This window comes from Primorskyibacter aestuariivivens (assembly GCF_028023675.1).
Classification (GTDB): Bacteria; Pseudomonadota; Alphaproteobacteria; order Rhodobacterales; family Rhodobacteraceae; genus Marinovum; species Marinovum aestuariivivens.
Genome location: NZ_JAQIOZ010000004.1, coordinates 1 through 56,693 on the forward strand (window position 1 = coordinate 1; position 56,693 = coordinate 56,693).

At 60.0% G+C, this 56,693-nt stretch carries 57 protein-coding genes and 2 pseudogenes (1 of these 59 running past the window's edge); 29 read left to right on the forward strand and 30 right to left on the reverse strand.

Annotation, left to right across the window (positions count from 1 at the left end; all coding sequences use genetic code 11):
• Positions 1-460 precede the first annotated feature (460 nt).
• Genes PGB28_RS03910 through PGB28_RS03920 form a run of 3 tightly spaced genes read right to left on the reverse strand, consistent with a single transcriptional unit; the run spans position 461 to position 4,148 of the window.
• Positions 461-1,984 carry a heme biosynthesis protein HemY gene (locus PGB28_RS03910; RefSeq protein ID WP_271420182.1) on the reverse strand — a complete coding sequence of 508 codons (1,524 nt, stop codon included), beginning with the start codon at positions 1,982-1,984 and terminating at the stop codon, positions 461-463.
• Between the two features lie 13 nt (positions 1,985-1,997).
• Positions 1,998-3,371, reverse strand: a complete 1,374-nt coding sequence (locus tag PGB28_RS03915) for a COG4223 family protein (protein ID WP_271420183.1) — start codon at positions 3,369-3,371, stop codon at positions 1,998-2,000.
• 48 nt (positions 3,372-3,419) lie between these two features.
• The gene (locus tag PGB28_RS03920; protein ID WP_271420184.1) at positions 3,420-4,148 is read right to left on the reverse strand and encodes a uroporphyrinogen-III synthase; all 729 of its coding nucleotides are present in this window, start codon (positions 4,146-4,148) and stop codon (positions 3,420-3,422) included.
• Between the two features lie 72 nt (positions 4,149-4,220).
• Between PGB28_RS03920 and tsaD the strand changes: the two genes are divergently transcribed.
• The 5 genes and pseudogenes from tsaD to PGB28_RS21360 form a co-directional block, all read left to right on the forward strand.
• On the forward strand, positions 4,221-5,318 hold the full coding sequence (tsaD, locus tag PGB28_RS03925) for a tRNA (adenosine(37)-N6)-threonylcarbamoyltransferase complex transferase subunit TsaD (RefSeq protein ID WP_271420185.1): 1,098 nt from the start codon (positions 4,221-4,223) through the stop codon (positions 5,316-5,318).
• Positions 5,315-6,274 (forward strand): NAD(P)H-dependent glycerol-3-phosphate dehydrogenase, encoded by a 960-nt coding sequence (locus PGB28_RS03930; RefSeq protein ID WP_271420186.1) that lies wholly within the window; start codon positions 5,315-5,317, stop codon positions 6,272-6,274. Before tsaD ends, PGB28_RS03930 begins: the two co-directional genes overlap by 4 nt.
• The gene (locus PGB28_RS03935; RefSeq protein ID WP_271420187.1) at positions 6,268-6,537 is read left to right on the forward strand and encodes a YciI family protein; all 270 of its coding nucleotides are present in this window, start codon (positions 6,268-6,270) and stop codon (positions 6,535-6,537) included. Before PGB28_RS03930 ends, PGB28_RS03935 begins: the two co-directional genes overlap by 7 nt.
• Positions 6,537-6,950 carry an EVE domain-containing protein gene (locus PGB28_RS03940; RefSeq protein WP_271420501.1) on the forward strand — a complete coding sequence of 138 codons (414 nt, stop codon included), beginning with the start codon at positions 6,537-6,539 and terminating at the stop codon, positions 6,948-6,950. Before PGB28_RS03935 ends, PGB28_RS03940 begins: the two co-directional genes overlap by 1 nt.
• Before the next feature lie 493 nt (positions 6,951-7,443).
• Positions 7,444-7,604 (forward strand): annotated as a pseudogene (locus PGB28_RS21360) (DDE-type integrase/transposase/recombinase); the annotation flags it as partial.
• Between the two features lie 12 nt (positions 7,605-7,616).
• Here the strand turns inward: PGB28_RS21360 and PGB28_RS03945 are convergent.
• Positions 7,617-8,825, reverse strand: coding sequence for an NnrS family protein (locus PGB28_RS03945; protein ID WP_271420188.1), 1,209 nt, complete (start codon positions 8,823-8,825; stop codon positions 7,617-7,619).
• 21 nt (positions 8,826-8,846) lie between these two features.
• The gene (locus PGB28_RS03950; RefSeq protein ID WP_271420189.1) at positions 8,847-9,362 is read right to left on the reverse strand and encodes a DUF2478 domain-containing protein; all 516 of its coding nucleotides are present in this window, start codon (positions 9,360-9,362) and stop codon (positions 8,847-8,849) included.
• A gap of 174 nt (positions 9,363-9,536) precedes the next feature.
• Here PGB28_RS03950 and PGB28_RS03955 point away from each other — a divergent pair, with 174 nt between their 5' ends.
• From PGB28_RS03955 to PGB28_RS03995, 9 genes are all read left to right on the forward strand, one after another.
• On the forward strand, positions 9,537-9,953 hold the full coding sequence (locus PGB28_RS03955) for an Rrf2 family transcriptional regulator (protein ID WP_271420190.1): 417 nt from the start codon (positions 9,537-9,539) through the stop codon (positions 9,951-9,953).
• 125 nt (positions 9,954-10,078) lie between these two features.
• Positions 10,079-10,723, forward strand: coding sequence for a paraquat-inducible protein A (locus PGB28_RS03960; RefSeq protein ID WP_271420191.1), 645 nt, complete (start codon positions 10,079-10,081; stop codon positions 10,721-10,723).
• Positions 10,693-11,325: a paraquat-inducible protein A gene (locus PGB28_RS03965; RefSeq protein WP_271420192.1), complete on the forward strand. Its 633-nt coding sequence runs from the start codon at positions 10,693-10,695 to the stop codon at positions 11,323-11,325. The genes PGB28_RS03960 and PGB28_RS03965 overlap by 31 nt, the downstream gene beginning before the upstream one ends.
• Positions 11,322-13,121 (forward strand): PqiB family protein, encoded by a 1,800-nt coding sequence (locus PGB28_RS03970; protein WP_271420193.1) that lies wholly within the window; start codon positions 11,322-11,324, stop codon positions 13,119-13,121. The genes PGB28_RS03965 and PGB28_RS03970 overlap by 4 nt, the downstream gene beginning before the upstream one ends.
• A 1-nt stretch (position 13,122) precedes the next feature.
• A complete protein-coding gene (locus PGB28_RS03975) occupies positions 13,123-13,740 on the forward strand; it encodes a PqiC family protein (protein ID WP_271420194.1) in 618 nt (205 codons plus the stop codon).
• 306 nt (positions 13,741-14,046) lie between these two features.
• A complete protein-coding gene (locus PGB28_RS03980; RefSeq protein ID WP_271420195.1) occupies positions 14,047-14,991 on the forward strand; it encodes a glycosyltransferase family 2 protein in 945 nt (314 codons plus the stop codon).
• Complete coding sequence (locus PGB28_RS03985; RefSeq protein ID WP_271420196.1) at positions 14,981-15,370, forward strand: GtrA family protein; 390 nt, start codon at positions 14,981-14,983, stop codon at positions 15,368-15,370. The genes PGB28_RS03980 and PGB28_RS03985 overlap by 11 nt, the downstream gene beginning before the upstream one ends.
• Entirely contained in the window at positions 15,360-16,115 is a 756-nt protein-coding gene (locus PGB28_RS03990) for a methyltransferase domain-containing protein (RefSeq protein WP_271420197.1), read from the forward strand. Before PGB28_RS03985 ends, PGB28_RS03990 begins: the two co-directional genes overlap by 11 nt.
• The gene (locus PGB28_RS03995; protein ID WP_271420198.1) at positions 16,099-17,454 is read left to right on the forward strand and encodes a hypothetical protein; all 1,356 of its coding nucleotides are present in this window, start codon (positions 16,099-16,101) and stop codon (positions 17,452-17,454) included. The genes PGB28_RS03990 and PGB28_RS03995 overlap by 17 nt, the downstream gene beginning before the upstream one ends.
• 6 nt (positions 17,455-17,460) lie before the next feature.
• Here PGB28_RS03995 and PGB28_RS04000 read toward each other — a convergent pair whose 3' ends face one another.
• The 19 genes from PGB28_RS04000 to PGB28_RS04090 all read right to left on the reverse strand — a co-directional run bounded on the left by PGB28_RS04000 (position 17,461) and on the right by PGB28_RS04090 (position 36,647).
• Positions 17,461-18,384: a type II secretion system F family protein gene (locus PGB28_RS04000; protein ID WP_271420199.1), complete on the reverse strand. Its 924-nt coding sequence runs from the start codon at positions 18,382-18,384 to the stop codon at positions 17,461-17,463.
• Positions 18,385-18,414: 30 nt separating this feature from the next.
• Complete coding sequence (locus tag PGB28_RS04005; protein ID WP_271420200.1) at positions 18,415-19,389, reverse strand: type II secretion system F family protein; 975 nt, start codon at positions 19,387-19,389, stop codon at positions 18,415-18,417.
• Complete coding sequence (locus tag PGB28_RS04010) at positions 19,382-20,806, reverse strand: CpaF family protein (protein ID WP_271420201.1); 1,425 nt, start codon at positions 20,804-20,806, stop codon at positions 19,382-19,384. The genes PGB28_RS04005 and PGB28_RS04010 overlap by 8 nt, the downstream gene beginning before the upstream one ends.
• A gap of 21 nt (positions 20,807-20,827) precedes the next feature.
• Complete coding sequence (locus PGB28_RS04015) at positions 20,828-21,400, reverse strand: L,D-transpeptidase (RefSeq protein WP_271420202.1); 573 nt, start codon at positions 21,398-21,400, stop codon at positions 20,828-20,830.
• The gene (locus tag PGB28_RS04020; RefSeq protein ID WP_271420203.1) at positions 21,397-22,548 is read right to left on the reverse strand and encodes an AAA family ATPase; all 1,152 of its coding nucleotides are present in this window, start codon (positions 22,546-22,548) and stop codon (positions 21,397-21,399) included. The genes PGB28_RS04015 and PGB28_RS04020 overlap by 4 nt, the downstream gene beginning before the upstream one ends.
• Before the next feature lie 37 nt (positions 22,549-22,585).
• Positions 22,586-23,185, reverse strand: coding sequence for a TadE/TadG family type IV pilus assembly protein (locus tag PGB28_RS04025; protein ID WP_271420204.1), 600 nt, complete (start codon positions 23,183-23,185; stop codon positions 22,586-22,588).
• Positions 23,186-23,226: 41 nt separating this feature from the next.
• Complete coding sequence (locus PGB28_RS04030) at positions 23,227-23,718, reverse strand: TadE/TadG family type IV pilus assembly protein (RefSeq protein WP_271420205.1); 492 nt, start codon at positions 23,716-23,718, stop codon at positions 23,227-23,229.
• A 93-nt stretch (positions 23,719-23,811) separates the two neighbouring features.
• The gene (locus PGB28_RS04035) at positions 23,812-24,012 is read right to left on the reverse strand and encodes a hypothetical protein (protein WP_271420206.1); all 201 of its coding nucleotides are present in this window, start codon (positions 24,010-24,012) and stop codon (positions 23,812-23,814) included.
• Positions 23,990-25,354, reverse strand: coding sequence for a type II and III secretion system protein family protein (locus PGB28_RS04040; protein WP_271420207.1), 1,365 nt, complete (start codon positions 25,352-25,354; stop codon positions 23,990-23,992). Before PGB28_RS04040 ends, PGB28_RS04035 begins: the two co-directional genes overlap by 23 nt.
• A 184-nt stretch (positions 25,355-25,538) precedes the next feature.
• A complete protein-coding gene (gene cpaB / locus PGB28_RS04045; RefSeq protein ID WP_271420208.1) occupies positions 25,539-26,681 on the reverse strand; it encodes a Flp pilus assembly protein CpaB in 1,143 nt (380 codons plus the stop codon).
• Positions 26,682-26,930: 249 nt separating this feature from the next.
• Positions 26,931-27,146 (reverse strand): Flp family type IVb pilin, encoded by a 216-nt coding sequence (locus tag PGB28_RS04050; protein WP_271420209.1) that lies wholly within the window; start codon positions 27,144-27,146, stop codon positions 26,931-26,933.
• Positions 27,147-27,569: 423 nt separating this feature from the next.
• Positions 27,570-28,055 (reverse strand): prepilin peptidase, encoded by a 486-nt coding sequence (locus tag PGB28_RS04055; RefSeq protein WP_271420210.1) that lies wholly within the window; start codon positions 28,053-28,055, stop codon positions 27,570-27,572.
• Between the two features lie 7 nt (positions 28,056-28,062).
• Positions 28,063-28,584, reverse strand: a complete 522-nt coding sequence (locus tag PGB28_RS04060; RefSeq protein WP_271420211.1) for a tetratricopeptide repeat protein — start codon at positions 28,582-28,584, stop codon at positions 28,063-28,065.
• Between the two features lie 124 nt (positions 28,585-28,708).
• Entirely contained in the window at positions 28,709-30,469 is a 1,761-nt protein-coding gene (locus PGB28_RS04065) for a hypothetical protein (RefSeq protein WP_271420212.1), read from the reverse strand.
• A 52-nt stretch (positions 30,470-30,521) separates the two neighbouring features.
• A complete protein-coding gene (locus tag PGB28_RS04070; protein ID WP_271420213.1) occupies positions 30,522-32,096 on the reverse strand; it encodes an NAD(P)/FAD-dependent oxidoreductase in 1,575 nt (524 codons plus the stop codon).
• Between the two features lie 13 nt (positions 32,097-32,109).
• Positions 32,110-32,571 (reverse strand): GtrA family protein, encoded by a 462-nt coding sequence (locus PGB28_RS04075; protein WP_271420214.1) that lies wholly within the window; start codon positions 32,569-32,571, stop codon positions 32,110-32,112.
• A complete protein-coding gene (locus PGB28_RS04080; RefSeq protein WP_271420215.1) occupies positions 32,553-32,996 on the reverse strand; it encodes a hypothetical protein in 444 nt (147 codons plus the stop codon). Before PGB28_RS04080 ends, PGB28_RS04075 begins: the two co-directional genes overlap by 19 nt.
• Before the next feature lie 96 nt (positions 32,997-33,092).
• Positions 33,093-34,616 (reverse strand): ATPase, encoded by a 1,524-nt coding sequence (locus PGB28_RS04085; protein WP_271420216.1) that lies wholly within the window; start codon positions 34,614-34,616, stop codon positions 33,093-33,095.
• Between the two features lie 84 nt (positions 34,617-34,700).
• Positions 34,701-36,647 carry a hypothetical protein gene (locus tag PGB28_RS04090; protein WP_271420217.1) on the reverse strand — a complete coding sequence of 649 codons (1,947 nt, stop codon included), beginning with the start codon at positions 36,645-36,647 and terminating at the stop codon, positions 34,701-34,703.
• 429 nt (positions 36,648-37,076) lie between these two features.
• Here PGB28_RS04090 and PGB28_RS04095 point away from each other — a divergent pair, with 429 nt between their 5' ends.
• On the forward strand, positions 37,077-38,687 hold the full coding sequence (locus PGB28_RS04095) for a pilus assembly protein TadG-related protein (protein ID WP_271420218.1): 1,611 nt from the start codon (positions 37,077-37,079) through the stop codon (positions 38,685-38,687).
• Positions 38,688-38,947: 260 nt separating this feature from the next.
• Positions 38,948-39,223 (forward strand): annotated as a pseudogene (locus PGB28_RS04100) (DUF1761 domain-containing protein); the annotation flags it as partial.
• A gap of 243 nt (positions 39,224-39,466) precedes the next feature.
• Here PGB28_RS04100 and PGB28_RS04105 read toward each other — a convergent pair.
• Positions 39,467-39,808 (reverse strand): DUF2853 family protein, encoded by a 342-nt coding sequence (locus tag PGB28_RS04105; RefSeq protein ID WP_271420219.1) that lies wholly within the window; start codon positions 39,806-39,808, stop codon positions 39,467-39,469.
• A 208-nt stretch (positions 39,809-40,016) separates the two neighbouring features.
• Between PGB28_RS04105 and PGB28_RS04110 the strand changes: the two genes are divergently transcribed.
• From PGB28_RS04110 to PGB28_RS04120, 3 genes are all read left to right on the forward strand, one after another.
• Positions 40,017-40,880: a phytanoyl-CoA dioxygenase family protein gene (locus tag PGB28_RS04110; protein WP_271420220.1), complete on the forward strand. Its 864-nt coding sequence runs from the start codon at positions 40,017-40,019 to the stop codon at positions 40,878-40,880.
• Positions 40,877-41,497, forward strand: coding sequence for an HD domain-containing protein (locus PGB28_RS04115; RefSeq protein ID WP_271420221.1), 621 nt, complete (start codon positions 40,877-40,879; stop codon positions 41,495-41,497). The genes PGB28_RS04110 and PGB28_RS04115 overlap by 4 nt, the downstream gene beginning before the upstream one ends.
• Positions 41,498-41,587: 90 nt before the next feature.
• Complete coding sequence (locus tag PGB28_RS04120) at positions 41,588-41,866, forward strand: hypothetical protein (protein WP_271420222.1); 279 nt, start codon at positions 41,588-41,590, stop codon at positions 41,864-41,866.
• Between the two features lie 24 nt (positions 41,867-41,890).
• Here the strand turns inward: PGB28_RS04120 and PGB28_RS04125 are convergent, their stop codons facing one another.
• Both PGB28_RS04125 and ahcY read right to left on the reverse strand, forming a co-directional pair.
• On the reverse strand, positions 41,891-42,544 hold the full coding sequence (locus PGB28_RS04125) for a L,D-transpeptidase (RefSeq protein WP_271420223.1): 654 nt from the start codon (positions 42,542-42,544) through the stop codon (positions 41,891-41,893).
• A 191-nt stretch (positions 42,545-42,735) separates the two neighbouring features.
• Complete coding sequence (gene ahcY, locus PGB28_RS04130; protein WP_271420224.1) at positions 42,736-44,124, reverse strand: adenosylhomocysteinase; 1,389 nt, start codon at positions 44,122-44,124, stop codon at positions 42,736-42,738.
• A gap of 133 nt (positions 44,125-44,257) precedes the next feature.
• Here ahcY and PGB28_RS04135 point away from each other — a divergent pair, with 133 nt between their 5' ends.
• Positions 44,258-45,052, forward strand: a complete 795-nt coding sequence (locus PGB28_RS04135; protein WP_271420225.1) for an FkbM family methyltransferase — start codon at positions 44,258-44,260, stop codon at positions 45,050-45,052.
• An 8-nt stretch (positions 45,053-45,060) separates the two neighbouring features.
• Here the strand turns inward: PGB28_RS04135 and PGB28_RS04140 are convergent, their stop codons facing one another.
• Entirely contained in the window at positions 45,061-45,372 is a 312-nt protein-coding gene (locus PGB28_RS04140) for a hypothetical protein (protein WP_271420226.1), read from the reverse strand.
• Between the two features lie 189 nt (positions 45,373-45,561).
• Here PGB28_RS04140 and PGB28_RS04145 point away from each other — a divergent pair, with 189 nt between their 5' ends.
• The 3 genes from PGB28_RS04145 to PGB28_RS04155 all read left to right on the forward strand — a co-directional run bounded on the left by PGB28_RS04145 (position 45,562) and on the right by PGB28_RS04155 (position 47,809).
• Positions 45,562-46,158: an HD family hydrolase gene (locus PGB28_RS04145; protein ID WP_271420227.1), complete on the forward strand. Its 597-nt coding sequence runs from the start codon at positions 45,562-45,564 to the stop codon at positions 46,156-46,158.
• A complete protein-coding gene (locus PGB28_RS04150; protein WP_271420228.1) occupies positions 46,155-46,646 on the forward strand; it encodes a GNAT family N-acetyltransferase in 492 nt (163 codons plus the stop codon). The genes PGB28_RS04145 and PGB28_RS04150 overlap by 4 nt, the downstream gene beginning before the upstream one ends.
• Positions 46,647-46,930: 284 nt before the next feature.
• The gene (locus tag PGB28_RS04155; protein WP_271420229.1) at positions 46,931-47,809 is read left to right on the forward strand and encodes a LysR substrate-binding domain-containing protein; all 879 of its coding nucleotides are present in this window, start codon (positions 46,931-46,933) and stop codon (positions 47,807-47,809) included.
• Here the strand turns inward: PGB28_RS04155 and PGB28_RS04160 are convergent.
• Both PGB28_RS04160 and PGB28_RS04165 read right to left on the reverse strand, forming a co-directional pair.
• The gene (locus PGB28_RS04160) at positions 47,806-48,360 is read right to left on the reverse strand and encodes an ActR/PrrA/RegA family redox response regulator transcription factor (RefSeq protein ID WP_271420230.1); all 555 of its coding nucleotides are present in this window, start codon (positions 48,358-48,360) and stop codon (positions 47,806-47,808) included. The two genes, PGB28_RS04155 and PGB28_RS04160, sit on opposite strands and share 4 nt — an antisense overlap.
• A gap of 118 nt (positions 48,361-48,478) precedes the next feature.
• On the reverse strand, positions 48,479-49,102 hold the full coding sequence (locus tag PGB28_RS04165) for an SCO family protein (protein ID WP_271420231.1): 624 nt from the start codon (positions 49,100-49,102) through the stop codon (positions 48,479-48,481).
• Between the two features lie 90 nt (positions 49,103-49,192).
• Between PGB28_RS04165 and regB the strand changes: the two genes are divergently transcribed.
• The 6 genes from regB to addB form a co-directional block, all read left to right on the forward strand.
• Entirely contained in the window at positions 49,193-50,590 is a 1,398-nt protein-coding gene (gene regB, locus PGB28_RS04170) for a sensor histidine kinase RegB (RefSeq protein WP_271420232.1), read from the forward strand.
• A 102-nt stretch (positions 50,591-50,692) separates the two neighbouring features.
• The gene (locus PGB28_RS04175; protein WP_271420233.1) at positions 50,693-52,249 is read left to right on the forward strand and encodes a PAS-domain containing protein; all 1,557 of its coding nucleotides are present in this window, start codon (positions 50,693-50,695) and stop codon (positions 52,247-52,249) included.
• A gap of 42 nt (positions 52,250-52,291) precedes the next feature.
• Positions 52,292-52,768: a tRNA (adenosine(37)-N6)-threonylcarbamoyltransferase complex ATPase subunit type 1 TsaE gene (tsaE, locus tag PGB28_RS04180; protein WP_271420234.1), complete on the forward strand. Its 477-nt coding sequence runs from the start codon at positions 52,292-52,294 to the stop codon at positions 52,766-52,768.
• Positions 52,765-53,730 carry an aminoglycoside phosphotransferase family protein gene (locus PGB28_RS04185; protein WP_271420235.1) on the forward strand — a complete coding sequence of 322 codons (966 nt, stop codon included), beginning with the start codon at positions 52,765-52,767 and terminating at the stop codon, positions 53,728-53,730. Before tsaE ends, PGB28_RS04185 begins: the two co-directional genes overlap by 4 nt.
• Complete coding sequence (locus PGB28_RS04190; RefSeq protein WP_271420236.1) at positions 53,727-54,410, forward strand: nucleotidyltransferase family protein; 684 nt, start codon at positions 53,727-53,729, stop codon at positions 54,408-54,410. The genes PGB28_RS04185 and PGB28_RS04190 overlap by 4 nt, the downstream gene beginning before the upstream one ends.
• Positions 54,403-56,693, forward strand: partial view of a double-strand break repair protein AddB gene (gene addB, locus PGB28_RS04195; protein WP_271420237.1) — the 5' portion only. The gene runs 628 nt beyond the window's last position; 2,291 of the gene's 2,919 nt are visible here — the first part of the coding sequence; it begins with the start codon at positions 54,403-54,405; the stop codon falls past the right edge of the window. Before PGB28_RS04190 ends, addB begins: the two co-directional genes overlap by 8 nt.

The window sequence follows — 56,693 nt, forward strand, 5'->3', positions numbered from 1 at the left end:
CGCCTTGAACTCCGGCGAATGGTTCTTCCGTTTCGACATCTCTAATCTCCTTATCGTCGAAGACCAGCAGACAACAAATCGTAGCTTACGTCAGTGTCCGAATTTCAGGGGGTAGCTCAGGGGACTAGTAGGGGATCGGGGTACAACCGACGACGGGTGGGTGCGACGCCGTGCAAGATCAAGACTAGAAAATTGCTTTTTGTACCAGAGTGTTGTAAGGTGTGGGCAGGCTTTGTGCGCTTGCGTGCAACATGGTCCACCGGAACCGCCAAACAATTCGTAAGGACAAGGTCGGGGGTTCGAGTCCCTCTTGAGGCACCATTTCCCCTACCATCAGATGGCAAATCGCGGCCTTCAGCCTGCGGCCTGCCGACGATCCCGATTGTGTGACGCACCCCTTTGCAAGCTGTGGAACAACCGACGCACAAACCCATGCGCGTCGGTCGCCTATACAGATCTGTCAGGCTTTGACCGAATCTTCCTGATCCGAAGGTGTCTCTGCATCGGCGTCGATCACCTCCGCATCTTCGGTCACCTCGTCTGCGTCATCGACATAACCCTCGGTCTCATCCGTGGCCTGCATGTCTTCGGCAGAATGGTCCTCGATCGTGCCGACGATCAGCGGAAGCATCGCGGCATTTGTCGCCGATGCCACATCCGACATGGGCGGGGTCTTCCAGCTGAGCGTGTCGAGCGCGCCGCAATTCCCACAGACGGCTGTCCATTCGTTCTGAATATTCGAGCATTTGTCACAGACCCATTGCGGGCCACGTGGCGCATTGAGCGCCCGGGCGAGCCAGCCCTTAACCACGGCATCATCGGAGCCTTCGCCACGTTCAATGGCGGCCATGATGGTCAGCACGCGGGCATCGGGATCGCTTTCGGCCAGATCGCCCAATGCGCGGCGGGCGGCGGGAAAATCCTCATCCGCGATATGCAGTTCGGCCTTGAGCAGGCGGGTTTCGCGATGTTCGGGCTTGATCTTGAACAATTGCTGGAACCGTTTGATCCGCGCCGCCGGGGTCTCCTCGGGCGCGATCTCGGCAAAGCTGGCGGCCAAGTCGGGATGCGGCTGGGCATCCCAGGCTTTCTTGATCACCCGCACCGCATATTTCGGTTTTCCCTGTTCGATATAGCCCCGCGCCGCCATGACAGCCGCCGGGATCAGCTCAGGCGACAGGCGATTGGCCTCGATGGCCGCTTCGCGCTGGTCAATGCTGCTGCCTTCATCAGCCACGGCACGTGCCTCCGACAGCGCAAGCACTGCGTCGCGCCGTTTATGCACATCGCGCGGCAGAGTTCCGTGCTTGAGCTTGGCGTTCAGTGTCTTGCGCGCACCTTTCCAATCCGCGTGCTCCGCCTGAAGCTTGAGCAGGATATCCTGCGTCTCTTCATGCTTGGGCTTGATGGCGAAAGCGCGCTCGGCCAGTTTCAAAGCCGTGTCGGTATCCCCATCCGCCAGCTTCTGTTTCATGATGCCGCGCACGCCCACAAAGCGCGTGCTTTCATCGGCAACCAACTTTTTATAAACCGCTTCGGCTTTGGCCCGGTCACCCGTCATCTCGGCGGCCTGTGCTTTGAGAAGGTTGGTTAGTTCCGGCTTTTGCAGGTAACGTTCCGCCTTGGTGGCCTTGGACATGGCCAGCTTGCCCTCGCCCGAGGCCAGCGCCATGAGCCCGTCGCTCAGCGCCTGGAAGCCTTTGCGTTCGCGGCTGCGGTCGAAATAGCGCGAAATCGCGGTTTCATCGCCATTTACAAAACGCAGCACCGCAATCAGCAGGGACACGAGTTTCAGCAAGACCCAAAGGGCAACCATCAGGGCGAACAAGGCGATCACCATCTGAATGGCGCTGAACGAAAACTCCTGTCCGTTGAAGGTCACGCGCAGACCCGCGCCGTCATATTCCAAAAGCCATCCCGCGCCCCAGGACAGGGCCGCGACCACGACAACAAAGACGATAATTTTCAAAAGAGTCCAAAGCATCATTTCGTCCTTATTACCGGTTGAGCTGTTGCGCGATGTCTTGCGCCGCAGCAAGGGCCGCGAAGCGCGCATTGGCGGCGGCCACCCATGTCTCAAGTTCTGCCTTGGCCACGTCGGGCAGGGCCTCAATCTCGGTCAGGGCAGTTTGCAGATCGCCGCCGCGCACAGCGGCTTCGGCGCGGCTCAGCACCGCGTCGGCATCGTCGCCTTCGCGCGGCTCGACCGACCGGACCTCGAACATCTTTTCCAGCACCGAACCAATGCCGCTCTCGCCCTCTTCTGCCGGGGCATTGTCACGCGCGGCACGCAGCGCAGCGCGGGCAAGGTCCGGGAACTCTTCGCGCAGCGTGGCTTGCGTTGCCACGCCGGTCTCGGCCACCGCGCTCAGCGCGTCGGGAACCGGCGTGTCGATATTGTCGGCCAACTCGCCCAGCGCCGCGCCAAAGGCATCGCCAGTGTCCAGCGCACTCAGGATGCGGGTCATCGCGGAACGGGCCGCAGCCAACCGCGCCTCGGCCAGCGCGCGTTCTTCCATCTCTGTCGCTTCGGCGGCGATCTTTTCAATCTTGGCCTTTTCGGCGGCAATCGTATCCTCAATCGCCTTGCGCTGTTCTTCCATGGATGCGCGCAGGCGTTCCAACTCGTCCTCATAGGCCTTGATCGCCTCGCGCGAGACATTGTCCTCGATCGGGCGTTTGGCCAGATCAGTCATGCGTGTCTCAAGCACAGCAAGCTGATCGGGAAGCGATTCCAATGCACCAACCCGGTCGGTCAATGCCGCCAGGGTTTCGCGGGTTTCGTCTATCGCGCCCGACGTGGCGCTCAGATTGTCGCCAAGTGTTTTCAACGCCGTGTCGGTTGCGTCGGCACGGTCCTGCAGAGAGGCAGACAGCCCTTCAAGCGTTTCACCCTGTTCGGCCAGCGCTGCAGTCACATCGGCGCGGAAGGTATCCCCGCCGTCGCCACCAAAGGGCCAATCTCCGGATTCATATTGCGCCGCCCCAAATCCAACCGCAGCAGCGGCAACACCGCCAAACAGCATGGCACCAAACCCGCCACGGCGTTCCACCACCGTCTGCGCTTCGGGGGCCGCAGCATCCGGTGCGCGTTCGGCGGCCGCTTCCTCGGTCTCGGACTGCTCCGGCGGCGCGATCTCGCCTTCGGGTTCACCATCGGGAACGATCTCGGCATCCTCGACGGTGTCTTCGGCGTCACTCACCTCTTCGGGTGTTTCGCCAGACGCTTCGGTGTCGGCATCGGTTTCCGGCGCCTCAGGTGACGTATCCGCACCATCACTTTCGACGGTGGCTTCCGGAGTTTCCGTCACCTCATCCTTGTTGGCCTTGTCGTCCACGTTCTCGGACTTCGGATCTTTGGAATCTGACACCGGATATCACCTTTTCGAATCTTTCTGCTGCAGTGCAACATCATTACCTTAAGCATTCCCCCTCCCCCCCTCAACAGGGCGATTGGTGGGATAAAGCCCTGAAACGGCGGCGCACATCGCCGCACCATCGGGACGCGGGGCCACGATCATGCGCTCCCCTTCGACCCCTGCCGCCGCGTCACGTACCGCTTCGCTCATCGCGACGACCCAGAGCGGCGCATGACCATGGACCTCTTGGCAGACTAGGCGGGCGGAGCGCGTAGAGAACAGGGGAAGGATAACGGGGCGCTCCCCGTCCAGCAGTGCATGCGCCTCAGGCGATAGGGGGCGTGGGCGCTGATCATACACCTCGCGTTCTTGTACATCCAACCCCGCCTGCCGCAATCTGTTCGCCACATCCCCCCGCGTATGTCGCCCATGCAGGTGCAAAAGCGGGACACTTGGAATATGGGAGGTAAGGTAGTCCACGAGAGCGTCTGCGGTCTCCCCGGCCTGTACCGCATCAAAACCAGCCTCGCGCGCGGCGTGTGTCGTGCGGGGACCGACGCAAAATGCTGGGCCGGACATCGAACCCCGATAATGCGCCACAGCGTTGGCCGAGGTCAGGATCACACCGGCGATATCCGGTTTGCCCGGCGCATGCGACAGGCCGACAATCTCCAGAACCGGCGACATGATCACGGGACCAAGCGCCACCCGCTGCGCCAGTTCGGCGGCAAACGCCTCGGACGCCGCTTTGGGGCGGGTCAGCAAAAGCGCGGGGGTTTGCTCGGTCATGACCGGCGCGGGATTGTTTGACATCGCGCCAAGTGTTACCTGCCGAAAACCGCCTGTGCAACGGACCCGCCCATGACCCGACCGCTCACGATCCTTGGAATCGAAAGCAGCTGCGACGACACCGCCGCCGCGGTCGTGACCCGTGATAGCTCTGGGCAGGTGCGGATCGCGTCTTCGGTCGTGATTGGGCAGACCGGATTGCACAGCGCCTATGGTGGCGTGGTGCCCGAGATCGCCGCGCGCGCCCATGCAGAACGGGTCGACATCTGCGTCAAACAGGCTCTGACACAGGCGAATACGGCTTTGTCCGACATGGATGCCATCGCCGTCACGGCCGGTCCGGGGCTGATCGGCGGAGTGGTATCGGGCGTCATGTGCGCCAAAGGGATTGCCGCGGGCGCAGGGCTTCCGCTGATCGGCGTGAACCATCTTGCCGGCCATGCCCTGACCCCGCGCCTGACGGATAATGTGGCCTACCCCTATCTCATGCTGCTGGTTTCGGGGGGGCATTGCCAGTTCCTGATCGCACGCTCGGCGACCAATTTCATCCGTCTTGGGGGGACGATCGACGACGCGCCCGGCGAAGCCTTTGACAAAACCGCGCGCATTCTGGGCCTGCCACAGCCGGGCGGCCCGTCCGTGGAACAAGCGGCCAGCACAGGTGATGCCAAGCGCTTTGCCCTGCCCCGCCCGCTTTTGGACAAGCCCGGCTGTGACATGTCGTTCTCCGGATTGAAAACCGCGATGCTGCGCGCGCGGGACGGAATCGTGGCGGAAAAGGGCGGGCTGGGCCGCCAGGATCGCGCCGATCTCTGCGCCGGGTTTCAAACTGCGGTGGCAGACGTTCTGGCGGGAAAATCCCGGCGGGCGATGGCCCTGTATCTCGGCATGACACCCGCAATCCCGACATTCGCCGTGGCGGGCGGCGTCGCGGCAAACACGGCCATTCGCGCCGTGTTAGAGACTGTTTGCAGGGAAAACGGCGTGGCATTCACCGCGCCACCGCTGGCGCTTTGTACGGATAACGCCGCCATGATCGCCTATGCCGGGCTGGAGCGGTTCGACGCGGGATTGAGTGATGACATGACGCTCTCTGCGCGGCCCCGCTGGCCGCTGGATTCGTCGGCAACCCCCATGCTGGGCAGCGGAAAGAAAGGGGCCAAGGCATGAGCATCGGTATTCTGGGCGGCGGCGCGTTTGGCACCGCGCTGGCCATTGCGCTGGACCAGACGCAGGACGTGACGCTCTGGGCGCGCGACACGACAGCCTTGTCCGACCGGCGTGAAAGCCCGCGCCTGCCCGGTGCAAGACTGCCCGAAACAGTCACTGTTACAGCGGAATTCGCAGAGGTCACGTCCTCGGATACCCTGTTGCTGGCCGTACCGATGCAGCAGCTTGCCGGGGTTCTGGCCCAGATTGATGACCCTCTGGAGGGCAAATCCATCGTCGCCTGTTGCAAGGGGATCGACCTTGAGACCGGCTTTGGCCCCGCGCATATCGTGGCATTGGCGAAGCCGCTGGCGGTGCCCGCCATCCTAACCGGTCCCAGCTTTGCCGCTGATATTGCGCGCGGCCTTCCCACTGCGTTGACCCTTGCCTGTCAGGACGAGGAACGCGGAAAAGCCCTGCAACAGAGCCTGTCCACGCCGACGCTCCGGCTCTATCGCAGCACCGATATCACCGGGGCCGAGATTGGCGGCGCGTTGAAAAATGTGATCGCCATTGCCTGCGGCGTGACCATTGGCGCGGGTCTTGGCGACTCGGCGCGCGCTGCGCTCATGACCCGGGGCTTTGCTGAAATGACGCGTTTTGCCGTGGCCAATGGGGCGCGGGCCGAAACGCTGTCGGGCCTGTCCGGCTTTGGCGATCTGGCGCTGACCTGTACGTCGGACCTGTCGCGCAATTACCGCTTTGGCGTTGCGCTGGGACGGGGCGACGCATTTGACAGCTCGACCACCGTCGAGGGTGCCGCCACGGCGCAGGCATTGCAGCGTGTGGCACAAGACCAGAATATCGCCCTGCCCATCGCGTCTGCCGTCGCGCAGCTTGTCGAAGGCAGATTGACAGTTCAGGATGTCATCAAGGACCTCCTGGCCCGCCCCCTGAAAGAGGAAAAACCATGCTGATTGCCCTGTTCGCCCGCGACAAAGCCGGAGCGCTTCAAACCCGCAAGGACAACCGCGAGGCCCATCTGGTTTATATCAAGGAAACCGGCGTCGTGGCACAGGCCGGACCGCTGATCGAAAACGGCGAGATGGCCGGGTCGCTTGTCATTCTCGATGTCGAGGACATGGCGGCGGCTGAAACCTGGGCCGCGAATGACCCCTATGCCAAAGCCGGGCTGTTTGCCGATGTACAGCTTGTGGAATGGAAACGGGTGATCGGCTGATGCGCTACTGGCTGTTCAAATCCGAACCTTCGACCTGGAGCTGGGACGATCAGGTCGCCAAGGGCGATGGGGGAGAAGAATGGGACGGCGTCCGCAACTATCAGGCCCGCAATTTCATGCGCGAGATGGCGGTGGGCGATCGCGGCTTTTTCTATCATTCGCAAAAGGACCGCGAGATTGTCGGCATTGTCGAAGTCTGCGCCGAAGCGCATCCCGACAGTACCACCGATGACGCGCGGTGGGATTGTGTGGATATTCGCGCGATTGAGCCGCTGCCCACCCCAGTGACATTGGACCAGATCAAAGCCGATGAGAAACTGGCGGATATGGTACTTGTCAAGAACTCCCGCCTGTCTGTGCAACCCGTGACCGAGGCCGATTGGACCCATATTTGCGCGCTCGGCGGGCTCTGAATACGGTGCGCGCCCCAACACTGAAAGACTTGCCCAGAACCTCCGGTTCAGATGGAGTGTTTCCAGTTCCAAACCGGATCTTGAGATCCAGTTTTAACTTGACCACGCGGCATCAAAGGGGCGCAGCCAAACGTGCTGTGTTCCCGGATAACGTCCAAGCTCACAGACGCGCAGAAGGCGTTCAACAGCATACCCCGATCCGAACGCTTGAATGCTGACCTGTTCATGGGCCTTGAAGATAGCGCCGAAACGCTCGAGGCTCGGCGTAGAGAGACTGCACAGCGCAATTGGGAACAACGTCCCAGCAGCGCTGATGAAATTGCCAGACACATCCAACCCGTCTGTGTGATCAAAGGGCGGAAAATCTAACCCCAAGCGGGGGCACTTCCGTTAGCACAGCACTTGGAGAGCAGGTCAACTTCAAATCGAGGACCAATCAGGGAAGCAGGTAGGTTCCAGCTTTTGAAATTTACGGCGCATCCGATCGTCACAAGACGGCATCCACCACATTGATCGAAAGTGGCGAAACAATTGGATCAAGAGTGATCACGCGGCCCTGAAGCGGCTTTTCTCGGCTATCGCCAACGCTTCAATCCCCTGCGAACGCGAAAGGCGACCTCCAGCGGCATCGATACAATCCGGTGTATGCAAAAGTTCCCCTCTATGTCAGGACTGTTTTCCCGCAGGCAGGCGCAGCAGCAGTCGCCCGTAAAGACCAACAAAGGCAGCGAAAGCGATGAACCAGCCCAAGCCGGATATCGCATGCAGCAGCGGCGCGGCGTCGAACCACAGCCCCGCTGCGACACGCGCGAAGACGGCCAGCACCATGGCCAGGTAAATGACCATTGTTCCGGCTCCGGCGGTCAGCGCCTGCCCGGTATGCCCAAGCGTCGCGCGTGTCATCACCGCCAGGGTCATCAGCCCGATGGCACCCCCTGTCCAGAGATGCTGCGCGGCGGCTGGCGCAAGAACATCAGGTGCCAAAATCGCAACGCCCAGGGCCAGCGCCCCCAGCGGCACGAAGCTGTAGCCGACATGCAGCACCAACAGGAGCGGCTCGCGAAAGGTCAGCTGCCCGGCCCAGCGCGACAGGCGGATCGCATGGCACAAACCGGCACAGAGCATCGCAAGGCCGGTCACCGCGTTCATCGGCACAACAACCCAAAGTAGCAGGGCGGCCAGCAGCAGGAGCAGCGCGACCTTGTCAAAGCGGCGCATCGGTGGCACCGGCAGACGCTCTGACCCCTGTTTGACCAGCCAGTTGCGTGTAAAAGACGGCACGATCCGCCCGCCAATGACCCCGATCATCAGGATCCCCGCGCCCACACCCAGCCTGAGCCCCATACCTTGCGCGGCATAGTCGCCCCGCGCCGCTTCCCAATGGTACAACGCGTTTCCCATCGCAAAGACGCCCAGCATCCCAAGCACGATCAGGTTGCGCCAGTTTTTCCCCGCAACGATTTCACGACCGATGGCAAGCGCAAGCAGCAGCGGAAACGCCAGGTCGAGCGCTGCCACCAGCGCAGGCGACAGCCCCGCTGAAAACAGCACCGCCACGCGCCCCGCAAGCCAGACCAGCGCCAACGCGCCAAGCCGCCAGCCCACGATCGGCAGGCGACCGGTCCAGTTCGGAACCGCTGTCAGCAGGAAACCCGCGATAACGGTGCCAAGATAGCCGAAGAGGAATTCATGCGCGTGCCAGCTCACCGCATCGAAGGCGGTTGGAACACTCAACACACCGGTCAACATCGGGAGCCAGAGCGCCATGGAGACTGCGGCCCAGACCGCCGCACTGAAAAAGAATGGCCGGAACCCATAGGTCAGGATCGCCGGCCCGCGCCAGGCGCGCATTTGTTTAGCGGTCGTCGCGGCCATTGGGTGGTCTCCTTGGTTCGGTCATGCCTGGGCTACCCGGCAGGACCGCCTGCACCAGTCAAGGATTACGCCTTCCTCCGGTGCCAGCGCGGTCGCCGTGCCCTCGGCGAACAGTTCAAAGGCCGGTCGGTGCGCATCCGTCAGCCCCGTCAGGACCGGAATGCCTCGCCCCAGCGCCTCGGCAATGAGGCCGCGAAAGCCACGGCCTTCCGCTTCGCTCAGACCGAACTTGTTCAACACGATCAGATCCGCACCGCTCTCTGCAAACCGCGCGACCGCAATGCCCACAGCGTCTTCGAGCGCCCCGGCATCCATACGGCAGGACGTAGACCCTGCACCCAAATCTTGGGTGATCCGAGCCACCGGGCCGTCCGGCAGAAGCCGCAGATCGCTGTTGCAATGCGCGTTTTCGCCGTCCGTCCCGTTGGCGCGCAAGGCTCCCAAAACCCTGACGCCCTCGGCGCTCAATTGCCCAACGACCCGCTCCAGAAGACGGTCGGTCTCTCCGCGCTCTGTGCCCGAAACTGTCGCAAACATTCGTCTGGTCCTCTCACTCATTCTCGACCCCCGGGAACCGCCCATCACACTTCGATACGTTGATGATAGACAGGTCCGTCTTTTGCGCTCGCCTGGTCGCGCATGATTTGGTATTTGATTTGCCGATTACGCCACAGTAATACGCATTGCAAATACCAATTGAGGAGCGCGACCATGCGTCTCACATCCTTCACCGATTACGGGCTGCGCGTGCTCATGCGCATGGCGGGCAACCCGGCCCGCGCCTTCACGACTGCCGAGCTCGCCGATGAATTGCAGGTGTCACGCAACCATCTGGCCAAAGTGATTTCGGCCCTTGCGGCGGCCCGGCTTCTGGACACACGGCGCGGCGGAGGCGGCGGCGCCACGCTTGCCAAAGCACCCGTGGATATCCTGCTTGGCGATGTGGTGGCGGCACTGGAATCGGATCAGGCGCTTGTAGAATGCTTCGCAGCCAGTGGTGGGGCCTGCACCCTGACCCCGCATTGCCGTTTGAAATCCCGCCTGGCCCATGCCGAAACCGCTTTCATAACCGATCTCAACCGGAGCACGCTGGCCGATTGCATCTACGCCCCGGAAAGCATGGGGTGACCCTTTTGCCCGCCTGAGTGGACAAGCCCCCCGGCGCCCCCTATTCTGAACTGCCCACCGGGCCTGACCAACGCGTTCAGGCCCGGTGATGGCGAGCCTTTCAGACCACGCGGGGGCGGGATCGCATGAAGACCAACATGACATGGCAGGAACGTTTCGGTGACCGCGCGCTGATCGCCTGTCCGACCTGCGACACGGTGCATGTCGAGCCGGACGTGCCGGACAACCACCAGGCGCTGTGCTGCCGCTGTGGGCATGTACTTGCGGCGCCCCGGGAAAATGCTCAGGTGCGGGTGCTGGCGCTTGCGGTGACCTCGTCGATCCTGATGATCGCCGCGGTGTTCTTTCCCTTTATCAGCCTAGATGCCGGTGGCCTGCATAACAAGACATCTATCATGGACGCGGTGCTGGCATTTTCTACCGGTCTCATGGCACCGCTTTCGCTGGCGGTGGCGCTTATGATTGTGCTGATCCCCGCAGCGCGGCTGCTGGCGATCATCTACACGCTCTGGCCCATGGTCCGCGGCGACAGGCCCTTTCCGCTGGCCCGCAAGGCGTTTGGGCTTGCCGAACGTTTGCGGCCCTGGTCCATGGCCGAGATCTTCGTCGTCGGCGTCGCCGTTGCGCTGGTCAAGGTCGCGGGCCTCGCCACGCTGAATCTCGGCCCGGCCTTCTGGGCCTTTGTCGGGCTTGTTGTCGTCACCGTTTTTCAGGACACCTCGATGTGCAGGTATACGATATGGAAATGGCTGGAAAAAACGACGAACTGATCACCGCGCGCGCGGCGGGACTGTTGGCCTGTACGCGCTGCGGGCGCGTGCACCGTCGCGAGGCCACCGCATGTCAGCGCTGCGGCACCACGCTTGCGCCGGAAAGCCGCCGCCCGCTACAGGCGGTCTGGGCTTGGCTGCTGGCGGGCATCATCGTCTATATCCCGGCCAATATCTATCCGATGCTGCGCACCTCCACCCTGCTGGAAAACCACGAAAGCACCATCGTCGGCGGCGCGATCGACCTATTGCACTATGGCAATTACGGGGTCGCGGCCATCGTCTTCATCGCCAGCATCTTGATTCCTGTCGGCAAGTTCATCGCCATCGGCTATCTCGCGCTCAGCATCGGGCGCGCTGGGATCCTGTCGGCGCATAGCCGCCACAGGCTGTATGAAGTGGTTGAATTCATCGGGCGCTGGTCGATGATCGACGTGTTCGTCGTTGCAATCCTCTCAGCACTTGTTCAGTTGGGAACCGTCGCTACGATCAACCCGGGAGTCGCCGCCGTCAGCTTTACGCTCTCGGTTGCATTCACGATGTTGGCGGCGCAGAGCTTTGATCCCCGTTTGATCTGGGACGCAGACAAGGAGCCCCTATGACCGATCCAACCCCCGCCGATCCGGTTGTCAGACCGGCCCACGGCGTGTCGTCGCCACGGTTTTCGGTGATCTGGATGGTGCCGATCCTGGCGCTTGCGATCTCGCTCGGGATCGCTTGGAAAAGCTATGCCGAACGCGGCGTGCGGATCGTGATCGGCTTTGACAACGCAACCGGCATCGTCGCCGAAAAGACCGAATTGAAATACCGCGACGTGACCGTCGGCCTGGTCGAGGAAGTGGGGTTTTCCGATGACCTGTCCGAAGTGCTTGTTGCCGTGCGGCTCGACCGGGAACTCGCCCCCTATCTCGATGCCGATGCACAGTTCTGGGTGGTCCGGCCCGAGGTCTCGGCGCAGGGGATCAGCGGATTGAACACCGTGCTGTCCGGCGTCTACATCGAAGGCCGGTGGGATTCACAGGCCAATGAGGTGCAGACCCGGTTCACCGGGTTGAGCCGAGCGCCACTGTCCGATGCTGCAGGCGGCGGAATAGCGATCCGGCTAAGCGCGCGCGATGGCAATTCCATCATCGCCGGGGCACCAATTCTCTACAAGGGTATTCCCGTCGGCAAGGTCGAGGCACCGGAATTGTCCGAAACGGGCGACTCCGTGATCATTCGCGGCTTTATCGATGCGCCCTATGACCAGATCGTGACCGAGAATACCCGCTTCTGGGACATTTCCGGTGTGTCTCTGTCTCTGGGTGCCGGGGGGGTGTCGCTGGACTTTTCCTCGATCGCCTCGCTGGTGCAGGGCGGGATCGGTTTCGACACGCTGATCACGGGCGGCGCGCGCCCTGCGGAAGGGCATCTTTTCCCGCTCTATACCGATCAGGAGACCGCGCGGGCAAGCCTGCTCGACGATCCCACGACCGAACGGCTCAGGGTGCTTGCGGTCTTTGACGGCTCGGTCGGCGGTCTCAAGGAAGACGCGACCGTGCGGTTCCGTGGCGTGCAAGTGGGCGAGGTGGAGAGCGTGGCGATGATCGCATCGGACATGGGCGGGCGCAGCGCGGTCCGGCTGCATGCAACGCTCGCCATTACCCCGGCGCGCATGGGGCTGGGCGAGGAGGCCGGAACCGAGGACGCGCTGGACTTTCTCGCCAGCTACGTGGAGCAAGGGTTGCGCGTGCGTTTGGCCACGGCAAGCCTGTTGTCGAACGAACTGGTGGTCGATCTTGTCGAGGTCCCGGACGCAGACCCCGCCAGGATCATCACCCGTCAGGACGCTTTGCCCGAATTGCCGACTGTCGAAGCCGATATCGCGGATCTCAATGCCTCTGCCGAGGGTGTGTTCAAACGCATCAACAACCTGCCGATCGAAGAACTGCTGGCTTCGCTTCAGGGGCTGATCGATTCCGCCAATCTGCTGATCGTGGACGAAGACACCCAAGCCATCGCACCCGGCATCAATGCGACGCTGGAGGAATTGCGCGCCCTTTCGCCCGATTTGACCCGGACCATGGCCGAAACCGAAGCGACGTTGAAAGAGGTGCGCCTGATTGCTGCCGAATTGCGCGAAAATGGAGCGACGGAGAACGTGAACAATGTTTTCAACTCCGCCTCATCAGCGGCAGATGCGATCGAGGCCGCAGCCGGCGAATTGCCGAAACTGACCGCACGGCTGAACGCGCTCGCTACCCGCACCGAAACGGTGCTGAAAACCTATGACGACAACTCGCGCCTGATCTCCGGCGCTCTGTCGACTTTGCGCGATATCAGCGAGGCGGCGGATGCGCTGCGCTCGCTGGCGCGCACGATACAACGTGACCCAAGTTCTCTAGTGACAGGACGGTAAAATGACCTTCAGATCCCTGCCTGCGGCCCTTCTTCTCGCTGCGCTTGCGGCCTGCGGCGACAGCACACCGCAATATCTCGTCGAAACCCGCCCCACCGACGTGCAGGTACGGGCCCGGGTCAGCACGCTGCTTGTACGGACGGTTTCACTGCCGACCTATGCCGCGGATCAAAAGATCGCCGTTCAGACAGAGTCAGGCTCCGTTCAGGCGACGGATTTCGGTCTCTGGGCCGACGAACCCGAGCGGGCCACGACACTCAGCATCACGCGTAACCTCAATACGATGACAAGTGCCAAGGTCGCGCCCGAGCCGTGGCCGCTGCCGGAACCTGCGCAGGGCGTGCTCGACATCCGCATCGAGACCTTCATTGCAACCAAGGACAACACGTTCCGCGCGGCAGGACAGTATTTCATGGGATCGGTCACACCCGACCCGATTGAAGATCCGGACGACCCGGACAAGCCGCCCAGGGTTCTGTCGGCACCGCTGCCTGACAAGGCAAAGCTGTTCGATATCGTGATCCCTTTCTCGGCTCGGACGCCTGCGGCCATCGCGGCGGCGCAAACCGCCGCACTTTCGCAGCTCTCGGAACAGATTGCGCGTGATCTGGCGCGATAATTCGTTTCGGCGCACGGCGCGTGCAGCGGACCAGGAGCAAAGCCAACATCTCCACCCCTGGAATCATCTGCTTGCCCTTATCCGGCTCGTGGTCGCTCTGTGCGACCAATGCAAGCGACCTGTCGCTGGCTGGCAAGAGGCGCCAAAGGTCTTAGGGTTGAACAAGGTTCCTGCCTGGTGCCCCGCGCCAGCAGGGTGGCCGTGACACGTCTGGCCTGGAATTTCACCTGCAACTGCAAACGCCCCTAGTTCACGGCAGATCTTTGGCCTAGGCTCGGGGTGTATTGACCCGATGACCGGATTATTATGCTGATTTCCTTCGTGGTGCCCTGTTTTAACGAGGAAAAGCCCCTGGGCGAATTGTTGCGTCGGCTTGAGGCGACTGCTGATCTGCTGGATCAGCCCTGCGAATTCGTTCTCGTCGATGACGGCTCCACCGACCGCACATGGGAGATCATCACCCGCGAAAGCGCGCGGCTGGCGCAATTGCGCGGCGTGCGCCTATCGACCAATTGGGGACATCAGGCCGCGGTCAGCGCCGGGCTGGATGCGGCGTGCGGAGATCGGGTGCTGATCCTCGACGCCGATCTGCAGGACCCGCCGGAACTGGCCGTCGAGATGATGGCGCTCATGGATCAGGGTTACGATATGGTCTATGGTCGCCGCCGCGACCGCAAATCGGAAAGCTTGTTCAAGAAAGCCACTGCGCGGGCTTATTACCGGCTGATGAGCTATTTCTCGGATGGCAAAATCCCCGAGGATGTCGGCGATTTTCGCATGGTCAATCGCCAGGTGCTCGATTCCGTGCGCGCCCTGCCCGAACGCACTCGCTATCTGCGAGGGCTGTTCGCCTATGTGGGCTTTCGCCAGATCGGTATCGAATATGACCGCGACGCGCGCAATTCCGGCGAAACAAAATACCCGTTAGCCAAGATGCTGCGGCTTGGTTTTGACGGCATCACCTCCTTTTCGGACAAACCGCTGCGGCTGGCGATTTCCTTTTCGCTCCTGTCGATCCTGCTCTGTCTGGCGATCTGTCTTTACGTGCTAATCTCGTGGCTGTTGTTCAACACCGCTCCCGGCTGGGCCTCGATCCTGATCACGGTCAGCGCTTTCGCCTCCGTGCAGCTGTTCTGTGTGGGGATTATCGGCGAATACCTGGCCCGCATCTATACTGAGGTGAAAAACCGCCCGCTCTATCTCGTGGCCGAAGACACCTCAGAAAGCGATGGTCGGACCGATGCGGGATAATCAACTGGGCCGTTACATCGTGACCGGGATCTGCGTGACGCTGTTCTACGTGCTCGTCTATCCGGTATTGCGCCGGGCCGGGCTTGGGGCGGTGCCAGCCAATCTCACGGCGTATTGTTCCGCGGTGGCGCTGCAATATGTCATGCATGCGCGGTATACATTTGCCGTCTCCACCCGCAATCGGTCTCAGGCCCGGCGCTTCGGGATCACCATCGCGCTGGGTCTTGCGCTCTCGACGCTGATCACCGCAGGGATTGCGCCGCGCATCGGGATGTCGCCGTTCTGGGCCGCGACCTGCGCGGCAGTACTGATCCCGGTGCTGAACTGGATCCTGTTCCGTTTCTGGGTGTTCCGGACGGAGGCGCCTCATGGGTCATGAATATTCCACACGCTTCTTCGACTATATCGAAACCGGTGCCCGCGCTTCGGCGCAACGGTTCATCCGAGAATTGCAGTCGCAGCTGCCCATTTCCAGCGTGCTGGATGTGGGCTGCGGTCGCGGCGCGTGGCTGGATGAATGGCAGGTCGCCGGGGTCGCCGGGATCGCCGGGGTCGATGGCGCCTATGTCGACACCGACACGCTGCGCATTCCCGCCGAGGCCTTCCACGCCGCCGATCTTACCGGCCCGGTCGATCTGGGCCGACGCTTCGATCTGGTGCAATGTCTTGAGGTGGGTGAACATCTCCCGCCTGGCGCCGCGCCCCGGCTGGTCGATAACCTGACCGCCCATGGCGATTGCGTGCTGTTTTCCGCCGCCCAACCCGGTCAGGGCGGCGAGTTCCATGTCAATGAACAGCCGCTCGAGCACTGGCGCGCCTTGTTCAAGACCAAGGGATATGCCGCCCATGACTTCCTGCGCCCACGTGTGGCAAACGACCGATCGGTAGAGCCCTGGTATCGCTACAACGCGGTGCTTTATCTCAATGAGGCAGGCATCGCGCGCGCCTCGGAGGACATAAGAGCAAGCCGCGTCGCCGATATGACCCCCTTGCCCGCCTGCGGAGATCTGAGATGGCGGTTGCGGCGCAGGCTGGTCCGGCTTTTGCCGGTCCCGGCGGTCACATGGCTGGCACAGACCAATGCAAAACTGAAAACAAGGCAGGCCCATGACGCAAAGGATTGACCCGCTGCCGCCATACCGCCCCTGGCTTCCGGTCGCGCTGATTGCCTTGGCCGTGCTCGTGGCGCTGGCCGTTCCACAATTCCTTGACCCCTTCGTGCGCCATGATGATTATTCTGCCCTGTTCGGAACGCCCGAAGGCTATGTCGTCAAGGCGCTTGGCGAAATGCGCTGGCTTGGGATGCTGTGGCATATGCGTGGTTGGATCTGGCCCGCGCCGGTGAATTTCGCTCTGTTCATGGCGCTTTCGGTGATCTGGAGCGCCGCGTTTGCCGTGCAATTCAGCGCGCCGACGCGCGCAATCTGGGTCGCCTCTGCCGTCGCGCTGCTTGCCGCAGCCAATGTCCTGACCGTGCCGCAATCCTTGTGGTTCAATACACTTATCCCCGGAATGGCGGTGCTGGCAGCCTATGCGCTGGCCTGCCTTCGGATGGGGGTCAAGGCGCGTTTGATGCTGCTCTTTCCCACGGTGTTTCTGAGCTTTCTGAGCTACACCACCTATCCCATGCTGGCGGTGTTGACCTGTCTGGCAGATCCCGAGATGCACACCCGCCGCCGCATCAAACACGCGCTGATCCTGCTTTGCCTCGGCGTTGCCGCCGCCATTCTGCTGAGCCTGAGCCTGAACTATCTGGCGCGGGGCGAATTGATCCCGAAAGTGGAGAACTGGCGCCACGCAAACACGAACGAAACACCGGAAAGATTGGCGGAATTCATCGAGATCATTGCCCGGCAAGTGATGGATTTCCGCTGGTCCGCGCTGATGCTGGTGATCAGCTACCCGATTGCCTGCATCATTTTGTGGCGCAACAGGCCAGAACCCGTCCTGTTTACTCTCCTGATACTGATCTTCGGCGGATTGCCGTTGATCGCCCTGAGCGCTGTGGGTGGGATCAGGATGACCGCCTATGCCTTCATCTTTGTGCCCGCAACACTGGTCTATGCCATCGCACTGGCGTTCCGGTCATCCCTTCTGGGGCGCGTGGTCCTGGTCGCGCTTTGCATCACCAGCTTGGTTGAAACATCGCTTTATTATCGGAAATTTACCGATTGGCAGGCAGACACCCGGGCCATCAGCGCCCTTGTCCCGTCCGGGGCGCAGACGATCTACATCTATGGCCCCCCCCTTGACATGCGCGCTTCGAACACTGCTGGACTGATTTATCCCGAAGATATCATTTTGCGGCTCAAATACCTGACCGGCCGAGAGGTCATCTTGTGCATGCGCGACGCCGACGCCTGCCCCGCCGGTGCCGGCTTGAGCTGGGGTGCATCCAACCTCCCCGAAGTCGAGGCCACCTTGTCCGGCAGAGACATCGCGTTTCGTATATCGGCGAAGTAATCGCACTCATTGCGGCGACAAGCTCAGCAGCATTTCCAGAATGAGCAGCAGGATCGGCACAATCACGATGATCAGGTTCACTGGGAACATGAACAACGCCATCGGGAACAGCATCTTCACCGGCAGCGCATTGGCCTTTTCTTCGGCTCGCACAATCCGCATCTGGCGCATTTCCTTGGCAAAGGTGCGCAGCGTCTTGGACACGCTGGCACCCAGTTCTTGTGACTGTCGGAACAGAACGGCAAGCGTGCGCGCCTCTTCCACCTGAATACGATAGGCAAAGTTCTGCAGCGCTTCATGCAGTGGCCGACCAGCCCGGATTTCCAGGTTGATGATGCTCAGCTGCACCCCGAAATCTGGCGTCGTGACAAGAAATTCACGCGTCACGCGGTCAATCGCGGCGTCAATGCTCAGACCGGCATCCACGCAGACCAGCAAGAGGTCCATGAAATCCGGGAACAGCTTGCGAAACTCGCGCGTCCGCTTGTTTCCCATGGATTCCAAGACCATGGCCATGATCATGTAGAACAAACCCGCCATGACCGCAGAGACGACGAACAGCAGCAGGGTGCTGACCTCGGGCAATAGGATCGGCACGAAAACCTGAATGATCAGGAAGATGGCCAACGCCCCCAAGAGCCGGATGAGGTTGTAGTAGACTACCGCCCTCGGCTTGAAATACCCCGCCCGCACCAGCCGCATGCGCGTGCTGTTGGCATCCTCTTTCTGGGTCACTTCAAGGAAATAACGAATATCCTCGTTGCCCGAGCCAAGAAACCTGTCGATTTCTTGCCGGGACATACCGCGAGGCCGGCGCGCATCCTCGATATTGCGATACACCTCGCGCCGCCGGTTGACGATACTGATGATCGAAAAACTTAGGATCAGGACGGATACAAAGACCGCCAGAAGGACAATATTCTCGTTCAAACTATGCTCTCCGCCTTGTCCGTCTGCCGTCTAAAAATCAAAGTTCACCAGCCTGCGGATGATGATCATGCCCATGAAAATCAGAAACAGACAGCCGCTGACCACCACCGTGCCCCAGCCGCTTTCCCAAACAATGTCGAAATAGGTCGGCACCATCGTCCGAAGCATGAAGAACAGAAAGAAGGGAAAGCACAGCATGATCCAGGACGTGATCCGCCCCTCCGCCGAGATTGCCCGGATCTTGGCCTTGATCATCAGCCGGTCACGGATCATCTGCGCCAGATTTTCAAGGATCTCGGACAGGTTGCCGCCCGTGCCGCGCTGTACGGTCACGGTTACGGCCAACAGGTTGAGTTCATCCGCACCGACACGATCGACCATGTTGAGCATGCCCTGCTCCAGCGAGGAGCCAAAGGTCAGCTGATCGTTCAGAATGCCAAACTCGGACCCGATGGGGTCGGGCATCTCGCGCGACACCAGCGCGATGGCTGCCACCAGCGGGTGACCCGCGTTCAGGCTGCGCACGATGATGTCGATGGCCGGTGCCAGTTGGGTGGTAAAGGTCTTGATCCGCTTGGCGCGGAAGTAATAGACCAGCCCCACGCCCAACCCGATCCCAAACACCACGGCAAACCCCGCGCGGATAACGATGTTTCCACCCACCAGCATCGGTGCAATGAGAAACCCCAGAAGCGTGAATCCAATCAGGTACAGCACCCGGCGGAACAAGCTGATTTCCAGCCCGCTCTGCCCAATGATCCGATTGAAATAGCCGCCCAGAGACTGGGTGCCATCGCGCCCGCCCAGGCCACGTCGTTTCAGCAGTTCGGCATAGGCAGTCGTCTCGCCTTTGCGAAGCTTGAGCGCCTGCAGGCGGTTCTTGATTTGCTTGTCCTTGCGCCGACGGGCAAAGACCGACCGCAGGGTCATATCCATGAGCAGCAGCGCTGCCACGAAGATCATCCCGTAGAGCGTGTAAGGATTGGAGAAAATCGTCTCAAACATCCATCAGCACTTTCGACGGGTCAAAATGATTATTGTCCAGATGAAGCCCAAGCGAGGCCAGATCATCGATAAAGGTCGGCCGGATGCCCGTGGCCCGGAACTCGCCCTTGATCTTGCCGTCATCGTCAATCCCGGTGCGGCGGAAGGTCATGAGTTCCTGAATCTGCACCACTTCGCCCTCCATCCCGGTTATCTCGGCTATAGAGGTCACACAGCGTTTACCATCACGAAGGCGAGCCAACTGGATGATCATATGCACCGCCGACGTGATCTGGTGCCGGATCGACAGCTGTGACATGGGCATGCCTGCCATGCCAACCATCTGTTCCATCCGCCCCAGCGCATCGCGCGGGTTGTTGGCGTGAATGGTGGACATGGAGCCTTCGTGACCAGTGTTCATCGCCTGCAGCATGTCAAAGGCTTCGCCACCCCGGACCTCGCCGATGATGATGCGGTCGGGACGCATCCGCAGCGCGTTTTTCACCAGATCTCGCTGCACAATCTCGTTGCGCCCATCCACCGTGGGCGGCCGCGTCTCAAGCCGGACAACATGCGGTTGTTGCAGCTGAAGTTCCGCGGCGTCTTCGATGGTGACCAGACGCTCATTATGCGGGATATAGGCCGACAGCGCGTTGAGCATCGTCGTCTTACCCGAACCGGTTCCGCCCGAGACGATCATCGACACCTTGGCCTCGACCGCTGCGGCGAGCAATTCCGCCATGGCGCGCGGGATGGCCTTGGCATCCACCAGCTTGTCCAGCGAATAGGGTCTCTTGGCGAATTTTCGGATCGACACCTGCGGTCCGTCCACCGCCACAGGACGCACCGCCACGTTGACCCGGCTGCCATCAGCCAGACGCGCATCCACTAGCGGCGAACTTTCATCCACACGGCGCCCCACCGAGGCGACGATCTTGTTGATGATCCGCATTAAGTGGTCTTCATCCTTGAAGCGCACCTTGGTGTTTTCAAGGTTACCGAAACGTTCGACAAAGACCCGGTTCGGCCCGACGATCAGAATATCGGAAACCGTGTCATCGGCCAGCAAGGGCTCGATCGGGCCAAGCCCCAACATCTCGTCGCCGATATCGGAAATCAGCGCATCAAGTTCGGTCGAGCTGAGCGGGAAATTGTTGTCCTTGGCATAGCTGCGCACCAAGGGGCGCAGCTCGTCATGGATCTCGTCCTCTTCCATCGTATCAAGGATCGATAGGTTGATCTTGTCGAGCAGGAAGCGGTGCATATCCACCCGCTCATTAACAAAATCGGGCGGCTCATATTCGGAATGAACGACAAGCTTGCCATTCTTGCCGTTGACCGTTTCGGCCACCGGCTCGTCCAGCATCAATACCTTGGACCTGTCCGACGACTCCGGTTTTTTCTCTGGCTCTGACTTACGGAAAAAGCGGCCCGCCATGAATTCTTACCTTTCTCCGCCTTAGCGGACGATCACCTTGGTCCCGTTGCGGACCTTGCCATAAAGCTCCAGCACATCGGTATTGGTCAGCCGGAAACAGCCCGAGGTCTCATAGCCCCCGATGGTCCCGGCGCTGTTGGTCCCGTGAATGCGGTACAACGTATCGCGCCCGTTGGAAAACAGGTACAGCGCCCGCGCACCCAACGGGTTATACGGCCCCGGCGGCACATGCGGCGGCAGCGATGGGTCGCGCTTGCGCATCTCTGCCGGAGGGCGCCAATCCGGCCATTCGGCCTTGCGGCCCACATAGGTGGTGCCGGTCCATTCAAACCCTTCGCGCCCGACCGAGATCTCGTAGCGTTCGGCCTTGCCGCCGCCCAGCACCCGGTGCAGCGTCCGGTCGTCATTGGAAATGATGATGGTGCCCGGCGCTTCGCCGCTTTGGAACGGCACGATTTGCATGGTGCGTTGCCCGTGGCTACGCGGCACTTTCTTCAATTCGGCTGAGGCGGGGGCGGCGAGAAACCCGGCCAGACCCGCAAGCACGGATCTGCGCGACAGATGGCCAGTGGTCGTGACAGGGCGTTTTTTCATCGTGCTTCCTGAAGGCTATCGAGTCCGATGGACGACATATATTTCGTCAACCGTTTAAGGAACCCTGCGCTGCTGCTGATTTCGCTTGGCGGCACACCACGGTCCATGCTTTCGCCCAGCAACCCCATGTCATTGGGCAGTTGGTAGGTCGGCACGTCACCCAGCAGTTCCTTGATCTTGCGCTTGCCAATGCGCTGGCCAAAGAGGCTGGACTGCCACTTGTTGAACACAACGGACACGTTGAATTTCTCACCCCGCATCTCACGCAGCAACTCCACAAGCTCCAGCGTGTGGCGCAGCGCGGGCAGGTTGAGTTCGGTAACCAATGTGCAGGAATTGACCTCGGACAGGATATCCTTTTTCCACTCGGTCTCGTAATATGGAATGTCGAGAATTGTGATGTCGTGTTCGACGCTCACCGCATCCAGCATCCGCAGGACAAGTTCATAGCCGTTCAACTCGGTGTTCAGTTCCGGGCGTTTGAATGAATAAATGTAAAATCCGTGCTCATGCTGCTGCTGGATCACCCGCAGGAATTCCGCATCAATCCGGCGTGGGGCGGAGGCGACGCTTCCAAGGTTGAAATCGTTGACCATGTTGAGCAGATAGCTGCAATTGCCGGTCGAGAAATCGAGATCGAACAGCGCAACAGAGACGTTTTTCTTGCGAAACAGCTTCGTCGCCGCCAGATCCGCCATGGACAGTGCCACGGTCGAGGCTCCGACACCGCCCACTGTTGAAATCACCGCATGCACCCGGTTATGGGTTGCCTTGCTTGCCTTGACTGCGGTGGCAATGGCCTCCATCAGGTCATTGGCTTCCAGCGGCTTGCACAGCCAGTCCTGTATGTTGAGATTGAACAGGTTACGGGTCTGCTTTGGCGAAAGCTGTTGCGAGGCGACAATGACAGGCACATCGGGCACTTGTTCACGCAGCTCGCTCAGCATGGCGATCTCGGATTCGCCCAGATCCTCGGCATTGACGATTACGATATCGGCGCCAACTCGGTTGAGCTCGTCGACCGCCTCACCGGGTTCAACCGGCAAAAGGATCAGCCGTTGCGACGTGTCGAGAATGTCTTCGATATCGCTCGCTCTCGCTTCTTGCGTGGTCACAAGAAGAATGCGCGCTGCCGGAACTGTAACCATATTATTGCTCGTCCTCGAAATTCGATTATGGGGTTGCTTAGCAGTTCGGCCAACCTGAAGAGGTAGGCTCCCTGCAAGTCAACATATCTTCACTGGTTATAGACACTGTATGGGGCGGAAACGTAATGGAACTGATCCCCGGCACCAAAGCCGCCAACATTAGATAATCAAACGTCTTGTTGACCAGTTCAAGCCGAATGGTAAGCACCGGCGCGTTCGGGCGACCCACATATCCCAGCCCTGACCGGATATAGGTAACCTGGATGTTGTCTTTGCTCAGGAAGCGGGCAATATCGCAAATCCCCGGCTGCACACCGGCCGTCACCTGCCCACAGACCCCATCGGGACCTGTCATGAGATAATCCATCGCAGCAGTATCGCAGCCGGTTCCGGTGCAGGATACGCCCAGCATATTCTGCGGCACTGCATCGCCCTCGGGCGTGCCTGTAAAAGCCGTGTCCCCCGTTGTCAGCGGCGAAATATCCATCACTGGGGTCGACACAGCCGCCAGACGGACGCCCACCTGCAGGGCCTTCACCGACTGGTTCCACTGCACCATCATGAAGCTGATTTCCACCATGGCTGCGATCATCAGCAAAACGATCGGCAACGTCAGCAGCGCCTCGACCAGTGTCACGCCGGATTCGTCTCGGCGAAAGGCGGTTATGCGCCGGAACTTTACCATCCCTGATACCTGACTTCATAGGTGTAGCCCATCTTCGGTGCTGCCGAGAGCACCGCGTTGAACACCGGCGATCCCTGATAGGTCACCTCACCATAAACCACGATCGTATCCCCCGCTGTCGGAACCGTCGGAGCCGACGTGAACAGCGTGGTTGGCAGGATCACAAGTTCGGATGTCTCATCCCATCCCGGGACACGCAGACTTCCCTGCCCTATTCGCGGATCTCCGAAAAACGCAATCCGTTCCGCCACATCCCGGTCACAGGTATTGGGTTGAATCGTCCCGCTCGCCCATTGGCGACAGCGCGACAGGTACCGCGCCGCGTCGCGCACGCCCACTTGGAGCTGTTCGCGCTGCCAGAGCATGTTGCCGAATTCAAGAAGGCCAAACGTGGCAATCGTAAGAACAGGAATGGCAATCAGAGTTTCCACGAGAACGGCACCGCTCTCGTCCTTGGCAATATTAGGCTGCCTGAGGAAATTCATGACTCGCCTGATCACGCTCTCACTTCTTTTAAAAACCACTTAACATGGTTGGCGGATGTCTCCGCCAACCACCTGAATTCGCAAGGTCGCGGCTCAGCCGCCGTGCCCAACCGTCGTCTTGTAAGCCGACGGCGGCCAAGGCTCAATCTCTTGAATGGCGGTGTTTGCGTTCTGTGCATCCCCGGCACGGAATGACACCGTGTCGCGGTTGTTCAGATAATCGGCACAGCCGCCCACAAGAGAGGCCAGCAGCAGCGCCGCAAACAGCGCTTTACTTCTTGGTGATGATACCATCTTCGAACTCCAGATCAATCATATGGCCGTAGGGTCCGACGACACCATAGCCCTCACGGAAGCGGCGCAGCAGCTGACGATCCACCTCCAGCATCCCCAGGAAGAACAGCTCCACATCGTTGCTCGACCGCGTTGAATCGAGCGGCGACGACAGCGGCGTGTCCGGCCCGACCGGTGCAACCAGACGCGGGGTCACCAGAATCACCAGGTCGGTTTCGCGCTTCTGGAACCCGCGCGAGCTGAACAGTGTGCCCAGGATTGGCACCTGTCCCAGCCAGGGAAGTTGGTCGGTGTTGCGTGCATTGTTGGCTTGCAGAAGACCCGCAATGGCAAAGCTCTGACCATTACGCAGCGAAACAGTTGTTTGCGCGCTTCGTGTAATAAAGGCCGGCTGGCCGTTGACGGTCAGGGACGGATCCACGTCGGATACTTCGGGCGAAATCTCCAATCGAATCATTTCATTGTCTAATACCTGCGGCAGGAAACTCAACCGAACGCCGTATTGGCGGTAGTCTGTACCGCTCGCGACATTACCGTTTTCATCCGTTCTAGTTTGCGAAATTGGAACTTCGCCGCCTACGTTGAAGTTAGCGGCAATCCCGCTTGTCGTGACAAGTTTCGGGTTGGCGAGACGTCGAGCCAGGCCTTTTGTTTCCAGCGCGTTAATCACAAAGTCGATCTGAACGCCCGCAATTTCAAGCAACGAGCCGACAATGGTACCAAAAGGCGCGCCCACATTTGCGTTCGATGGGCCAGAGACGAATGTTCCGCTCCCACCGTCGTTACCGCTCAAACTAATCCCGAGTTCGCGTCCGGAACTGCGATTGACCTCAAGGATCCGCACATCCAGTTCGACCTGTTGGGCTGCCTTGACCTTTAAGGAATTAATCACCGGCTGATCCGTGAACTGCTGGGCAAGCTGAACAACCCGTCCTTCATCCACATTATCCTTGACCGTCCCGGCCAGCCGCACGCGGTTGTTGACGTTCTGTACATCCACCCGCGCGCTCGGCACCGAATTGCGGATCGCCTTTTCCAGCTCCGTAAAATCGGTCCGCACCTTCACGTCGATCACTTCCAGAAGCTTTTTGTCTTCTGAGTAAAGCGTGATGTTGGTGGTCCCGTTCGCCTTGGACTGGATATACAATGACCGGTCGGTGAGCGGGAAAACATCCAGTACCCCAGTATTGCCGATCAGGATGTCGGCAAAATCGGCATTGGTTTCGACAGTGAGCGTCGTGCCCGGAGACATCTCGATCATCGACACCTGTCCGTCGTCGATGATGATCTGGCGGACCTGGGCTGCAACCGGGTTGGCCAGCAAAAGCATCAGGATGCTCATCTTTGCAAGCGCCAATGCTGACGCAAGTTTGTTCAGGTAGAACATGGGTCGTATAGAACGCATCTTACCGGTTCCTATCTGGCGCCGTGCAGGTATTCCTCTGGCTCCGAGAAACGGGTCTCAGGTTCCGGTTGATCTAGTTTTCGATCCAGACAAATGCCTGTCTCGATATGAACCGCTGCCCCTACTCGGATTCTTTCAGAATCTCGTCTTCCTGCCCAGCTATTTCCACTTCGTCTTCGACCAGGTTGCCATTCTCGTCCACGAGTTGGCCCTCGCGGTTCACCTTGTACTCTGCGCGGCTGCCATTGCGAATCACACCAATGGTACTCTTGGATGGTGTGATTACGGGAGCCGGAACCAGCTTTTCAACTTCGACAATAACTTCCTTGATCACTTCTTTTTCGATTATTACAGGTTCCGGAGCCGGTTGTACCCCCTCCAGGTTCGCGGCGCGCTCAGAAACTTCGTCAGCGAGGCGCTTGAGCCACGATTTGAACGGAGATTGGTCATTTTCTACGGCTGCAACCTTGGTTTCTTCGGTGTCTGTGGCGCGATTTGCCTCGATCAGATCATCCGAAGGATCGGGCTGTTCGCTCAGATCGCCAATGGTGACCCGCTCAAATTCCTGAAAATCGGTCGAGGAAAGGTTGCGCAGAGCCAGCGACAGAGATCCGACCTGCGAGGCAAGGATCAGTTTCTGGGCTTCCTTGGTATCCACTTCAAAGGTGACGGTCCGCACAACGCTGGGGTTGTCCTTGCGGTCATCCGCGATCTGGTCAATGGCCAGAACCTTCATCCCCTGCAAAAGCACGTCTACGTAACCGTCGCGGGTCAACATGATATCCACCCGGTCACCCGGGAGCACAAAACCAGCAACGCCGCTCACGTCGTTGACGCGCACGGAAATCGCTTTCTTGCCCGATGACAGCGCGGTCGACAGCTTTGCGCGCTGTCCCGGTTCGGTCACCTTGTTTTTCAGGATTGGTTCGCCAACCGCGATCTGGGTCAGCGCGTAACGCGCTGTTTCATCAGTCTCGCCGACGACCAGATCGCCGATCTTCTGATAGGATCCTTCCGGGCGCAGTTCTTCGGCCCAGGTAATTTCGCGAACCTTGCTCGCGCCCATCAACTCACCAAAACCAATCGGCTCCGCCGCGACAACGATGGTGTTTTTGGGTTCTTCTTTCACTGGTGTCGCCTGCTGCTGCTGAAGCAGTTCGACCAGTTGCTGACGTTCGAGATTAAGCCAGTTCTGGGCACCGAACACCGCGGCGACAGCCAGAACAACGGCAAGGATGAAGCTAAATACAGTCGAGAATCGCAAGGGATTACTCCAATCCTATGTTGGCAGAGATCAGACCGCTACGATGCCAGGATGATCGGTTCTTATGTGCGCCGATCTTATATGCTAACGACAACCCAGCTGGTTGACCAATGCTCAAAAAGCCTCACAGAAATGCGCCCTCGTTCGAATCTCCACATTTCTGCGTAGAGTGCGAGAAGCCCATGGCGGGCTCCTCGCGTCTTTCTAGCCACGCCGCCGCATAATTGCAAACGGCATTGCGACATCTTCTTATGGGAGCGACGGCGGTGCGTTCAGATCGTTGATGAAGAGCTGCCACAGGTTCCACTGGGCGCCCAGAGCTTGGCCAAAGGCCAGAACCGCGAGAACCACAGCGGCTGTCAGCAGCCCGAGAAGGATCAGATATTCGGTCAGCGCCAAGCCGTCTTCTTCATCGCGAAGACGGCGCACCAGACCGGTGACATAGTTTACAAAATGAGAAGTCATACTAGCTCCTAGTGTTGTGTCCTGTGCCCGCTTAGTCATCGGTTTGCACCGACAGGCAAAAAAGTTCCGATTTCAAAATCCCGCTAAGGCACAAGGTCGTGGGGGACCGATATATGCTGCCAAGGGAACGCGTATCTATCAAGGGTTTGTATCAACTCTTTCTTAATTTTTTCCGGGCCAAGGGGAAACTTACAACATTTGTCATGAATCTGATTTATTGATGCCCATTTGTAAACTTTCTTCCGCTTTGCCTAACGGGCTGACGCGAATAATTCTAATTAGGGTTGTTTTAATTTTAAATATACAATCATTGCGTGCAATTGACATACTAACGCGTCGACCTCATTGGAATCAAAATATTGACATGTTTCCGCCACCGCGCCGCCAGATACCCCAAACGCCCGCCAAGTGATTCGGCGACTATCAGCTGAAGCTCTGCCACAGGATGACCGGCACCGCTGCCGCTGACAGAACCACCGCATAGGGCACTTTACCGCTGCGTCCCATCTCCGCAATACGTCCGCCCAGCCCAACCTCCAGTTGCCGCCATTGCGCAAGCTTGATGGTCCCGAACAGCACCACCGACACGGCCAACAACAACAGGCTGAAAGCCCCCAGCCCCTGCAGTCCCACGAACATGCCCAAGGGCAGCATCAGCTTCACATCCCCCGCCCCCATGCCGCGCATCATCCACATCACGAACCCGACAAGAAACAGCACCGCGCCGGCCAACAGATCGGTCCAGAACCAGCGCCCTCCTTCGGACAGCGCCAGCAATGCGTAAAGCCCCAGCATCCCCAGTACCGCCTGGTTGCGGATCTTCAGATGGCGGGAGTCCTGCCAGGCAATGAAAAGCAAAAGCGCGGCGGCGACCAAGGTCACGCACCGCGCAAGAAGGATCCCGATCATGGTTGTATCAGATTCCGCGAAGGTCCCCTTGCGACCGGCGCGGATACTTCACCGAATTGCGCAACATCTCAAGGTTGTTGGCCGTGATCTCGTTTGACGGATCGAGCTCATAGGCCTTGAGGAAATAGGTCCGTGCCACCTGCAACTCACCGCGCAGCAGCATCGAGTAGCCATAGTTGTTCAGATATTCGATTCGGTTGCCGATGATCGGCTTGAGCTTGGCATAGGCATAATCCGATTTATCGAACCGGCGCAGCATGTCCGAAGACGCCGCAAAGCCAAGCCAGGCATTGGGGTCAGTCGGCACAACGTCCAGCGCCTTCTTGTAGGACCGATAGGCGTTGCCGTAGTTGCCTTCTTTGAATTGCGCCTGTGCCACCACAAGCAGGTTCTCATCCGGATAATAGTTCCGATTGGCGGTGTCCTTTACGGTGGCTTTACCGTCGCTGAACGCCGCGAAATCGCCAAAGGTGGTGTTTTCGCAAGCGGCAAGGAACGCCACCATCAGAATGGAAATTGCTAATCTCATTGTGGTCTACCTGTCCCGGTACGCTGTTTTGGATATTGTGAGCGTTGACGCTGCAAGATAACAGGGCCTTAGGACTTCGCAGAGCCATCCGCAACAAAATCCCAACGATTGCGGCAATTCCGCATCACTCGGGCCGCAAGTCCCGGCAATCATGGACGCGCCAGTAGGTCGAATCAGCCGAATTCTCCGATGCAGGCCACCACACGCCGCTGACATAAGGCCCAGTCTTGATTGGCAGACTCCAGACACGCCCCTGCCCTGCCCCGTCATCCGTCAACAGCACGATAAGGTCGAGCTCAGGCAAAGTATCGCAAACCGCGCGCAGCGTAGCCGCATCCCGCGCCCTTTTGGTTTCGGGTCCAACCGGACAACGGTTCGCGTTCTCCGCGATCTGGAAATCGCCGGTACCCAGCGGTCTGAGCGCTTCAGCGCGGCGCTGAAACTCGATCGCCTGCGCACGCTGAAAGACATTGCCATTGCGCTGACTACAAGAGAAATACTGGGGTGCCCCGGCCCGGATCCACATGGGCAGCAGCGCGCCCTCCCAATAGACAGTGCTATCGCGCACCGCCTCTGCGATCTCCGGCGGCAGCGTCTCAGCATCCACCCAGCGGCGCCATGGATCGCGCGCATCCGCAAAAACCGCGATTGCGAGGACTGCCGCGCAAGCCGCCGCAGCCATCCGCGCCAGCAGGGATACGCGCTTGACCGATACAACCACCAACACGGCGAAACCGACCGCCACTCGCAACCAGACATCGCCTTCGGGGCGTAGGGCCTGCACGACACCCGCCAGCGCCAACAGCCCGAGCACGGCCCCCAGCGCCGCCATCCAGTTACGTGTCGAGGCCGGTAATTGCGCCAGCAACGGCGCCAGAACGGATAGGCTCGAAGCGATCGGCGCCACGTCCAGCAGATGGTCAAAGACCGAGATCACGATGACAAACCACCACCATCCGACTGCCGCCCCGCTGAGCGCCAGATACAGAACCGCGATATTACCCACCAGCACCAGCAGCCAAAGACCGCGCCAAGGTTGCAGCGCAGTGATCATCCGGTCTTCCAGCGTCGCCGTGCCCAGAACAGAAAGCGCCACTGCAAGCCCCGCCGCCCATAGACACGCCCGCGCCAGATCGCGCATCCGGCCAGGCGCACCACGGGCCACCACCAGCAGAGCAACAAGCGGCACGGTGAGAAGCGTTATGGAAACCCCGGGCCAGTATTGCGGGAACACCACATCAACCGGGTCGTGCAGTATGGCGGCCCATTCCGGGTCAAAGCGTCGGCCAAGCCCGTCAAAAGGCGCAATTCCGACAAGGCCAAGACCGACCGCCCCAAGCGCGCCACCCGCCAGACCCAGAACGAAACTGTAAACGCCCCGCACCCAGAGCCGCAGAACGGCGATCCCCACGGCAAAGGCCATGATCGGGTGCAACGCCGCGCTCAACAGCCATGCGCCCCCTCCCGCGACCGCCCTGCCCCGCAGAACCAGCGCGAGCGACAGCAGCGCCGCAGCCTCGCTGAAAATACGCGGGGTCACGATCCCCTCGGCATAATGCAGAGCACCATTGCCGTAGGCCGGAACCATCAGGAACAGGCCAACAACGAGAACGGGCAGATCAACAGCGCCAAACCGAAGCGTGCGCAACAGCGCAATCAACGCTGCTACCCAAATCGCCAGCCCCAGAAGCCAGGCCGCCAAATGCCCACCGCTGGGGCCCAGAGCAGCAACCAAGGGCGCATATCCCAGATCAAAGATCGAAAAGTTGTGCTGCGATCCGAAGTGAAACGCCAGATCCTCCTCAAGCGCCTGCGCGCCGCCGCTGCGCAATGCCTGGGCGGTGTAAAGCACCGCATCGTGGTAAATGCCTTGATAGGGACGCATCGTCAGCAGCGCTGCGACACCAGCTAGGAAACCAAGCAATATTCGACCCCGCTCAGCGGGATTCATGGTATTCCTGTTCGGTATTCACGTACCACATACCTTCCCGCGTGTCCCGCCCCTCGGCCAGCCCGTCCACCGCCACCATGGCGGTCAGGATGGAGTGGTCCTGGTTGTTGTAGCGGTGCATCCCGTTGCGTCCAACGCAGTACAGGTTTTCGAATTGCGAGACATATGACTGAATTTCACCAAACCGCTCATAGCTGCCGAAATAGGCAGGATAGGCTTTGTGCGTGCGGACGACCACATGGTCGATCACATCCGCCGCCCGGGCCACGCCCAGCTTTTCCAGCTCGGAAATCCCGAACGCAGCAAGGTCGCCATCTTCCATCGACCAGTATTCATCACCCTCATCGACGAAATATTCCATGCCCAACCAGATCGTCTCCGGGTCCGCCACCAGATACGGACTCCAGTTATTGAAGATCTGCAACCGGCCCACCTTCACATCCGAATCCTGAACATAGATCCAGTTATCCGGCACCTTCTCGGCCAGCTCTGTGGCGCTGACACCGCCATCCAGGGTCAGCCGCTTCAGCAACACCCCCACCGTGATGAAATCCCGGTATGGCAGATTGCGGGCGATCTCGGTCACCGCTGGCGGCGCGCTGGGTTGCCAGCCACCAATCAGCTCCTGCACCGGCATGGAGGAAAAGACGTAATCCGCCGTGACCTCCTGGATGCCTGCGGGGGTTTCGACCGTGACCGCGCTCAGCCGGGTACCATCATGCTGGATGCCCGTGACGCGGGAACCGAAATGCAATTCGCCGCCGCCTTCGGTCACCTTGCGAGCCACCACTTCCCAAAGCTGGCCAGGCCCGTGTTTGGGGTAAAGAAAGCGCTCGATCAGGCTGGTCTCGACATCCTTTTGCCGCACGTCCCCGGCTCCGGGTTTCAGCTTGCGCAGGGTATGCGCGATCAGCGATTTGATCGACACCCCCTTGATCCGCTGCGCGCCCCAATCGGCCGGGATCTCCGTGCAGGGCACGCCCCAGACCTTCTCGGTATAGTCACGAAAGAAGGTGGCGTAGAGCTCGTGGCCAAACCGGTTGGTGACGAAATCAGTGAGCGTTACCTCCGGTTTGACCGGCTTCAACCGGGCGCGGATGTAACTACCGACGATGCGCAGGCTGCGCCAGAAACCCAGGTTGCGGAAAGTCTCGGGTTTCAGCTTGAGCGGATAGTCAAAGAACCTGCGCCCATAGAGAATGCGGGACACGCGGTTGCGCACCAGCATAACCTCATCCACCTTTTCCGGATCGGCATCCCCCGGAGCAATATCACGGTGCTTGTTCTGGTAGGAGACCGTGATGCTCTCGCCCTGCCCGGTTCCGCCCTGAAGCGGCAGCACATCGGCCCACCAATCCATGACGCGATCGGATTTGGAGAAGAACCGGTGCCCGCCGATGTCGATGCGGTTGCCCTTGTAATTGACTGTCTTGGAAATCCCGCCGACCTGGCTGTCCGCTTCAAAGATGATCGGTTTGATATCGGTCCGCGCGATCAACTCGTACGCGGCGGTCAGTCCGGCCGGTCCTGCGCCGATAATCACGGCGATACGTTGTGTCATGCGATCCGCCTCTTTATTGTCCGACACCCGCAGGTGTCAGCCGTTCAGCAATACGCGCGGCGCGAAAGCTGATTAACTTATGCGCAAAGAAGGAATAGAACGCGGTCAGCCCGACGGCGATCCCATGCGCAAGCGTCTCTGGCAGCACCGGCAGTGGTAAAGCTGCGGCGGCATCGGTCATTGCGGTGGCGGCCCAACTGTCCAGCGCCTGCGCGATCCCGGTGGTAAGCATGACTCCGCCCAGCGAAACGCCAAAGAAGTCGCGTAATTCACTGCGCGCCTGACGTCCAGATGACGGATAGGTGTAGCGTCGGTTTAGTGAGAAGCTGACCCCCATACCGGCAAGGAAAGCCACGGCAACGGACAAGGCGAACATGGGTCCGTGATCGAACCCCAATTGCCCGTAAAGCAGGTACCCCACCACCATGTTGACCAACGCGGCGAGACCGGAGCACATCAGAAAGCGATGAAACAAGAAAAACTCCTGAAAACGCGATTAAAATATGTTTCGGTTCCATTGTGACGATTCGCGACTTCGGAAACAACTGTTTTGCTGTGGACAATACGTTTACTCGGGTCAGGGTCAGGATTGTCAACTGATGATTTCGGGACTTTTTCATTTTTCGCAGTTTTTGGGAATTTGCGGTTTTCGAGGCTGAACATACTCCGTAAATCGCCGTTCAAGCTTGACCGCTTTCCGCGCAAAACCATCCTTTGTGCAGTGCAATCAATGCGAATGGCCAGATGATCGATTGCCGTCTGACCGCGCGCCGGAATACAAAAGCGATACTTAGCAGGATCGAGAAAATACAGGCCGTAAAACACGGCCAAATCCACTACAAGAAAACAGGCAACAGAGGCGAAATCGAACTTATCAAGGACTGTTCGAGCACGCCGCATGACAGAGATCGACGTCCTGATTTCAACTCAGGCCAAGTCCACTAGCCCAACAGTTCCATTGATCTCCGGGTGAGTCGATTCCGCGTAGAGGTGGCGCTATTCCGGACGTATATTGCGCTTTTTGCTTGCCGCCACATTGCGCCACGCCAGGTCGAGCAGCTCCATGCTCAGTTCCGGCTCGCGGTCCAGATATCGGCAGGCGGCAATGATATGTTGCGACAGGAAACCCGGATGCGCCCCGGAGGTGACGAATCCGCCCTCGTCGTAGCGTTTGGTAAAGAAGGCATCCATGACTTCCTGATTCCACTCCAAATCGACGTTTTTGCAGACATCGCGGAAAATCTGCATGTAATCCTCGCGGGTGGGGGAAGGAACGAAGATCTTGAAATAGATCCGGCGCAGCGCCGCGTCATCACCCAACTCCTCGGGCTGCATGTTGGAGGAAAACACCACCAGCTGGTCAAAGGGCACCATGAATTTCTTGCCCGTATGCAGCGACAGGATGTCGAAGCCTTTTTCCAGCGGCACGATCCAGCGATTAAGATAGGCTTGGGGCGTTTCCAGCTGGCGGCCGAAATCGTCGAGCACGAAAATGCCGCCAAGCGCCTTGAGATGCATAGGCGCCTCGTAGAAACGCGCGGTTTCCTCGAACCGCAGGTCCAACATGTCGAGCGTCAATTCACCCCCGGCAATCACCACCGGGCGGTGGCAGGGCATCCAGCGCGGGTCCAGCCGCGGGCCGTCTTTGGGCAAGTCAAAGGGTTCATGCAGGGTTTCGTCGTAGAACTTGATGATCTGGTTGCCCACAAGGATGGCATGCGGAAAATAGACCCGATCGCGCAGTGAGTGCCCCAGCGCCTCGGCCAGCGAGGTCTTGCCATTGCCCGGCTCGCCCCAGAGCAGCATCGAGCGCCCGGAATTGGCGGCGGGGCCAAGCTGTGCCTTGAGAATGTCGGGGATCACCAGATGCGAGAACGCGGCGTCCAGCTCGCTGCGGTGAATTTCCTCGTTGAGGATCGACTGACGGCGGATCTGCTTTTCGAACATCTCCAGCGTCACCGGCGCCGGGCCGACATATTGCGACAGCGCATTGGCTTCGCGCGCCCAGGCATGGCCCAGATCGGTCAGCGAATAGCGCACGTCGGATTTGATGTCCTCGCTCTCCAGACCCTGTGCCTCGACCAACTGTTTGTGGCTCATGATCTTGATGACCTGACGCACCACCAGTTTGGGCAGACAGATCACATTAGCAATCTGCGCCGGCGTCATGGTGCCACCTTCCATCATGATCTTGCAGGTCAGGTAGAGCAGAAAGCTTTCGCTGAGCCCAGTTTCGGAGATCTCCTTGGGAGGGGAGGGGTATTCGTAATTCTTCGACTCGCGTTCCGGGGCGTGGGGCGCTTCGGTGGCCTCCGCCTCTTGCGGCGCGGCGCTGTCCTCTGCGGCTTTTTTCGGTTCGGGTGTGGGATCTGGTTTGGCGGCTGTGGTCACGGGCGTCTCGGCCTCAGGTGCCTCCGGGGCAGGGAGCGTGTCCGCGACCTCGGGCTTGGTGTCTGGTTTGGTTTCGGGTTCAGGGGTGACGGTGTCCGCAGTGGTGCGGCTGAAAACCTTTTTGAACACGGCTAATCCTTTGTTTCGGCGGGACCGCAGGGCGCGGTTCAGTCGGGCAAGTGCAGAGTCGGCGATGGCAGGCGGCGCGTCAAGTCACCCATCACCGGGTTGATTGGTAACGTCCTCGGAGGAGGGGGCAGGCACGGGGACCTGCTCCGCTTCCGGTTCATTGGTGACGGGGGTCAGAGGCGTTTTTACTGCCGGCTCGTTTGTAACAGGTGGCGCGGTCTCGGGCGGCGTGGCAGCGTTGGTCTCCGGGCTGTCCATCCGGTCACTTTCCAGTACCGGCGGTTCGGCGACCTTGAAATAGACCCGCAGGTTGCTGTCGGGCAGGGTGAATTCGGTCAGACCGCCGAACACCTCTCCTTGGGCAAGCCGAGACCCGGCGCTATCGGGGTCGCCGTAGCGTGAACCGGAACAGACTACGACGAATTCCGCCCCCAGCGTCTCGATCCCGGCGATCATTTCTTCGGGAGTACCGCTGTGATACTTCATACCGTTTGCATGCGCGTCAGGATGAGTGTGATAGGGCGCGGAGGTGACGGAGTGGCGGGTGTGATAGATCAGGTGCACTGAAAGCCCCAGTGGCGTCAGCGCCAGCCCGCGCGGCACCTCACCCACGGCGCGGAGGCTTTCGGGTGCCTTGCAGCGGTGGTCTTGCGGTGCACGGGTGCTTGGTGGCAGCAGGTCGTTCCATATATAGACCAGCGGCGGATATATAAAGACCGCAGTGAAGCCCAGGAACAGGAATGGTTTGAAAAGCCGCAGGAATTTGCGCCATGGACGGTTCAGAATGCGTTCGGCCACAAGCCCATAGGCCAGCGGCAGTACGACCACGCCCCAGATCATCGCCCGCAGCTGAAAGACCGCGCCGATCAGGCCCAGAATGACAAAGACCAGCACGAGGTCTTCGCCATCATCCTTGGGCCCGAACATCAGGAAAGGCAGGACAAGCAAAAAGGGCAGGTAATGCGAGATCGCCGAACGCGGGTCATTCAGGATCAGATCCCGCGCAGCCGTGTTTTCCAGCATATTGGCGACGATGCCCGATCGCACGTCTTCGGACAGGTTGGCAAATGGCCCGGCCAGGCAGGGCGACAACACGGGGTAGAGCAAAGCTCCGACGATGCACGCGGCAATCACTGCGAAGACGAAGCGCCTGAAGAGGCCAGTCGCATTGCGAGCCAGCGCCGAGGCAAGGAAAACAAATACCAGCGTGCCAAGCGCCAGCGTCAGAGCGGGCAGGGCAAAGCGGTCGCATTCCAGAGCCCGCCAGTCGGCATAGGGCACTTCGATAGGAAAGAGCAGAGCGGATATGGCCCCGAAAGAGAGGCCAAAGCCAAGCATCCGTTCGCGCGCGCCGTAGGTACCGCGCAGGAACCGGGTCACGAGAAGCATGACACAGATCCCGATAAAGGGCAGCATCTCCAGCCCGATTGAGAGGGAAAGGGCGGCAAAAACCCCACCGGCCAGCCCGGCGCGGCGGTGCTGCGTGTCCGCCAGGAGGCTGGCAACAATACCGATCATACAGACGATTTGGGCGTTGTGATGATCCACGCGGCCCAGAGCGAAATGCGTCACGGCAATGGCAGGCAGCAGCGCGGCGGCCAGCATGGCAAAAGCCGCGGCGGATGCGCCGCGCGCGCGATAGGCCGCCAGCGCGGTCAGGCCCAGAAACGCGGTAAAAAGCAACGCTGGCCAGAGCGCGGCGATCAGGCGTTCAGCCAGGATATCGCCGACAAAGGGCCGGGCGATTAGGGTGCCGACGGCAAGAATGCCGTCGATCAGCCGTGACCAGTGAAGGTCCAGCCCCTCGGGAGGCAGGATGCGGTATTGCACATTGTCGAACCACCCTTGACCCGCCAGCAGGTCGCGCACCGACAAAAGGCGCAGTGCATCATCAGGGCCGCGTGGCGTAAAGCTCTGCAGAAACTGCGGTGCCAGAATATATTGGAACGCCGCATATAGAATCAGCGATGTCACGAATACGGCGGGGATACTGTCTGGCGAGGAAAAAAGACCGCGGGAATCTTGGTTCATGTGACGGATCTTTCAAATGGCGACAAGTCAATGGATTAACGCTAGCGCATGTTTGCCCGACCGTGCAACAATTCCACACAGGCAATCCCGCAATGCGTGTGGCGAGGCTCCCTGCGCAGCTAGAAATGGCAACGGGCCCGGAGTATTTTGCCTTTTCCTCAGTATCCTGACGCGGTTCGTGTCCCGCAGCGGGTTTCGCATGCACTGTGGCGCAGCCAGGCGGTATGAGTTCGGTGCGGTTTTGTCCGGAGTGGCGACGTCGATTGGCCTATTTTGACCAGTCTGGCTCACATGCGCGTGAATTCGTCCCTGACCGCACCGGAAAAGTCGGGCAAAAGTTGATAATTTCTGAAAAAGACGCATACTTCGCCCAATGGCTCTGCCCGGACTTTTGGGCGCGTCTGGCCTTAAATTTTCATGGAGTGTCCCATGGTTAATCGCTTCCTGCGTTCCCAAGAGGGCTACGTCCTCATCCTTTCGCTTCTGCTCTTGCCAGTGTTTTGCATTTTCGCGCTGCTCATTATCGACGTGACTCGTGGCAATAACGCTCATGGCGATCTGCAATCGGCGGCCGATGCCATGGCGCTGGCCGCAGCGCGCGAGCTTGACGGCGAACCGGGGGCGATTAACCGGGCGCGGGGCGCGATGGAGCAGTTGTCCAACAGTGTCAGCATGCTGGACCGGAACGCGTCCGAGGCGCAGAACAATCTGGACTATACGCCGCTGAGTTCCTCGGATTCCTTTGATGTAGCCTTTCTAGAGAGAATCCCAACGCTTGATAGCACTCCGATCAACAGCGTATTTGCCACCGAACAAACAAATGACGATTCAGATGCCGCCTATGTCTATGTGGCAGCGCAATCACAAGATCTCGAACCACTGTTCAACCGCATTCTCGGGCTGAGCAACGATGTCCCGGTCAGCGCCTGGGCTGTGGCGACCTATTCCCGCACGGCCTGTGACGTGGCGCCGGTCTATATCTGCAACCCGTTCGAACCGGAAACAACAGACGCGAGCTATACCGGAAGCACCACCGATGATTATGGTTTTGTGAGCACCTTCACGTCAGGAAATCTCCACGGGAGACTGTTTGACCTGTTTTATTCGACAACATCTTCTTCCGGCGCTGGCAACTGGGGATTCCTGCGGCTTCCAGGAAGCAGAGGTACAAGTGATGCACGTGACGCGCTCGCCGGCTATAACCCGACCTGTTATGAAGAGTATTCGGTCGATGCGGAGCCCGGCAACTTTGATACTGCGGCCGCATCTGGATGGAATGTGCGATTTGGTCAGTATTCCGGCGCTATGAACAGCAAGCCGGATGATGAGATCGAAATGCATTATTCGCCCGACATAAACGTGGCGCATAATTATGGCGATAATGATAGCATGTTGCTTCCGACACATGCGGACGGGATGGCGAATGGCCGGTACGGTGGTTCCGACCTGTGGAATCTGGATGGTGTCTGCCGTGTGACGCAGGATCCATCAGCGCCGACGACCGTGGAAGACACGGTTCTTGAGAGCGTGAGTCATGACAATGCGGATCCCATTAATTATGAAGCGGATTGCACCGCTGCGGGCGGCACATGGGAACCAGGTTATTGGGAGGTCCGGCACGGTACGCCTTGGGATCCGACAGCGCATAATTACGATGCAATCATCCAACAATATCCGGACATGATCGATTCGGAGCGAGCGACCTTCATCTCGACGACCATGCCGTCCCGATACGATATCTACCGGTATGAAAACTCGCTCGGATCCAGTTACCAGGAAACCGCGCCAGAACATTCCATCTATGCCCAATCGGACCGGCGTGAATCTTTTGTTGCGGTCGTCAACTGCAATGCATCCGACATTCAGGGGAGCGCGACAGGCTTGGACACGGTTGCAAACATGACGATTTTCGTAGCAGAGCCGTCGCCCACAACCGGGAGTACCTCATCCCTGAAATTTGAAGTGACCGACATGACCGGTTTCACCGGCAGCACGTCGCTGAACGAGAAATTCCGCGAAGAATCGGAACTGGTGCGATAAGGCACGGGTTTCAGATTGCCGCCAAGCGGTCTGGTTTTGCCCGCGGCAGGTTTATGCCCTGTTTCGGACGCGTCAACAATGCAGGGGAGCGACACAGGAGGTCGCCCGATCGCGGTGGCCTGTTGGATTGGCCAGCATCGGTATGAACACCCTCAAATCCGCCTTCCAATGTCCGAACCGCGCTTGGTGAGCGTCATCAACGACACGGAACTGAACACCTAAATTACGCCGAAACCTGTCCAGACGTTGGGGAGTAGCTCAGACCAAAGGGCGGCCAGAACCCGCTGATGTTTGCCGCCACCTTTGTCCTGCAACTGATCGTCGCTGGTATGATGCGCCACGTCTTTGCCTTGTCCGGTATCGATTCAATTGGGGCCGGGTTGATCAGCGGGCTTGGCGTAGGGCTGTTTTTCATTACGCCCTGGATTGCCATCAACAACATGTACGGCATGCGACCCGTGACACTGACCGTGATTGATGGCGGCTACGCAGTCTGCGGATGTATGTTGATGGGGGTGGTCCTGACGCTGTTCTGAACAGGCGGGCCGGAAAGAAACAGGCTCTGGCGGAACAACGCCAGAGCCCTTTTCACCCCACGTGCTCCCACTACAGACACGTGACCGATTGGCCCTGGCCGTCCTGGCCAGATGCAACAACCCTAACCCAATGACCCGCGAAATCCCAAACGGAAAGCCCCGGGCTTTTGGTTCAAATTCTAGCTGTCAAAACAAAAGGCGCCCCCAGGGGGACGCCTCTGAGCCAAGTGGCAGAATCGCCATTCAGCTGTAGACGGATTCTTTGCCGAAATGCTTCACCAGCATGTAGTAGACCACGGCGCGGTATTTATTGCGCTCCGAGCGGCCATAGGTTTCGATGACCGAATTGATCGCTTCCATGAGCTGCGGACCATCCGCAAGACCAAGCTTCTTGATCAGGAAGTTGTTCTTGACGGTCTCAAGCTCACTCTCCTGTGTCGCGGCCACGGTGGATGCATCGGCGTTATAGATCGCCGGACCACAGCCGATAGTCACTTTGGTCAAAAGGTCCATGTCCGGCGTCATGCCGCATTTGTTTTTCAGATCATCCGCGTATTGCGCAATCAAATCGTCACGTTTTCCCATTCTTGTCTCCCCTGAAAGTTGCCTACCCACGCCGGGCCTGTCTGTTTCGCGTGATAACCTTACTGTCAAAACGCATGCACACAATGGTAATCATTGGCCAGTTTTCCCCCATCCGGCCTGTTTACGACGCGTAAAGCGGCGATTTTTGGCCAGAAGCCATGCCAAGGCAGGTCGCAAAGTGACCGAAAGGCTGCAAAACGGGGTGCCCATGCTGACTCAGAGCCAAATCGCCACCTACCACGATGCAGGGGTCCTGCATCCAGTACCCGTGTTCGCCGAACAAGAGGCCCGTGAACTACGGGATGAGGTGGAGCAACTTGAACGCCAGCACGCGTCCGGTGCGGGTCAACGCCCGCTGTCGCAGTATTTCCGCGTGAACGGACAAATCGTACTGCCACTGTTGTCCCGGGTTGCGCGAACGCCTGCCATTCTGGATGCGGTCGAGGCGCTTTTGGGTCCGGACCTGCTTGTCTGGTCGGTAGAGTTGTTCATCAAGGAACCGGGCACCGATAGTCTGGTGAGTTGGCATCAGGACATCACCTATTGGGGCATGGGCGAAACCGATGACGAGGTGACGGCCTGGATCGCTTTGTCCGATGTCAGCGTCGAGGCCGGTTGCATGCGCTTCATCCCCGGCTCTCACCGAAATCCGATCGTAGCGCATGAGGACACGCATGACTCTGACAATCTTTTGTCGCGCGGCCAGCAGATTGCAGGGATTGACGAAACCAAGGCCCAATTTGGCCCGCTCAAGCCGGGAGAAATGTCCCTGCATCATGGGCGCTGCTTCCATGCGTCCGGTCCCAACCGCTCTGGCGACCGGCGCATCGGAATGGCCATTCGCTACGTGACGCCAGATGTGCGCCAGTCCGATCTTGGGCGTGACTACGCGATGCTTGTCCGCGGGCGGGATGCGCGGCAAGGTTGGATAAATATCGCCGCACCGACAACGTTGTTCGAACCGGGTGCGCTGCGCTTGTATGAAGAGGTGCTGGCGCATCAAAGTGCGACCCTGGCCGCAGGCGCAGATCAGGATGTGGCACTGTACGATCACCAAGGAGCCAAAGGATGAGCGCACCAAAAACCGTCAGTTTCACCGCGATGAAGGATGGCACACGCGAAGATTATGAAATGCTGGCCGAGCTGGAGAAGCCGTTCCATGCCATGACGGCGGATCGGGTGCTGGACGAATTGCGCCGCGCCGGGGAACAGACGCTTGAGGGCTACCCGATTACCCGGCTTCAGCACGGGCTGCAATCGGGCACCCGCGCGTTGCGGGATGGTGCCGATCTTGACTGGGTTGTCGGGGCGCTGCTGCACGATATCGGAGATGGATTGGCCCCGCAGAACCACGACCGCATGTCGGCCGAGGTCATACGCCCTTTCGTGCGCTGGGACGTATCCTGGGTGGTTGAGCATCACGGGATTTTCCAGATGCTCTATTACGGACATCACTACGGCTGGGACCGCAATGCCCGCGACCAGTTCAAGGATCACCCCTGTTACGACAGCTGCGCCGAGTTTTGCGAACGCTGGGACCAATCCAGCTTCGACCCCGATTACGACATGCTTCCTCTGGAGCATTTCGAGCCAATGGTGCGCGAGGTGTTTGGCCGCAAGGCCTATGATCCGGTTGTGATCCGCGAAGGTCACGTGTCCCCATTGACCTCGGGCGTGGCCAACGCGTGACGCCGCAGAGGTCATTGCAGCGTCGCTCTTGCGGTTGGTGAGCGGGAATGCAACTGTCCGCCGGAACGTGACAGCCCGGAGTTGGTAGATATGAAAAGATCGTTGCTGGTGGCCCTGGGCCCGGTCAGCCTTGTGGCGCTGGCCGCTTGTGAGCCGGTTGCAGGTACGGACGGAGCGCAAGCGGGATATGCCGTGACGGTTCCCGAGGATGTCGCCGCGATTGCCGCTCCGTATCAGGACCTGAGCAGCGCGCGCATCCTGCCCGGGGATGGATGTTACTGGTACAGCCACAAGGGGCCGGTCGAAACGACGCTCCTGCCCCTGCGGACCAAATCCGGCAACCCGATCTGCACGCGCCCGCAAAGCTGATACGGGCGCGCAGAACCATTTGTCTCAGGATGTGAGCGGCTGTCCCTGCGTGGGGTAAAGATACGCGGTCACGCCGGTATCCACATTGTCATACAGCGTGTTGATATGCGGCATGACCATGCGCACACAGCCCGAGCTTGCGCGCGTGCCGATGGAGCGCGGCGCAGGCGTGCCGTGGATGCGCAGATATGTATCGCGGTTGCCCACATAGAGGTACAGCGCGCGCGACCCCAGCGCATTGCCCGGACCCGGAGGCTGACCCTCGGCCCAGCGTTCGTATTTGTGCGGCTCACGCTTGATCATCGCGGCGGTGGGTTGCCAGCGCGGCCATTTCGTCTTGCGCCGGATGGTGTAGACGCCGGGTTCATAAAGCCCGTCACGCCCGATCGCCACGCCATAGCGCATCGCGGTGCCGCCCTCTTCGATATGGTAGAGGTAACGCGCCACCGCATCGACATGGATATCGCCCGGTTTCAGCCCTTCATTCGCCTTTACCCGACGCGGCAGAAGCCGCTTGTGCAGCCCCCACGGGTTCGAGGTCTCAAGGTCAAAGCCCTCTGGCGTGACCTGTGCGTCCCAGGCATCCCATTTGCTGGAATTGGCAAAAGCGGGCGTGGCAATCGCGGGCGCGCAAAGCGCAGCCATCGAAGAAGCGATCATGTGGCGGCGTGTCAGCATCGGTAACCTTTCGGACGAATGAAGCGAGCAGAACTGCGGCTATAGATACGCAAGGGAATCGCGCCCCGTAAAGCATTGACGGACCAACAAAGTCGCGAGGTGCCAAACTGTTGCATCGCGGGTGCGGTTTTGCAGGCATGAAAAAACCGCCGACCCGTGAGCCAGCGGTTTCATCCATTGCTGCATCACGCTTAGTAGCGGTAATGCTCGGGCTTGTAGGGCCCTTCGGGTTTCACGCCGATATAATCCGCCTGTTCCTGCGCCAGCGGGGTCAGTTTTACGCCGATGCGGTCCAGATGCAGGCGCGCGACCTTTTCATCCAGATGTTTGGGCAGAATGTAGACCTCGTTGTTGTAGCTTTCGCCATTGTTCCACAGCTCCATCTGCGCCAGCACCTGGTTGGTGAAGGAGGCAGACATCACGAATGACGGGTGGCCGGTGGCGTTGCCAAGGTTGAGCAAGCGGCCTTCGGACAGAAGGATCAGTCGATTGCCATTGGGCATCTCGATCATGTCCACCTGTTCCTTGATATTGGTCCATTTGTGGTTCTTCAGGTTGGCGACCTGAATTTCATTGTCGAAATGGCCGATATTGCCGACGATGGCCATGTCCTTCATCTCGCGCATATGCTCGATCCGGATCACGTCCTTGTTGCCGGTGGTGGTGATGAAGATATCGGCCGTGGACACGACATCCTCCAAAAGCACCACTTCAAACCCGTCCATCGCCGCCTGAAGCGCGCAGATCGGGTCGACTTCGGTCACTTTCACGCGGGCGCCTGCGCCGCGCAAGCTAGCGGCCGAGCCTTTGCCCACATCGCCGTACCCCAGAACGACGGCGACCTTGCCCGCCATCATCGTATCGGTGGCGCGGCGGATCCCGTCAACGAGCGATTCCTTGCAGCCGTATTTGTTGTCGAATTTCGACTTGGTCACGCTGTCGTTCACGTTGATCGCCGGGAAGGGCAGTTGGCCTTCCTTTACCAGTTGATAGAGGCGGTTCACACCGGTGGTGGTTTCTTCGCTGACGCCCTTGATCTGGTCGCGGGTCTTGGTGAACCAGCCGGGGCTTGCGGCCATGCGCTTGGCGATCTGCTTCTTGATCACCTCTTCCTCTTCCGAGGACGGCACGGGGATGATGTCTTCGCCCGCTTCGGCACGCGCGCCCAAGAGCACGTAAAGCGTGGCGTCGCCACCATCGTCGAGGATCATGTTGGGGCCATCTTCGAACAGGAAGCTCTTGTCCAGATAATCCCAATGCTCTTCAAGGCTCTGACCCTTGATTGCAAAGACCGGGATACCCGCCTTGGCAATGGCCGCCGCCGCGTGATCCTGTGTCGAGAAGATGTTGCAGGACGCCCAGCGCACATCCGCGCCCAGCGCGACCAGCGTTTCGATCAGAACGGCGGTCTGGATCGTCATGTGCAGCGAGCCGACGATGCGCGCGCCCTTGAGCGGTTGTTCCGCGCCATATTCTTCGCGCAGAGCCATCAGCCCCGGCATCTCGGTTTCGGCGATATCAAGCTCTTTGCGGCCGAAATCGGCCAGAGAGATGTCTTTGACAATATAATCTTCGGTCATCGCTAACTCCTCGGGTTCGCGGCTGCGCTAACAGCTTGGCGCGGGCAAATCAATATTACGCTGGCCATCACGGCAAATAGCCCTTTTTTCGTCACATTCGACAGGCAAACAAAACAAAAAAAGAGGTATGAGCATGCTTCACGATTCATCACTTGGCCAACGCAACCGTTTCTATACTGCTGACACCGCCACCGGCGATCCGGCCTTTGGCTATGCGTTGTGCGAAAATCAATACGGGCGCTACTGTGTCCCCGACAGCTACGCGCATCGCGAGGTGCCACAGATCCTTGCCCGCGGCGAGGTTTATGAACCCGAAACGCTGCAACGCCTGCGCAGCATTTATAGCGGCGGTGATATCGTCAGCGGCGGGGCCTTTGTTGGAGATTTCTTTCCGGCTCTGGCGGGTGTGCTTGAGCCGGGGAACAAGCTGTTCTCGTTCGAGCCGCACCCCACCACCTTTGCCGCCGCGCTGCACACCGTTCAGGTGAACCAGTTGCACAATGTGGAAATCGCCCCGGTCGCTGTCGGCGAAAGACCCGACACCCTGCCGCTTCAAATCGCGCGCCCCAATGGCAAATCACTGGCCGCCGCCGCGCGGATCGTCGAAGACGACGATATCGACGGCAAGGATTACATCATCCCGGTGCCGATCACCCGGCTTGATGATCTCATTCCTCAGGATCGGCCGGTGTCGATCCTGCATCTGGATATCGAAGGACATGAAGAACCGGCGCTGCGTGGCGCGCAGGCCCTGTTGCAGCGCTGCACACCGATCGTTGTTCTTGAAACCTCGCGTAAACGGCGGCTGGCAATTGTGGACAAATATTTGTCCGTCCTGCGCGAGCTTGTCCCAGAGGCGCAATACGGGCTGCACCACATTGTCGAGGATGACGGCAATGCGTTCTTCCATCCCCATCAGGTCGCGTAAATCGGCAATTAGCCTGTCACGCCCGGCGGCGGCGGGGGCTGGACGGAGTTCCAGTTCTGACCGGTGGCCAGCACACAGCTCACGCCGTCCGGACGGGTCAGAAAGATCGTGAAACTGCCGGTATCTGGCGAGCTCCAGACCTCGATCAGGCGTTTCTCTGTTTGCAGACCGCCGCCTGTTAATGTCTCGTTGTATTTTGAATCCAGCGTTTTGGTGAGCACGTCGCGCGGCATGCAGCGCAACGCTTGCTGCGCTGTGGTAGGTGGGGCCAGCGCGGCCGCGCCAAAGATCAGAGCGGTGGAAATGAGACGTTTGAACATGGGGATCCTCCTTCTTTTTCAGAGGCCTCGCCATGGAACCGGCAAAGGCCCGGGCTATATGGATAAAATGGGGATTTCCGTCCCGCCGCGCCATGAACAACTAAGCACGCCAACGTGCGCGACTGTGTGATTTCGGTTTGCACGACTACTGGCCGCGGGCTATTGGCAGACTCCGAACGGAGGAATGACATGCCCCCAAAACCGCCCCGCGCATGGCAACGGATGCTGTCTGGTCGCAGGCTCGACCTGCTGGACCCGACGCCCGTGGATATCGAGATCGAGGATATCGCCCACGGGTTGGCCTTTGTCGCACGCTGGAACGGACAGACCGAAGGCGACTGGCCCTATTCCGTGGCGGAACATTCGCTGCTGGTCGAGGCACTTTTCACCCGCATGAACCCCAAGGCACCAGTGCGCTGGCAATTGGCGGCTCTTTTGCATGATGCGCCGGAATACGTGATCGGCGACATGATTTCGCCGGTGAAGGCGGCGGTTGGACCGGGCTATGGCGCGCTGGATGACCGGCTGACGGCGGCGATTCACATCCGCTTTGGTCTGCCTGCGGTGCTGCCCGCCACCGTTAAGAAACAGATCAAGCGTGCCGACCGGGTCAGTGCCTGGATGGAAGCCGTGCAGATCGCCGGATTCAGTCAGAAAGAGGCCGATGGTTTCTTTGGCCGGCCCGATGCGACGCTCATTGAGGGGCTGGACATTTCGCTACGCCCGCCGCGGGTGGTGCGCGATGATTTTACCGCGCGCCACGCTGACCTATTGGCCGCGCTATGAGCCGGGTGCATGTGGAACGCGTCTGTTCGGCCGATGCACGCGAGATGGCCGATCTTTTGAACGAGATCATCGAAATCGGCGGCACGACCGTCTTTCTCGATCCGCTGGGCCCCGATGACATTCGCGGCTGGATGGACAGCGCCGGGCCGCGCGGTCTGGGCGTGGCGGCGCGCGACGAGGATGGCGAAATGCTAGGGTTTCAATGGATCGACCCGCATCCAAACCTTGGGCCAGAGGTGGCACAGATCGCCAGTTTCGTGAAACCGGGCAATACCCGGCTGGGCATTGGCAGCGCATTGTTTGACGCCACGCGACAGGCCACAAGGGTGCTGGGCTATGAATGGATCGACGCCACGATCCGCGCCGACAATGAAAATGGTCTGGCCTATTACCAGAGCCGCGGGTTCGAGACCTACAAGACCGACCCGGACGCACGGCTGTCAGATGGGCGCAAAGTGGGCAAAATCTCCAAGCGTTACGATCTCTGAGCCGCGGCAGAGCGCGCCATTGGACGGATTGAGAACCGGCTGGAAAAGACGCTGGTGATGCGCGCCCATATGGTCAGACGTTCTTTGTCAGTGGGCGGAGCAACAGGTTTCGCGCCGGGCAAAAGCCGTCCTGCGGCATCAAATCGTGAAACAGCACGTAGCAGGTTTGTGTCTGATGGGATCATGGCGCTTTCCTTTCACGGCAGCAGTTTCAATGGATTTATGCGTGAAATCGTGGAAAACTCAGAGTCAGGAATACTGATAGCCTGAAAGCTGATCTAACAATGAATGCGATTGACTGGACCAAGCTGCCATCGCTCACCGCATTGCGGGCGTTCGATGCCACGGCGCGCACGCGCAGTTTCAGCGCCGCCGCGCGCAGCCTGAATGTGACCCATGCGGCCGTGGCCCAGCAGGTCAGCGCGCTTGAGGTCCATATGGGTGTGACGCTAGTGGACCGTTCTCCGCGTGGTGTGGCGCTGACCCCGGCGGGACAAGTCCTTTCCGATCATCTGCAACAGGGCTTTGCGGCGATTGCCGATGGGGTCGGGCGGGTGCTGGAACAGGACCGGGCGCGACCGGTCCGCGTGACCACCACCAGCTATTTCGCCGAAGCCGTGATATTCCCGGACATCGCGGATTTCTGGCGCGACAATCCGGATATCGAACTGTCCTTCACGCCTTCTGACACAACCATTGATCTTGTAGCTGAGGGCTATGACCTTGCCGTGCGGGCCGGGTACGGCAACTGGCCCGATCTGAGCGTCACGCATCTTCTCGACAGCCCGACATTGGCCTGCACCGCCCCGTCACTGGTGGATGATCCCGCAACGAACTGGGACAGGGTGCCCTGGCTTTTGCCCGCTGACAGCTTTTGGGAACGTGACGCGCTACAGGTTTCGGGAATTGATCCCGACAGCCTTACCATCACGGATCTGGGCAACCCGTCTCTTGAGATCCGCGCCGCAGAGGAAGGCGTGGGGCTTGTGCTTGAATCCCGGATCGACCTGAAGCGGCAGCTGGACCGGGGCACGCTGAAACCCGCGCCGATCCCGATCCGGCATGTGTCATCCTATTTCCTGGTAACACCGCCAAGGGAACCGCGCCCGGCGGTGCGCCAGTTCATGAATTGGCTGATCCGTACCTGCGGAGACACGCGTTAGCGCGGGCTGCGCTTGGCCAGGATGCGTTGCAATGTACGCCGATGCATGTTCAAGCGCCGCGCAGTTTCCGAGACGTTGCGATCACACAGCTCATAAACCCGCTGGATATGTTCCCAACGGACACGGTCCGCGCTCATCGGGTTCTCCGGCGGCGGTGGCAGATCATCCCCGGCGGCCAGCAGCGCGTTGGTGACATCCGTGGCGTCGGCCGGTTTCGAAAGGTAGTCAGTGGCACCGATCTTGACCGCCGCAACGGCAGTGGCAATCGCGCCATACCCCGTCAGGACAACGACACGGCTGTCCGGACGCTTTTCACGCAACACCTCGACCACGTCCAGCCCGTTACCGTCCTCCAGTCTAAGGTCAACGACTGCATAGGCCGGCGGGCGTGCGGTTGCGATGGCCTTTCCGGCAGCAACCGAACCGGCGGTCTCCACTTCGAAGCCGCGTTTCTCCATGGCCTTGGCCAGGCGGCGCAGAAACGGCTCATCGTCATCCACCAGTAGCAGTGACTTGTCTTCGCCGATATCTTGCAAATTGGTGTCGGCCACGCGGCAATCCTCCCTGAACTCCAAGGGGATTATCTCTGCGTGAATTCCGGGTGTCAAACCGAACTATGGTTGCATGGGCAACAATGTTGCGTTGAGCCGCGCTTTCTACAGAAGAAACTTAGCTCGCGGCATCGATGAAACACTGCGTGGTGTCCGCCATTGCCTCGGATGACACATCACGGCGGAAATATTCGACGAACCCGTGATCCGGCAAAACCAGATAGGAAAAGGTCGAGTGATCCACGAGGTAATACTCGTCCTCAGCGTCCTGCTTCTTGTAGTAGGTGCGATAGGCCTGGCTTGCCGCCTTGACCTGTTCGGGCGACCCGGTCAGCCCGATCATCCGTTCATGTAGGTTATAGGCGAAGTCCCCGACGACCTCGGGTGTATCGCGCTCCGGATCAATGGAAATGAAGACCGGCGTCACGATATCGCCGCGCTGTTCCAGGATATCCACCGCCTCGGCGTTGCGCGCGGTATCGAGCGGGCAGACATCCGGGCAGAACGTATATCCGAAATAGAGAATCGACGGACCGGTGATCACGTCGGTATCCGTCACGGTTTCACCCTTTGCATTGACCAGCTCAAAAGGACCACCAATTGCATTGGTACCCCCGGCAACCTGCCCGGTCCGGCATTGGGCGAAGGGATCCGCGCCAGGATCAGGTTGCGACGCGTACCAAAGCCCGCCTACAAGGGCGACAACGGCTGCCGATGCGAATAATGCGGCGGTTCGGACCATGAGGGGCTCCTGACTGGATGATTGTGTTGAATGAATGCTCAGGGACACGTAACAATCCCACCGTCCGGATCAAGTGACGAAAGCGCGCAGATGACAGACCCGACACCGGCCTTCCTGACTGAGCATCGCCGTGGAAACTGGGTGCGCCTGCGCACGTTGATCATGTTGCGCTGGATTGCCATCGTGGGTCAGCTCGTGGCACTGATCGTGGCGCAGCGTATGTACAACCTCACCCTGGAAATTGGCCTGTGCTATCTGGCGATTGGCATTTCCGTGGTCGGCAACCTGATCGCGATTGCCGTTTTCCCGGAAAACAAACGGTTGAGCGAATCCGAGAACATCATGATGGTGTTGTTCGATCTGCTGCAGCTTAGCTTCCTGCTCTATCTGACCGGCGGGCTGCATAACCCCTTTTCGCTTCTGATCCTGGGACCGGTTCTGATTTCCGCAGCAGTGCTGACCACGGGACCCACGATCTTTATCGGGATCATCGCGATCCTGCTGGTTTCGCTTCTGGCGGTATATCACCTGCCGCTTCGGACCGAATACGGGTTCATCCTGCGCATTCCCAATATTTTCATCTTTGGCAAATGGCTCGCGCTGGTGATCGCCATCGTGTTTCTGTCCGCCTATTCGAGACGTGTCACGAACGAGATGCACACCATGTCGGACGCGGTCGCCGCAACGCAGATGGCGCTCGCGCGTGAACAGAAGCTTACCGATCTGACCGGTGTTGTCGCCGCTGCTGCGCATGAGTTGGGAACACCGCTTGCGACCATCAAGCTGACTAGTTCGGAGCTTGCGGAAGAGTTGATCGACCAGCCCGAACTTTATGAAGACGCACAATTGATCCGTGATCAGGCAGACCGCTGTCGCGATATCCTTCGGTCAATGGGACGGGCGGGCAAGGCCGACATGCAAGTCCGCACCACACCTTTGAGTGAACTGATCCGCGAAGCCGCCGAACCGCATGAAAACCGCGGCAAGGACATACATTTTGACTATACCCCGGGGCCGGGCGGTGACTACGGCGTCCCGACAATCCAGCGGCAGCCCGAAATCATCCACGGCTTGCGCAACCTGATTCAGAACGCTGTGGATTTTGCGCGGGCCAATGTCTGGATCGAAGCGATGTGGACAGACGACCTTATCTCTATCCGGATCGTCGATGACGGGTCGGGGTATCCGCCCCAGTTGATTGGCCGTATCGGCGACCCGTTTGTCCGCAAAAGGCGCAGCGAGCGAGATCTCAAGAAACGCCCCGGATACGAGGGAATGGGATTGGGACTGTTCATCGCCAAGACTTTGCTGGAACGCTCTGGTGCAGAGCTGAGCTTTGCTAATGGGTCCGACCCTTATCAGCCACGTGAGATGCAGCATGAGAAATGCGGGGCTGTGGTCGAAGTTGTCTGGCCGCTGAGCAAGGTCGCGTCCCGGACCGGGCGCGACTCCGTCCCGCTTGGTGACAACCAACCAATTGAAATCTGACAGTTCCCCGAACCGTAAGCTGCGAGAAAAGCACGCTATTTCGGTCGCGATTAAGCCTTTGTTAACCATTGCAGCACAGATTGCATGCGATTGGAGGCTCCGATGTTTGATTTCGTGACCGGCCCCGAAGCCGCTGTCCTGATCGTTGCGACATTGCTCGGGTGCTTGTTCACCGTTTCCATCGTAGGTTGGGGCAAGCTGCATCACCAGCCCTCTGCCGCGACGCAGAGCCCGTCTGACGCCTCGGTCTCTTGCCTGATCGCCAATGATGAGGTGCTGGACATGTCTCCGGCGGCGGAACTTTTGATAGGAGACACAGCGCGCGCAGATGAAAGCGGCTGGGAAACGATCCGCCGAACGCTTGGCCCGCGTTTCGGTACGTTGCCGGACATGCCCGAAGATCTGTTTTCCGGCGACACCGGCCCCGCGGTTGCAATACCCGCACGCAGGACAAATGACAGTGGCCAGCTTTTGTTCAGACGGGCCGGGCCCAATATCCGCATGTCCCTGCTCGACAAGCTGCCGACGGAGCTGGAACAGCAGGTCATGTCCGAAACCCGGCAGGAACTGGGCATTCTGCGCAACGCGATTGACCGCGCGCCCTATCCCGTTTGGATCGTCTCGGCCGACAACGAAGTGACATGGTCGAACCGCGCGTATCGGTCTCTTGTGAGCCGGCTGGTAAACAACAGGCAGGCTCCGGCGACGGCACCGCTCTTTGTCGTAGACCAATCAGCCGATGATCAGGCCCCTGTCCGCGTACCCCTGCAAACCGGCGACGGATCGCAAAGGCTTTGGTACGAGGTGATTTCCCGTCCCTACCGCGACGGAATGGTGAGTTTTGCCAGCAATATCGACGCCGTGGTCAATGCTGAAATCGCCCAACGTAATTTCGTACAGACCCTGACCAAAACCTTCGCCCAATTGTCCATTGGTCTGGCAATTTTCGACCGCAAACAGCAATTGGCCCTGTTCAATCCTGCGCTTATTGACCTGACGGTCCTGCCCGCCGATTTCCTGTCCTCGCGCCCGGACCTTCTGACCTTTTTCGATCATTTGCGCGATGCCCGGATCATGCCGGAGCCCAAGAATTACACCTCTTGGCGGGACAAGATGACCGAACTTGTCGAAGCGGCACGGGACGGGCGCTACAGCGAGACCTGGAACCTGCCCTCCGGTCTGACCTATCGGGTGCATGGAAAACCGCACCCCGATGGTGCCGTCGCGTTTCTTTTCGAAGATATCAGCGCGGAAATATCGCTCACCCGGCGGTTCCGTGCCGATCTCGAGCTTTGCCACGCTATTCTTGATCGCCAGAAACAGGCTGTCGCCGTGTTCTCTCAATCCGGGGTGCTGACCTTTTCCAACGCCACTTTTCGCGACCTTTGGGACTGGGACCCTGACGGCCACCTGAGCGAAACCAGCCTTGAAGACAGCCGTGCCATCTGGGAGGATCGCTGCAGCCAGCCGCCCGGCTTGCAGCGCCTGCGAGACTTTGTTCACGGCACGTCTGACCACGGTGCATGGAGCGAAAAGCTTCAGCACAACAAACTCGGGCCGATGACATTGCGGGCCGAGCGCCTGCCAGGCGGCGCCAGCATGCTGACCTTTGACATGGCGCAGCAGGCAGAGCTTGCATCGCCGCCGCCCGGCGCGTGAATTCCGGTTTCCACCGTTCCGAATGCGTTTTACTGTCCCTGCATGGACGAGACCCCCTTTGATATTCGGCACTTGCATGGCCCGGACGAGACCGGCGCGCTGGCCCGCCATATTGCCCCGCTGCTGGGTCCCGGCGATGTCATCCTGCTCGAAGGGGAGATCGGCGCGGGCAAGTCCCATTTCGCCCGCTGCCTGATCCAAACGCTCCTTGATCATCCCGAAGATGTCCCCTCGCCAACCTTCACGCTGGTCCAGACCTATGACACGCCCGCGGGCGAGATCTGGCATGCCGATCTCTACCGTCTTGGCGATGTGAGCGAGGTGGACGAGCTTGGCCTGCTTGAGGCATTCGATACGGCCATTTGTCTCGTGGAATGGCCCGACCGGTTGGGACCGGATGCGCCCAAAGATGCGCTGTGGCTGCGATTTGCGCCGGGCCAAACGGAACAGGAGCGTCGCCTGAGCTGGCAGTATATGTCCCCGAAATGGGCCAAAATCGCAGAGGCGATCCGGCAATGACCCGCGACGCGCAAATCGCGGGTTTTCTCGCAGAGGCCGGTCATGGCACCGCGCGGCGTGTTCCCTTGGCAGGCGATGCTTCGGCGCGCCGCTACGAGCGCATCGTGACGGACATTGGCGACAGCCTGATCCTCATGGATGCCGACCCCGCCACCGGCGAAGACACCCGCGCCTTTCTGGACATCCGCGCGCATCTGTTCCGCTACGGCTTTTCTGCCCCGGCGGTGTTTGCCGAAGACACCCAAGCTGGTCTCCTGCTGCTTGAGGATTTCGGCGATGACGTCTTTGCCCGCGTCATGGACCGGGACCCGTCCCGCGAGCGCCCGCTCTACCGTCTGGCGGCGGATTGCCTGTCCCGGCTGCACGAAAAACCCCTGCCCGAGGGAATGCTGCCCATGGACGCGCCCGCGCTGGCCGCGATGATTGAACCGGCCTTTTCGCATTATGCACCCGAGTGCTCTGACCTTTTGCCCGACGCCGTGACGGCGTTCACCGAAGCGCTTCAACCGGTGACAGAGGTGCAACCGGTCCTGGCCTTGCGCGATTTTCACGCCGAGAACATGGTCTTGCTCTCGGGCAGACACGGGGACAGGCAGGTTGGGCTTCTGGATTTTCAGGACGCCTTTGTCACCCACCCGGCCTATGATCTTGTCTCCATGCTTCAGGACGCGCGCCGGGACCTGAGCGACGGGGTCGAAGAGGAAACGCTCGGTTATTTCATCACGACAACCAAGACCGATGATGCAGCCTTCCGGCACGCCTATGCCGCGCTGGGCGCGCAGCGGAACCTGCGCATTCTCGGGGTGTTCTCGCGGCTGGCCAAGGCACGGGGCAAACCACAATACCTCGCCCTGCAGCCGCGGGTCTGGCGGCATGTGTGGCAAAACCTGCAGCACCCGGCCCTGCATCGGCTGCGCGATGTCCTTGGCAGTTTGCCTGCGCCCGAAACGGGGGAAACATGACACGACCCGACGCAGCCCTGTTGTTCGCGGCGGGTTTTGGCACGCGTATGCGCCCGCTCACCGATACGCGGCCCAAACCGCTGATCGAGGTAGCGGGGCAGCCATTGCTGGATCATGCGCTGGCGCTGGTCGAGCCGCTGGGCCTGTCGCGGGTGGTGGTGAACACCCATTACAAGGGCGAGATGATCGCAAAGCACCTGTCGGGACGTGACATTGCCCTTTCTCATGAAGCCCCCGAAGTTTTGGAAACCGGCGGCGGGCTGAAACAGGCGCTGCCGCTATTGGGTGAAGGGCCTGTGTTCACGCTCAATACCGATGCGGTGTGGCGCGGCCCCAACCCGCTGCAGATGCTGGCCGACGCGTGGGACCCCACGCGCATGGATGCGCTTTTGCTCTGTATTCCGCCGCAACAGGCGCACGGGCATTCGGGTGCCGGGGATTTCCTGCTGGGTCCCGAGGGGCGCATCACGCGCGGACCGGGGCTGATCTATTCCGGGGTGCAGATCATCAAACCGGGCGGGCTGCACGATATCCGCGACACCGTGTTTTCCCTGTGGTCGCTCTGGCAGCCGATGCTAGAGGCCGGACGTATGTTCGGCCTGCCTTTTTCCGGGCAATGGTGCGATGTGGGCCACCCCGACGGGATCCGGATCGCCGAAAGGATGCTGAGCGATGTTTGAACCACAGGACCGCCCACGGGTCTTCGGCCTTGCCCCCGGTGTGGATTTTCCCCAGGCGTTGGTTGACGGGCTGCGCGCCCGCATGGCGGGCCAACCGCCCGAGGCCATGGCGCGGGTCGAGCTTATCGTGAACACCGAGCGCATGCGGCGGCGCATCCGGGCGATCTTTGACGCAGGGCCACCCGCGATCCTGCCGCGCATCCGCGTGCTGGGCGAGGTTGCCCCGCCCTGGGATGCGCAAATTCCCGATGCGGTGCCCGCGCTGCAGCGTCGTCTGGAACTGGTGCAACTGGTCTCGAAACTGTTGGAGCAGGAACAGAACCTCGCGCCTCGGGCCGCGCTGTTCGATCTGGCGGATTCACTGGCCGGTCTGATGGACGAGATGCAGGGCGAAGGCGTCACGCCAGACGACATTGCCGCGCTCGATGTCAGCGATCAGTCCGGCCATTGGCAACGCGCGCAGAAATTCCTGTCCATTGTCCAAGCTTTCATGCAGCCCGAAGACAGCTCCCCGGATGCCACGGGGCGGCAAAGACTGGTCGCCGAGGCATTGGCCCAGCATTGGAAGGCCGCGCCTCCCGCGCATCCGGTCATCGTGGCCGGGTCCACCGGGTCGCGTGGCGCGACGGCGCTCTTGATGTGGGCGGTGGCAAAACTCCCGCAAGGGGCGCTTATCCTGCCCGGTTTCGATTTTGAGATGGCCCCCGAGGCCTGGGGCGATCTGGATCAGCGTATGACCGGCGAGGATCACCCGCAATTCCGCTTTGCCCAACTCATGCGCGATCTTGAGATCAGCGCTGGCGCGGTGGCTGCATGGCACGCCGTCGATGCCCCCTGCCCGTCGCGCAACCGGCTGGTGTCTCTCGCGTTGCGACCCGCGCCGGTGACACATGCCTGGTTGAGCGAAGGGCCAAAGCTGCGCGATCTGGACGTGGCGACCGAAAATGTCACGCTGATCGAGGCGCAATCGCGGCGCGAAGAGGCCACCACCATCGCGCTCCGCCTGCGCAAGGCCGCCGAGGACGGCGTCAGCGCCGCGCTGATCACCCCGGACCGACAGCTCACGCGGCAGGTGACGGCGGCGCTCGATCAATGGGGGATCGTGCCGGATGATTCCGCAGGCATCCCGCTGCAACTGACCCCACCGGGCCGGTTCCTGCGTCACGTGGCTGCTCTCTTTGCCCGGCCGATGAGCGCCGAGGCGCTGCTGGCCCTGCTCAAACATCCGCTTTGCCACACGGGTGACAAACGCAACGAACATCTGCGGATGACCCGCGATCTTGAGCTGCATCTGCGCCGCAATGGCCCGCCTTTTCCCGGTTTAGAGACGATTCAAACCTTTGCCGCGACGCGTGACTGGCCCGAATGGGGTGCGTGGCTCTCTGTGGCCTGCGACCGTTCGGGCGGGGCCGAACAACCGCTGGAGAACTGGCTGGACAAGCATCGCCAACTGGCCGAAGCGCTGGCGGCGGGAACCGGACAGGACGGTGCCGGGCAGCTTTGGGCCCAGGTGGCCGGGACCGAGACACTGGGCTTGGTGCGCAAATTGCAGGAGGCCGCGCCGTATGGCGGCGTGCTGTCGGCGCGTGATTATGTGGATCTGTTCAACGCCATTCTCGCACGCGAGGAACAGCGCGACCGCGATCTGGGGCATCCGTTGATCCGCGTCTGGGGTACGCTGGAGGCGCGGGTCATGGGGGCAGAGCTGTTGATCCTGAGCTCGCTCAACGAAGGGTCCTGGCCCGAGCCGCCCGCGCCCGATCCCTGGCTTAACCGGAGCATGCGCGACAAAGCGGGGCTTTTGCTGCCAGAGCGGCGCATCGGGTTGTCAGCGCATGACTTTCAGCAGGCGATCGGCGCGCAGGAAGTCTGGCTGACGCGGTCGGTCCGTTCGGACGACGCGGAAACCGTGCCATCGCGCTGGCTCAACCGGTTGAACAACCTGCTTGGCGGATTGGGCGAAGCGGGTCAGGCGGCATTGAAGGGCATGCGCGCGCGCGGCGCGGAGTGGCTCGCTCTGAACCGTGCGTTGGAAGAGGTCACACCGGTCGCCCCTGCCGCGCGCCCGTCTCCCAAGCCGCCCGCTGCGGTGCGCCCGAAAAAGCTTAGCGTGACGGAAATCAAGCGGCTGATCCGTGATCCGTATGCGATCTACGCGCGGCATGTGCTACGCCTGCGCCCGCTGGATCCCTTGGCCAAGGCACCAGATGCGCTGTTGCGCGGTATCCTTGCCCATGGCGTGATGGAGGATTTCATCCAGAAAACAGTCTCTGATAAACGGCT

Coding starts and splice junctions, on each gene's coding strand:
- PGB28_RS04015 (WP_271420202.1), bottom strand. CDS start 21,400: ATGAAAAAACGCCCTGTCACGACCACTGGCCATCTGTCGCGCAGATCC.
- PGB28_RS03940 (WP_271420501.1), top strand. CDS start 6,537: ATGCGCTACTGGCTGTTCAAATCCGAACCTTCGACCTGGAGCTGGGAC.
- PGB28_RS04065 (WP_271420212.1), bottom strand. CDS start 30,469: ATGCGTCCCTATCAAGGCATTTACCACGATGCGGTGCTTTACACCGCC.
- PGB28_RS04185 (WP_271420235.1), top strand. CDS start 52,765: ATGACCCGCGACGCGCAAATCGCGGGTTTTCTCGCAGAGGCCGGTCAT.
- PGB28_RS04080 (WP_271420215.1), bottom strand. CDS start 32,996: ATGCGGCGTGCTCGAACAGTCCTTGATAAGTTCGATTTCGCCTCTGTT.
- PGB28_RS04035 (WP_271420206.1), bottom strand. CDS start 24,012: ATGGTATCATCACCAAGAAGTAAAGCGCTGTTTGCGGCGCTGCTGCTG.
- PGB28_RS03945 (WP_271420188.1), bottom strand. CDS start 8,825: ATGGCCGCGACGACCGCTAAACAAATGCGCGCCTGGCGCGGGCCGGCG.
- PGB28_RS04020 (WP_271420203.1), bottom strand. CDS start 22,548: ATGGTTACAGTTCCGGCAGCGCGCATTCTTCTTGTGACCACGCAAGAA.
- PGB28_RS04150 (WP_271420228.1), top strand. CDS start 46,155: ATGAGCCGGGTGCATGTGGAACGCGTCTGTTCGGCCGATGCACGCGAG.
- PGB28_RS04090 (WP_271420217.1), bottom strand. CDS start 36,647: ATGAACCAAGATTCCCGCGGTCTTTTTTCCTCGCCAGACAGTATCCCC.
- PGB28_RS03980 (WP_271420195.1), top strand. CDS start 14,047: ATGCTGATTTCCTTCGTGGTGCCCTGTTTTAACGAGGAAAAGCCCCTG.
- PGB28_RS04010 (WP_271420201.1), bottom strand. CDS start 20,806: ATGGCGGGCCGCTTTTTCCGTAAGTCAGAGCCAGAGAAAAAACCGGAG.
- PGB28_RS04190 (WP_271420236.1), top strand. CDS start 53,727: ATGACACGACCCGACGCAGCCCTGTTGTTCGCGGCGGGTTTTGGCACG.
- tsaE (WP_271420234.1), top strand. CDS start 52,292: ATGGACGAGACCCCCTTTGATATTCGGCACTTGCATGGCCCGGACGAG.
- PGB28_RS04135 (WP_271420225.1), top strand. CDS start 44,258: ATGCTTCACGATTCATCACTTGGCCAACGCAACCGTTTCTATACTGCT.
- PGB28_RS03920 (WP_271420184.1), bottom strand. CDS start 4,148: ATGACCGAGCAAACCCCCGCGCTTTTGCTGACCCGCCCCAAAGCGGCG.
- PGB28_RS04050 (WP_271420209.1), bottom strand. CDS start 27,146: ATGACTTCTCATTTTGTAAACTATGTCACCGGTCTGGTGCGCCGTCTT.
- PGB28_RS04175 (WP_271420233.1), top strand. CDS start 50,693: ATGTTTGATTTCGTGACCGGCCCCGAAGCCGCTGTCCTGATCGTTGCG.
- PGB28_RS04145 (WP_271420227.1), top strand. CDS start 45,562: ATGCCCCCAAAACCGCCCCGCGCATGGCAACGGATGCTGTCTGGTCGC.
- PGB28_RS03965 (WP_271420192.1), top strand. CDS start 10,693: ATGGAAATGGCTGGAAAAAACGACGAACTGATCACCGCGCGCGCGGCG.
- PGB28_RS03910 (WP_271420182.1), bottom strand. CDS start 1,984: ATGCTTTGGACTCTTTTGAAAATTATCGTCTTTGTTGTCGTGGTCGCG.
- PGB28_RS04110 (WP_271420220.1), top strand. CDS start 40,017: ATGCTGACTCAGAGCCAAATCGCCACCTACCACGATGCAGGGGTCCTG.
- PGB28_RS03955 (WP_271420190.1), top strand. CDS start 9,537: ATGCGTCTCACATCCTTCACCGATTACGGGCTGCGCGTGCTCATGCGC.
- PGB28_RS04060 (WP_271420211.1), bottom strand. CDS start 28,584: ATGAGATTAGCAATTTCCATTCTGATGGTGGCGTTCCTTGCCGCTTGC.
- PGB28_RS04005 (WP_271420200.1), bottom strand. CDS start 19,389: ATGTTTGAGACGATTTTCTCCAATCCTTACACGCTCTACGGGATGATC.
- PGB28_RS04055 (WP_271420210.1), bottom strand. CDS start 28,055: ATGATCGGGATCCTTCTTGCGCGGTGCGTGACCTTGGTCGCCGCCGCG.
- PGB28_RS03960 (WP_271420191.1), top strand. CDS start 10,079: ATGAAGACCAACATGACATGGCAGGAACGTTTCGGTGACCGCGCGCTG.
- PGB28_RS03935 (WP_271420187.1), top strand. CDS start 6,268: ATGCTGATTGCCCTGTTCGCCCGCGACAAAGCCGGAGCGCTTCAAACC.
- PGB28_RS03975 (WP_271420194.1), top strand. CDS start 13,123: ATGACCTTCAGATCCCTGCCTGCGGCCCTTCTTCTCGCTGCGCTTGCG.
- PGB28_RS04155 (WP_271420229.1), top strand. CDS start 46,931: ATGAATGCGATTGACTGGACCAAGCTGCCATCGCTCACCGCATTGCGG.
- PGB28_RS03930 (WP_271420186.1), top strand. CDS start 5,315: ATGAGCATCGGTATTCTGGGCGGCGGCGCGTTTGGCACCGCGCTGGCC.
- ahcY (WP_271420224.1), bottom strand. CDS start 44,124: ATGACCGAAGATTATATTGTCAAAGACATCTCTCTGGCCGATTTCGGC.
- PGB28_RS04125 (WP_271420223.1), bottom strand. CDS start 42,544: ATGCTGACACGCCGCCACATGATCGCTTCTTCGATGGCTGCGCTTTGC.
- tsaD (WP_271420185.1), top strand. CDS start 4,221: ATGACCCGACCGCTCACGATCCTTGGAATCGAAAGCAGCTGCGACGAC.
- PGB28_RS04070 (WP_271420213.1), bottom strand. CDS start 32,096: ATGACACAACGTATCGCCGTGATTATCGGCGCAGGACCGGCCGGACTG.
- PGB28_RS04140 (WP_271420226.1), bottom strand. CDS start 45,372: ATGTTCAAACGTCTCATTTCCACCGCTCTGATCTTTGGCGCGGCCGCG.
- PGB28_RS03970 (WP_271420193.1), top strand. CDS start 11,322: ATGACCGATCCAACCCCCGCCGATCCGGTTGTCAGACCGGCCCACGGC.
- PGB28_RS04030 (WP_271420205.1), bottom strand. CDS start 23,718: ATGAATTTCCTCAGGCAGCCTAATATTGCCAAGGACGAGAGCGGTGCC.
- PGB28_RS03985 (WP_271420196.1), top strand. CDS start 14,981: ATGCGGGATAATCAACTGGGCCGTTACATCGTGACCGGGATCTGCGTG.
- PGB28_RS04120 (WP_271420222.1), top strand. CDS start 41,588: ATGAAAAGATCGTTGCTGGTGGCCCTGGGCCCGGTCAGCCTTGTGGCG.
- PGB28_RS03990 (WP_271420197.1), top strand. CDS start 15,360: ATGGGTCATGAATATTCCACACGCTTCTTCGACTATATCGAAACCGGT.
- PGB28_RS03995 (WP_271420198.1), top strand. CDS start 16,099: ATGACGCAAAGGATTGACCCGCTGCCGCCATACCGCCCCTGGCTTCCG.
- regB (WP_271420232.1), top strand. CDS start 49,193: ATGACAGACCCGACACCGGCCTTCCTGACTGAGCATCGCCGTGGAAAC.
- PGB28_RS04095 (WP_271420218.1), top strand. CDS start 37,077: ATGGTTAATCGCTTCCTGCGTTCCCAAGAGGGCTACGTCCTCATCCTT.
- PGB28_RS03950 (WP_271420189.1), bottom strand. CDS start 9,362: ATGTTTGCGACAGTTTCGGGCACAGAGCGCGGAGAGACCGACCGTCTT.
- PGB28_RS04115 (WP_271420221.1), top strand. CDS start 40,877: ATGAGCGCACCAAAAACCGTCAGTTTCACCGCGATGAAGGATGGCACA.
- PGB28_RS04105 (WP_271420219.1), bottom strand. CDS start 39,808: ATGGGAAAACGTGACGATTTGATTGCGCAATACGCGGATGATCTGAAA.
- PGB28_RS04040 (WP_271420207.1), bottom strand. CDS start 25,354: ATGAGCATCCTGATGCTTTTGCTGGCCAACCCGGTTGCAGCCCAGGTC.
- PGB28_RS04165 (WP_271420231.1), bottom strand. CDS start 49,102: ATGGTCCGAACCGCCGCATTATTCGCATCGGCAGCCGTTGTCGCCCTT.